Source organism: Lacunisphaera limnophila, assembly GCF_001746835.1.
Classification (GTDB): Bacteria; Verrucomicrobiota; Verrucomicrobiia; order Opitutales; family Opitutaceae; genus Lacunisphaera; species Lacunisphaera limnophila.
In genome coordinates, this window is sequence record NZ_CP016094.1 from 1,374,080 (window position 1) to 1,429,344 (window position 55,265).

Annotated in this window: 54 protein-coding genes (2 of these 54 running past the window's edge); 21 read left to right on the top strand and 33 right to left on the bottom strand. The window is 67.9% G+C overall.

Going from position 1 to position 55,265, the window contains the following annotated elements; all coding sequences use genetic code 11:
• Both Verru16B_RS05760 and Verru16B_RS05765 read right to left on the bottom strand, forming a co-directional pair.
• A protein-coding gene (locus Verru16B_RS05760; protein WP_069961395.1) for a glycoside hydrolase family 9 protein crosses the window boundary here: on the bottom strand, positions 1 to 304 show its 5' portion. It extends 2,276 nt beyond the left edge of the window; the window shows 304 of its 2,580 coding nt (coding positions 1-304); it begins with the start codon at positions 302 to 304; its stop codon lies off the left edge, out of view.
• A 101-nt stretch (positions 305 to 405) separates the two neighbouring features.
• The gene (locus tag Verru16B_RS05765) at positions 406 to 1,716 is read right to left on the bottom strand and encodes an MFS transporter (protein ID WP_069961396.1); all 1,311 of its coding nucleotides are present in this window, start codon (positions 1,714 to 1,716) and stop codon (positions 406 to 408) included.
• A gap of 207 nt (positions 1,717 to 1,923) precedes the next feature.
• On the opposite strand from Verru16B_RS05765, the gene Verru16B_RS05770 reads away from it, so the two are divergent.
• Positions 1,924 to 2,970, top strand: coding sequence for a polysaccharide deacetylase family protein (locus Verru16B_RS05770; protein WP_157772261.1), 1,047 nt, complete (start codon positions 1,924 to 1,926; stop codon positions 2,968 to 2,970).
• Positions 2,971 to 2,989: 19 nt separating this feature from the next.
• Here the strand turns inward: Verru16B_RS05770 and Verru16B_RS05775 are convergent, their stop codons facing one another.
• From Verru16B_RS05775 to Verru16B_RS18290, 6 genes are all read right to left on the bottom strand, one after another.
• Complete coding sequence (locus Verru16B_RS05775) at positions 2,990 to 3,937, bottom strand: nucleoside hydrolase (protein WP_083270132.1); 948 nt, start codon at positions 3,935 to 3,937, stop codon at positions 2,990 to 2,992.
• Positions 3,938 to 4,046: 109 nt separating this feature from the next.
• Complete coding sequence (locus Verru16B_RS05780; RefSeq protein WP_157772263.1) at positions 4,047 to 4,532, bottom strand: DUF1643 domain-containing protein; 486 nt, start codon at positions 4,530 to 4,532, stop codon at positions 4,047 to 4,049.
• Between the two features lie 26 nt (positions 4,533 to 4,558).
• Positions 4,559 to 7,858, bottom strand: coding sequence for a DEAD/DEAH box helicase (locus Verru16B_RS05785; protein WP_069961398.1), 3,300 nt, complete (start codon positions 7,856 to 7,858; stop codon positions 4,559 to 4,561).
• 47 nt (positions 7,859 to 7,905) lie between these two features.
• Positions 7,906 to 9,432, bottom strand: coding sequence for a glycine--tRNA ligase (locus Verru16B_RS05790; protein WP_069961399.1), 1,527 nt, complete (start codon positions 9,430 to 9,432; stop codon positions 7,906 to 7,908).
• 207 nt (positions 9,433 to 9,639) lie between these two features.
• Entirely contained in the window at positions 9,640 to 10,143 is a 504-nt protein-coding gene (locus Verru16B_RS05795) for a GyrI-like domain-containing protein (RefSeq protein WP_069961400.1), read from the bottom strand.
• Between the two features lie 200 nt (positions 10,144 to 10,343).
• A complete protein-coding gene (locus tag Verru16B_RS18290) occupies positions 10,344 to 11,201 on the bottom strand; it encodes a hypothetical protein (protein WP_157772265.1) in 858 nt (285 codons plus the stop codon).
• Positions 11,202 to 11,336: 135 nt separating this feature from the next.
• Between Verru16B_RS18290 and Verru16B_RS18295 the strand changes: the two genes are divergently transcribed.
• From Verru16B_RS18295 to Verru16B_RS05820, 4 genes are all read left to right on the top strand, one after another.
• Positions 11,337 to 12,044, top strand: a complete 708-nt coding sequence (locus tag Verru16B_RS18295; RefSeq protein WP_157772267.1) for an energy transducer TonB — start codon at positions 11,337 to 11,339, stop codon at positions 12,042 to 12,044.
• 246 nt (positions 12,045 to 12,290) lie between these two features.
• Entirely contained in the window at positions 12,291 to 13,406 is a 1,116-nt protein-coding gene (locus Verru16B_RS05810; RefSeq protein ID WP_069961403.1) for a TonB family protein, read from the top strand.
• Between the two features lie 58 nt (positions 13,407 to 13,464).
• Positions 13,465 to 13,929 carry a hypothetical protein gene (locus tag Verru16B_RS05815; protein WP_069961404.1) on the top strand — a complete coding sequence of 155 codons (465 nt, stop codon included), beginning with the start codon at positions 13,465 to 13,467 and terminating at the stop codon, positions 13,927 to 13,929.
• A 96-nt stretch (positions 13,930 to 14,025) separates the two neighbouring features.
• The gene (locus Verru16B_RS05820; protein ID WP_083270135.1) at positions 14,026 to 14,580 is read left to right on the top strand and encodes a YceI family protein; all 555 of its coding nucleotides are present in this window, start codon (positions 14,026 to 14,028) and stop codon (positions 14,578 to 14,580) included.
• A gap of 125 nt (positions 14,581 to 14,705) precedes the next feature.
• On the opposite strand, the gene Verru16B_RS05825 is transcribed toward Verru16B_RS05820, so the two are convergent.
• The 9 genes from Verru16B_RS05825 to hisG all read right to left on the bottom strand — a co-directional run bounded on the left by Verru16B_RS05825 (position 14,706) and on the right by hisG (position 25,108).
• Entirely contained in the window at positions 14,706 to 17,561 is a 2,856-nt protein-coding gene (locus tag Verru16B_RS05825) for a M16 family metallopeptidase (RefSeq protein WP_069961406.1), read from the bottom strand.
• A gap of 187 nt (positions 17,562 to 17,748) precedes the next feature.
• Complete coding sequence (gene hisIE, locus Verru16B_RS05830) at positions 17,749 to 18,363, bottom strand: bifunctional phosphoribosyl-AMP cyclohydrolase/phosphoribosyl-ATP diphosphatase HisIE (RefSeq protein ID WP_069961407.1); 615 nt, start codon at positions 18,361 to 18,363, stop codon at positions 17,749 to 17,751.
• Between the two features lie 82 nt (positions 18,364 to 18,445).
• Complete coding sequence (hisF, locus tag Verru16B_RS05835; RefSeq protein WP_069961408.1) at positions 18,446 to 19,213, bottom strand: imidazole glycerol phosphate synthase subunit HisF; 768 nt, start codon at positions 19,211 to 19,213, stop codon at positions 18,446 to 18,448.
• Complete coding sequence (gene hisA / locus Verru16B_RS05840; protein WP_069963621.1) at positions 19,207 to 19,932, bottom strand: 1-(5-phosphoribosyl)-5-[(5-phosphoribosylamino)methylideneamino]imidazole-4-carboxamide isomerase; 726 nt, start codon at positions 19,930 to 19,932, stop codon at positions 19,207 to 19,209. Before hisA ends, hisF begins: the two co-directional genes overlap by 7 nt.
• Before the next feature lie 49 nt (positions 19,933 to 19,981).
• Positions 19,982 to 20,578: an imidazole glycerol phosphate synthase subunit HisH gene (gene hisH / locus Verru16B_RS05845; RefSeq protein WP_179947408.1), complete on the bottom strand. Its 597-nt coding sequence runs from the start codon at positions 20,576 to 20,578 to the stop codon at positions 19,982 to 19,984.
• Positions 20,575 to 21,639, bottom strand: coding sequence for a bifunctional histidinol-phosphatase/imidazoleglycerol-phosphate dehydratase HisB (gene hisB / locus Verru16B_RS05850; RefSeq protein WP_069961410.1), 1,065 nt, complete (start codon positions 21,637 to 21,639; stop codon positions 20,575 to 20,577). The genes hisH and hisB overlap by 4 nt, the downstream gene beginning before the upstream one ends.
• A 91-nt stretch (positions 21,640 to 21,730) precedes the next feature.
• Positions 21,731 to 22,795 (bottom strand): histidinol-phosphate transaminase, encoded by a 1,065-nt coding sequence (gene hisC / locus Verru16B_RS05855; RefSeq protein ID WP_069961411.1) that lies wholly within the window; start codon positions 22,793 to 22,795, stop codon positions 21,731 to 21,733.
• A 67-nt stretch (positions 22,796 to 22,862) separates the two neighbouring features.
• A complete protein-coding gene (gene hisD, locus Verru16B_RS05860; RefSeq protein WP_069961412.1) occupies positions 22,863 to 24,158 on the bottom strand; it encodes a histidinol dehydrogenase in 1,296 nt (431 codons plus the stop codon).
• Between the two features lie 47 nt (positions 24,159 to 24,205).
• Positions 24,206 to 25,108, bottom strand: coding sequence for an ATP phosphoribosyltransferase (gene hisG, locus Verru16B_RS05865; protein ID WP_069961413.1), 903 nt, complete (start codon positions 25,106 to 25,108; stop codon positions 24,206 to 24,208).
• A gap of 404 nt (positions 25,109 to 25,512) precedes the next feature.
• On the opposite strand from hisG, the gene Verru16B_RS05870 reads away from it, so the two are divergent.
• From Verru16B_RS05870 to Verru16B_RS05900, 7 genes are all read left to right on the top strand, one after another.
• Positions 25,513 to 26,118: a YceI family protein gene (locus Verru16B_RS05870; protein WP_069961414.1), complete on the top strand. Its 606-nt coding sequence runs from the start codon at positions 25,513 to 25,515 to the stop codon at positions 26,116 to 26,118.
• Between the two features lie 57 nt (positions 26,119 to 26,175).
• Positions 26,176 to 26,841: a response regulator transcription factor gene (locus Verru16B_RS05875; protein WP_069961415.1), complete on the top strand. Its 666-nt coding sequence runs from the start codon at positions 26,176 to 26,178 to the stop codon at positions 26,839 to 26,841.
• Positions 26,838 to 28,196, top strand: coding sequence for an ATP-binding protein (locus tag Verru16B_RS05880; protein WP_083270137.1), 1,359 nt, complete (start codon positions 26,838 to 26,840; stop codon positions 28,194 to 28,196). The genes Verru16B_RS05875 and Verru16B_RS05880 overlap by 4 nt, the downstream gene beginning before the upstream one ends.
• A 170-nt stretch (positions 28,197 to 28,366) precedes the next feature.
• On the top strand, positions 28,367 to 30,415 hold the full coding sequence (locus tag Verru16B_RS05885; RefSeq protein WP_069961417.1) for an LTA synthase family protein: 2,049 nt from the start codon (positions 28,367 to 28,369) through the stop codon (positions 30,413 to 30,415).
• Positions 30,412 to 32,433, top strand: a complete 2,022-nt coding sequence (locus Verru16B_RS05890) for an LTA synthase family protein (protein ID WP_083270139.1) — start codon at positions 30,412 to 30,414, stop codon at positions 32,431 to 32,433. Before Verru16B_RS05885 ends, Verru16B_RS05890 begins: the two co-directional genes overlap by 4 nt.
• 41 nt (positions 32,434 to 32,474) lie before the next feature.
• A complete protein-coding gene (locus Verru16B_RS05895) occupies positions 32,475 to 33,338 on the top strand; it encodes a transporter family protein (RefSeq protein WP_157772269.1) in 864 nt (287 codons plus the stop codon).
• 43 nt (positions 33,339 to 33,381) lie between these two features.
• On the top strand, positions 33,382 to 34,059 hold the full coding sequence (locus Verru16B_RS05900; protein ID WP_069961419.1) for a phosphatase PAP2 family protein: 678 nt from the start codon (positions 33,382 to 33,384) through the stop codon (positions 34,057 to 34,059).
• 36 nt (positions 34,060 to 34,095) lie between these two features.
• Here Verru16B_RS05900 and Verru16B_RS05905 read toward each other — a convergent pair whose 3' ends face one another.
• Entirely contained in the window at positions 34,096 to 35,181 is a 1,086-nt protein-coding gene (locus Verru16B_RS05905) for a PA0069 family radical SAM protein (protein WP_069961420.1), read from the bottom strand.
• Positions 35,182 to 35,292: 111 nt separating this feature from the next.
• Positions 35,293 to 35,691, bottom strand: coding sequence for a TonB family protein (locus Verru16B_RS05910; protein ID WP_069961421.1), 399 nt, complete (start codon positions 35,689 to 35,691; stop codon positions 35,293 to 35,295).
• Positions 35,692 to 36,215: 524 nt separating this feature from the next.
• On the opposite strand from Verru16B_RS05910, the gene Verru16B_RS05915 reads away from it, so the two are divergent.
• The 3 genes from Verru16B_RS05915 to prmB are packed head-to-tail and all read left to right on the top strand — an operon-like array spanning position 36,216 to position 38,699.
• Positions 36,216 to 36,986 carry a tetratricopeptide repeat protein gene (locus tag Verru16B_RS05915; protein WP_157772271.1) on the top strand — a complete coding sequence of 257 codons (771 nt, stop codon included), beginning with the start codon at positions 36,216 to 36,218 and terminating at the stop codon, positions 36,984 to 36,986.
• Positions 36,987 to 36,992: 6 nt separating this feature from the next.
• Positions 36,993 to 37,772, top strand: a complete 780-nt coding sequence (locus tag Verru16B_RS05920; protein ID WP_069961423.1) for a rhomboid family protein — start codon at positions 36,993 to 36,995, stop codon at positions 37,770 to 37,772.
• Between the two features lie 3 nt (positions 37,773 to 37,775).
• Positions 37,776 to 38,699 carry a 50S ribosomal protein L3 N(5)-glutamine methyltransferase gene (prmB, locus tag Verru16B_RS05925; protein ID WP_069961424.1) on the top strand — a complete coding sequence of 308 codons (924 nt, stop codon included), beginning with the start codon at positions 37,776 to 37,778 and terminating at the stop codon, positions 38,697 to 38,699.
• Positions 38,700 to 38,901: 202 nt separating this feature from the next.
• Here prmB and Verru16B_RS05930 read toward each other — a convergent pair whose 3' ends face one another.
• The 9 genes from Verru16B_RS05930 to Verru16B_RS05970 form a co-directional block, all read right to left on the bottom strand.
• The gene (locus Verru16B_RS05930; protein WP_069961425.1) at positions 38,902 to 39,546 is read right to left on the bottom strand and encodes a Tll0287-like domain-containing protein; all 645 of its coding nucleotides are present in this window, start codon (positions 39,544 to 39,546) and stop codon (positions 38,902 to 38,904) included.
• 93 nt (positions 39,547 to 39,639) lie between these two features.
• A complete protein-coding gene (locus tag Verru16B_RS05935) occupies positions 39,640 to 40,047 on the bottom strand; it encodes a rhodanese-like domain-containing protein (RefSeq protein ID WP_083270140.1) in 408 nt (135 codons plus the stop codon).
• A 61-nt stretch (positions 40,048 to 40,108) separates the two neighbouring features.
• Complete coding sequence (locus Verru16B_RS05940; protein WP_069961426.1) at positions 40,109 to 40,726, bottom strand: class I SAM-dependent methyltransferase; 618 nt, start codon at positions 40,724 to 40,726, stop codon at positions 40,109 to 40,111.
• Positions 40,723 to 41,682, bottom strand: a complete 960-nt coding sequence (locus tag Verru16B_RS05945; RefSeq protein ID WP_069961427.1) for a permease — start codon at positions 41,680 to 41,682, stop codon at positions 40,723 to 40,725. Before Verru16B_RS05945 ends, Verru16B_RS05940 begins: the two co-directional genes overlap by 4 nt.
• A 75-nt stretch (positions 41,683 to 41,757) precedes the next feature.
• Complete coding sequence (locus tag Verru16B_RS05950) at positions 41,758 to 41,949, bottom strand: YgaP family membrane protein (protein ID WP_069961428.1); 192 nt, start codon at positions 41,947 to 41,949, stop codon at positions 41,758 to 41,760.
• A 36-nt stretch (positions 41,950 to 41,985) separates the two neighbouring features.
• A complete protein-coding gene (locus Verru16B_RS05955; RefSeq protein WP_083270141.1) occupies positions 41,986 to 42,381 on the bottom strand; it encodes a rhodanese-like domain-containing protein in 396 nt (131 codons plus the stop codon).
• On the bottom strand, positions 42,378 to 45,704 hold the full coding sequence (locus tag Verru16B_RS05960) for an efflux RND transporter permease subunit (RefSeq protein WP_069961429.1): 3,327 nt from the start codon (positions 45,702 to 45,704) through the stop codon (positions 42,378 to 42,380). Before Verru16B_RS05960 ends, Verru16B_RS05955 begins: the two co-directional genes overlap by 4 nt.
• Positions 45,701 to 46,717, bottom strand: a complete 1,017-nt coding sequence (locus tag Verru16B_RS05965; RefSeq protein ID WP_083270142.1) for an efflux RND transporter periplasmic adaptor subunit — start codon at positions 46,715 to 46,717, stop codon at positions 45,701 to 45,703. Before Verru16B_RS05965 ends, Verru16B_RS05960 begins: the two co-directional genes overlap by 4 nt.
• A gap of 9 nt (positions 46,718 to 46,726) precedes the next feature.
• On the bottom strand, positions 46,727 to 46,951 hold the full coding sequence (locus Verru16B_RS05970; protein WP_069961431.1) for a YgaP family membrane protein: 225 nt from the start codon (positions 46,949 to 46,951) through the stop codon (positions 46,727 to 46,729).
• A gap of 77 nt (positions 46,952 to 47,028) precedes the next feature.
• On the opposite strand from Verru16B_RS05970, the gene Verru16B_RS05975 reads away from it, so the two are divergent.
• The 4 genes from Verru16B_RS05975 to Verru16B_RS05990 all read left to right on the top strand — a co-directional run bounded on the left by Verru16B_RS05975 (position 47,029) and on the right by Verru16B_RS05990 (position 50,196).
• The gene (locus tag Verru16B_RS05975) at positions 47,029 to 47,367 is read left to right on the top strand and encodes an ArsR/SmtB family transcription factor (RefSeq protein ID WP_083270143.1); all 339 of its coding nucleotides are present in this window, start codon (positions 47,029 to 47,031) and stop codon (positions 47,365 to 47,367) included.
• Positions 47,368 to 47,376: 9 nt separating this feature from the next.
• A complete protein-coding gene (locus Verru16B_RS05980) occupies positions 47,377 to 47,871 on the top strand; it encodes a methylglyoxal synthase (protein WP_069961433.1) in 495 nt (164 codons plus the stop codon).
• 184 nt (positions 47,872 to 48,055) lie between these two features.
• Positions 48,056 to 48,973, top strand: a complete 918-nt coding sequence (locus tag Verru16B_RS05985; RefSeq protein WP_157772273.1) for a hypothetical protein — start codon at positions 48,056 to 48,058, stop codon at positions 48,971 to 48,973.
• Positions 48,970 to 50,196, top strand: coding sequence for a glycosyltransferase (locus tag Verru16B_RS05990; RefSeq protein WP_157772275.1), 1,227 nt, complete (start codon positions 48,970 to 48,972; stop codon positions 50,194 to 50,196). Before Verru16B_RS05985 ends, Verru16B_RS05990 begins: the two co-directional genes overlap by 4 nt.
• Positions 50,197 to 50,287: 91 nt before the next feature.
• Here the strand turns inward: Verru16B_RS05990 and yidC are convergent, their stop codons facing one another.
• Genes yidC through rpmH form a run of 4 tightly spaced genes read right to left on the bottom strand, consistent with a single transcriptional unit; the run spans position 50,288 to position 52,979 of the window.
• Entirely contained in the window at positions 50,288 to 52,090 is a 1,803-nt protein-coding gene (gene yidC, locus Verru16B_RS05995; RefSeq protein WP_069961436.1) for a membrane protein insertase YidC, read from the bottom strand.
• A gap of 43 nt (positions 52,091 to 52,133) precedes the next feature.
• Positions 52,134 to 52,478, bottom strand: a complete 345-nt coding sequence (yidD, locus tag Verru16B_RS06000; protein ID WP_083270144.1) for a membrane protein insertion efficiency factor YidD — start codon at positions 52,476 to 52,478, stop codon at positions 52,134 to 52,136.
• Positions 52,471 to 52,839: a ribonuclease P protein component gene (gene rnpA / locus Verru16B_RS06005; RefSeq protein WP_069961437.1), complete on the bottom strand. Its 369-nt coding sequence runs from the start codon at positions 52,837 to 52,839 to the stop codon at positions 52,471 to 52,473. The genes yidD and rnpA overlap by 8 nt, the downstream gene beginning before the upstream one ends.
• 2 nt (positions 52,840 to 52,841) lie before the next feature.
• Positions 52,842 to 52,979, bottom strand: a complete 138-nt coding sequence (gene rpmH, locus Verru16B_RS06010; protein WP_069961438.1) for a 50S ribosomal protein L34 — start codon at positions 52,977 to 52,979, stop codon at positions 52,842 to 52,844.
• 432 nt (positions 52,980 to 53,411) lie between these two features.
• On the opposite strand from rpmH, the gene Verru16B_RS06015 reads away from it, so the two are divergent.
• A complete protein-coding gene (locus tag Verru16B_RS06015; protein WP_237023478.1) occupies positions 53,412 to 54,107 on the top strand; it encodes a hypothetical protein in 696 nt (231 codons plus the stop codon).
• 174 nt (positions 54,108 to 54,281) lie between these two features.
• Here Verru16B_RS06015 and Verru16B_RS06020 read toward each other — a convergent pair whose 3' ends face one another.
• Positions 54,282 to 54,794, bottom strand: coding sequence for a peroxiredoxin (locus tag Verru16B_RS06020; protein WP_069961440.1), 513 nt, complete (start codon positions 54,792 to 54,794; stop codon positions 54,282 to 54,284).
• A 206-nt stretch (positions 54,795 to 55,000) separates the two neighbouring features.
• On the opposite strand from Verru16B_RS06020, the gene Verru16B_RS06025 reads away from it, so the two are divergent.
• On the top strand, positions 55,001 to 55,265 hold the 5' portion of the coding sequence (locus Verru16B_RS06025) for a hypothetical protein (RefSeq protein WP_069961441.1). 398 nt of this gene lie beyond the right edge of the window; 265 of the gene's 663 nt are visible here — the first part of the coding sequence; its start codon is at positions 55,001 to 55,003; its stop codon lies off the right edge, out of view.

Sequence of the window (55,265 nt, forward strand, 5' to 3'; positions counted from 1 at the left end):
TGATCTGCTGGGTGGCGGCGTCCACGGTGCGTTCGCCGGTGACGGGCGTGGGTTGCCACTGGCCGGGCGTCGGGCTGAGGCGCAGGTCGCCGTTGGTGGCGGTGCGCAGGCCGTTCTGGATGATGCCGACCCCGCCTTGGTGGCTTTCAGGGTAGTAGTCGCTGGCGAGCATCACGTTCAGGCCGCGCTTGGCGAAATACCCACGGTCATTGAGCGCGAGCGGGGCGGAGGGTTCGCCCGGGGCCGCGCCAGCCAGGGTGGCCAGCGCGAGGGTGCCGAGCAGCAGGAAGCGGCGGAGGGTCATGACGGGGAGGGGTTGGGTCCGGACGCACCGTCCGGACCTGATTAAGGTACTTTCTCCGGCGGCCCTGTCACCGCCCGATGCTGCGCGCGGATTGTCCGCGATCAGGCACCGGTGGCCGGTCGGTCGTGGCCGAACTTGCGCGGGAACGGCGCATAGCAGGCGGCGAGGATCGACGGGACGGCGGCGAACATGACGATGATGAAGTAGGTCTTGTAGCCGAAGTGGTCGGCCAGCGGTCCGCTGACCATCTGCGTGGGCACAAGCATGAGGTTCATCAGGGCGGTGCAGAACGCGTAATGCGTCATGTGGTACCGGCCCGGGGAGATCTGCTGCATCATATAGAGCATGTTGGCCACGAAGCCGAAGCTATAGCCGAACTTCTCGATGGTGACGAGGGAGCCGATGGTCCAGAGGGACAGCGTGTGGCCGGGGCCGGCGAGCTGGGAGAGGATGACGAAGGTGATGTGCGGAATGTTCAGGCACAGCGCCATGAAGATGAGCGTGTTCCGCTTCAGGCCGTATTTGGCCATGAACGCGCCGCCCAGCAGGCCGGCGAAGAGGCTGACGAAGGTGCTGATCGTGCCGTCGATGATGCCCTTTTCCTTCAGGCTCAGGCCGACGCCGCCCAGCTCGGGCGAGGCCTGCAGGAAGAGCGGCCCCTCGATGAGCAGCAGGCCCTCGGAGCTGCGGTAGAGGAACACGAAGAGCAGCATGCCCCAGATGTGTTCCTTGCGGAAGAAGTCCGCGATGGAGTCGTAGAACGTGCGGCCGATCTCGCCGACGCTCTTGGGCCGCTCGGTGATCGAGCCGGTCGGGAGGATGAACCAGTGGTAGGCGGCGAGGCCGGCGAGGGTGACGGCGGCGAGGCCGAGCGCCCAACCCCAGGCGGCGGTGGTGGACATGCCGTGGTCTTCCTTGAGGGAGCCGGCCAGCCAGACGACGACCGCGGTGCCGAAGAGGCGGCCGACGTTCCAGAACACGCCCTGCACGCCGATGAACGCGGCCTGTTTTTTCTCGTCGAGCGAGGTGATGTAGATGCCGTCGACGCAGATGTCCTGGGTGGCCGAGGCGAAGGCGAGGACCCAGAGCACCGCGATGGTGATCTGGAAATAGTTGGGCAGCGGCAGGCAGACGGCGATGGCGCAGAGCAGGCCGGCCATGAGCAGCTCCATCAGGAGGACGAAGAATTTCTTCGTCCGATACATGTCGAGGAAGGCGGCCCAGAGCGGCTTGAGGGACCACGCGATGCCGATGCTCGCGGTGGCCAGCGTGATCTGGCCGTCGCTGTGGCCGAGATCCTTGAACATCGTGCCGGCGACCCAGATGACCATCGCGAAGGGGATGCCCTCGGACAGGTAGGAGGAGGGAACCCAATACCAGGGATTGCGGACGGCCGGAGCGGGGGAACTCATGGGAAGGTCAGGCGGAGGGGGTGGGGAGGGACGGGGCGCGGCGATCAGACCAGACGCCAGTGGAAACGCAAGGCCCCGGCGGCAGGAACAGTTGAGAACCTTGGCCCCGGCCTTGAGAACGGCATGCACATCGGGTTTGCGCTGGGGACGCGGCCGGATACCTCTGGTTGGGTGAACCCCCGCCTCCTGCCCCTGTTGCTTCTGCCCATGCTCTCTCCCCTTGCCGCCGCCGACCTTCGTCCCGCCTCCGCCCAGCCCCCCGGCGGACTCGCCGCGGCCGCGGCGCCGCAGTTCGTGCTGCTGGGGTTCGACGACAACCCGCAGACGGAGCCGATGACGTGGTTCGTGGATCACGTGCAGGCGCTGCGCAACCCGGCCGGCCGGGGCACGGCGGCCACCTTCGACGGCGCGCCGGTGCGCGCGATCTTTTTCAGCAACGGCAAATACTGGAACGACCGCACGCTCATCTCCATTCATCACCAAGCCCTGTCCGCGGGTCACGAGATCGCGAACCACACGCAAAACCACGAGCAGGGTGGCGAATTCACGGTGGCGAAATGGCGCGCCGAAATGGCCGCCTGCGAGGCGACGTTTGCGGAGACGGGCATTCCCGCCCACGGCGTGGTGGGTTTCCGCACACCGTTTCTCGCCTACAACGCCGCGACCTTCGAGGCGCTGGCGGCTGAGGCGCAGCTCTACGACAGCTCGATCGAGGAGGGCGACCAGCCCGGGCAGGACGGCACGAACTTCTTCTGGCCCTACACCCTCGACGCAGGCAGCCCGGGCAACGCGCACTCCTTCCCGGCCGACTCGCCCAAACATGTCGGCTCACACCCCGGCCTGTGGGAGATCCCGCTGCATGTCTTCATGATCCCGGCCGACGACGAATGTGCTGCGCACGGCATCAAGCCCGGCCTGCGGGCCCGGATCGGTGCCGCCCTGAAGGAGTCCTATGGCAGCGGCTCGGGTGAGCCGACCGACAAGATTTCCGGCCTCGATTGGAACGTGCTAGAGGCGGCGAAATGCGACGGCCCGGAATTCCTGGCCATCCTGAAGCACACGCTCGACCTGCGCCTGGCGGGCAACCGTGCGCCCTTCATGGTCGGCGGGCACACCGCGCTCTACCCGGCGGACAAGCCCGACCGCCGGAAGGCGATCGAGGATTTTATCGCCTACGCGCTCACGAAACCCGAGGTGCGGTTCGTCACCGGCGTGAAGCTGCTGGAGTGGCTCCGCGCCCCGCAGGGGCTATAAACCGGCGAAGCAGACAGGCTCACCGCTCCAGGCGGGCGGTGAAGTACTCGAGGAAGGCCGGGATGTCGGTCGTGAGGACGACCTGGGCGTTGGCCGGCCGGTCGGCGTGCTCGCGGGTCAGGCCGTCGGCTTCGACGGTGAGGTGCAGCGGGGTGAGCGGGGCCACGCCGGGCGTTGCCACGAGGGCCACGGCGAGGTTGTCGAACAGCGTTGGGTCCGTGCCGCCCCAGTGGTTAGTGTGACGCCAGACATAGTCGAGGGACGCGAGGGCGTCGTTCAGCGGCGTGCCCTGCGAGAAAAGACGCACCTTCCACGCGGACGTCAGCTTGAGATCCGCGGTGGAGTCGAGCGGGGCGACGAGCAGCGGGACGCCGGAGGCGAACACGATCTGGGCGGCCCGGATGTTGGATTTTAAATTCCACTCCGGTTCGGGCGCAGAGGCGGGGGCGTAGCCGCGGCGGACCGAGCCGCCCATCAGGGCGATGGCCTTGATCTTCCGGCCGATGCCGGGCTCCGATTCGAGCAGGGCGGCAACGTTGGTCATCTCGCCCACGGCGATGAGCGTGAGTTCGCCCGGGCGGGCGTTGATCTGCTGGCGCAGGAATTCCACGCCGCCGGACTCGTGCAGGGCGGGCGAGGTGAAGCCGGCGGCCCACTCGGCGTGCTTCATGTTTTGGGCGGCGGTGGAGGTGCCTGCATAAACAGGAATCCCGGGCTGGCCGGCCACCGCGAGCAGCTTGGCCGCCAGTCGGGCGCGCGCCACGGCGTCGCCTGAGACCGTGGTCACGCCCACCAGCTGCAGTTCCGGGCTGTGGAGGATCTGCGCGAGCGCATAGGCGTCGTCGATGTCGGTGCCGATGTCGGTGTCGAAAAGGACGGGGATGGGGGCTTGGGGTGCGGCGGCAAAGGCGGACACGGTCAACACGAGAAGGATCGCCAGACGGCGAAGCCAAGGGGTGGGGTTCATGCACCTAGCGTGTTCACGCGGGCGCGAAGCGAAAGAGCAAACCACGGTGGCTGGAACAACGAAGGATGAAGGTCAGGTACCACCGCGATCCGGCGCAACGGCCAAGAAATCAGGCCGGTGGTTTCCACCGCACCAAGGGTGCTTTGCCGGCCACGTAGAGCGGATGACGCGGCTGGCCGTCCTGGGTGGTGCCGAGGCACCAGAGTTTGTGGCCCTTGAGCAAGCGCGCCACCGCCAGGCCACGTTCTTGGAAATTTCCGCCGGCGCCCCAGGCGGCGACGATCTTGGTGCAGCGGGCGGCGGCCTCGAGGAGGGCCGCGTCGTTGCCGGGGCCGACCGGATCCGGGTCGGCCATCATCTCCTTGGGATACGGCGTACGGAGGCCGAAGAGGTTGGCCATCCAGAAACCGTCGAAGCCCTCGCGCTGGGAAAACGAGCGGATGCGCGTGAGCGTCGGATCGAGCTGCTGTTCGTCGGCGGTCGAGGGATTGAGCCCGATCCAGAGGATGAGCCGGTCGCTGAAGAGCGGATTCCAACGGTGCACGAGCGAGTAGCGGTGGCGGCGGTCAGGGGAGAAGGTGCAGGGATTTTCCACGGTGGAATCTAGGATCCGGGGCCGGGCTAGCTGAGGATCTCCCGCAGGCTGTCGAGGTCCATCACGGTGGCGACGGACTCTTCCTGGATGACGGCGGAGGCGAGGGCGGATTTCTCGCGCTGGAGAGCGCGGATCTTCTGCTCGACCGTGTTGTCGGCGATCAGGCGGTAGGCCATCACGGGGCGGGTCTGGCCGATGCGGTGGATGCGGTCGATGGCCTGGGCCTCGGCGGCGGGGTTCCACCACGGGTCGTAGAGGAATGCGTAGCTCGCGGCGGTGAGATTGAGGCCGAAGCCGGCGGCTTTCAGCGAGAGCAGGAAAACCGTCTTGGTGCGGTCCGTCTGGAACTGGTCGACGAGCTCGGCGCGGTTCTCCGTGGCGCCGGTGAGGATGAGGTGGCCGATGTTCGCGGCGGTGAGGCGGGTGCGGATGATCTCCAGCATCCCCACGAACTGGCTGAAAACGAGGACCTGGTGCCCCTCGTCGGCGAGTTCCTCGACGCGCTCGAGCAGGGCGTCGAGCTTGGCGCTGGGCAGGATGGCGTGGGCCGGGTCGACGAGTGCGGGGTGGCAGCAGATCTGGCGCAGGCGGAGCAGGCTGGCGAGCACGTGGAAGCGCACGGCGCCCAATTCGCCGGGGGTCTTCACGCCCATGAGGTGGGCGCGGGCGCGCTTGAGTTCGGCGTCGTAGAGCCGGCGCTGCTCGCCCTCGAGGTCCACGATGATGTCGTCCTCGGTGCGGGTGGGCAGGTCGGGCGCGGCCTGGGCCTTGGTGCGGCGCAGGAGGAAATGCTGCACGCGGCGATGGAGGCGGGCGAGGGCTTCGGGCTCGACCTCCGGGTATTGGCGGCGGAAAGCGGGCTGGTCGCCGAGCAGGCCGGGCTGGGCGAAGGCGAAGAGGCTCCAGAGGTCGGTGAGCCGGTTCTCGATCGGCGTGCCGGTGAGGACGACGCGGTGGCGGGCGCGCAGGGCGCGGGCGACGACGGCGACCTGGCTGCCGGGATTCTTGATGAACTGGCCCTCGTCGAGCACGACCGCATCCCAGGGGGCGGCGCGGAAGGCCGTGGCGTGGAGCCTGAGCTGGGTGTAGTTGGCGACGAGGATGCGGGGCGCGGTCTGGTGCGGCGCATTGATCGCATCGGTGATGGCGCGCGGGCTGACCGGGTCGAAGGCGGCGATCGCGAGGCCGGGCGCAAACCGCGCGGCCTCGGTCAGCCAGCCATGCGTCACGCTCTTCGGACAAACCACGAGGCAGCGGAACGGCGGGGCGCCGGCGGGGCGGGTCTCGGCGAGGTGCAGGAGCCACGCGAGGGTCTGCACGGTTTTGCCCAGGCCCATGTCGTCGGCGAGGACGCCGCCGAGGCCGTGGGCGGAGAGGTGGGCAAGAAAGAGAAAACCCTCGCGCTGGTAGGGCCGCAATTCGGCGCGGAGGCCGGCGGGCAGGGTTGGGGCCGGCAGGGCGGCGAGGCGGGCTGCGCGGTCGCGGAGATGGTGCACCAGCAGGGAGTCGGTCCCGACCAAGGGCGCGGCTTCGGCGGCGAGTTGCAGCGCGTGCAACCGGTGCGAGGTGGCGCGGCCGGTGGCCATCACGTCGTCCACGCTGAGGCCGAGACGTTCGAGGGCCGAAGCCGAGTCCGGATCCAGCGCGATAGCCGGATCGAGACGGCGCCAGCCATGTTTGGGCAGCGTGACCCATTTGCCGCGGGCCTTGAGCAACAGGGCGATTTCCTCGGGCGTGAGCGTGGTGTCCTGCACCCCGATACCGACCGAAAGATCGAACCAGTCCTGCTCGCTGTCGCCGGCGGTGGCGACGGACACGCTGAGGTGGCCCCGCACCGGCGCCCCAAGCAGGTCGGCAAGTTCCGGGGAGACATCGAGCTCCACGTGGTCCGGCAAGGCGTCATGCCAGCTGATGAACTCGTCGGGGAAGGAATCGGAGACGGGGCGGGTCCAGGCCTCGGCCCAGCCGTCCCAAACGAGCCGGAACGAGGCGAAGCTTCCGCTCACGGCCGAGGCGGCGGTGAGGTCAAACTCGAGCAGCGGTTCCTCCGGCCCGCGGGGCGGTGGCAGGCCCTGGGGGCTCCATTGCCAGCCGGCGTTCTCGGTCCAGCGTTGCTCGCAGGGCGGATTTTCGGCGCGCGCGACGAGCTGGGCGTGGAAGTCGCGCTCATTCTCCTCGAAGGCCGGCGTGAGCCAGCACCGCAGGCGGGGGCGCAGCACCACGGTGCGGATTTCGGCCGACAGTCCGGCGGGCAGACGGATGCCCGCGGCGCGCAGGCGCGGGAGGAGGCGGACATCGTTGAGCGCCGCGGTCGGCAGGTGGGAGGCTGGCACGGGGGGCGGGCCGCGCCAGACGCGGCCGTCGAAGAGGTAGAGCGGCTCCGGTCGCGGGGTGATCAGGCGGGCGCCCGTGGCCACGCGACCGTCGGGGGTGACGAGGTGCAGATCCAGCCGGTCGGCCTGGCCGGGCGACGCGCTGGCCTGGAACGCCAGCGGGTCGGTTTGCACGGTGAACGGCGTGCCGTCGGGCAGTACCAGCGCGGCGCGGGCGGCGGTGGTGCGGAGGAGGCCGATGACGGTTTCCTCGGACAGCGACAGCCGCGGCGTGAGGGTGCGCGCGTCGAGGCGGCATTCGGCGGCAAAGGCGGCGCCGAGGGCGGCCTCGGCGGCGGGTAGGTGTTCGAAATCAGCAGGACGGGAGGCCGCGAGATCGGCGAGCAGGCGTTTGGCCGGCGGTTTCCAGCGGGGCTCGTCGCTCACGCGGATCTCAAGGTGCCACTTGCCGTGGGCGTCGAGGCGCACGCGCAGGCCGGCGACCGCGTGCAGCGCACCGGCGGAGGCGGCAGCGGCTTGCTCGCCGGGCGCGGGGAGCGCCCGCAGCCAAGCCGAGAGGCCGGGGGACAGGACGGTTTCACCGAGCGGCGCGGCGGGGACGGCCGGTTTCGCGTCGGCGGAGCGTTCAGCGGGCAGCAGCGGGATGGAAGGGCGGCGGCCGTCGAGCTGGCCGGATTCGACAGCGGCGAGCCAGGCGAGGCTGGCGGCGTAGACGTGTTCGCACTGGTGCAGCACCGGGCACGAGCAGCGCGAGGTCCAGGCGCCGCGGGTGAGGAAGAGGGTGATGGCGAGGACCTCGCCGCCGAGGTCGAGCTCGGCCTTCACGAGATGGTCGGCCTCGGACCAGACCTCCTTCACGGCCTTGCGGCGGTAATACTCGCCGCCTTCCTCGCGTTTTTCCGCGGGGAAGGTGCCCAGCCACGCGCGCAGCGCGGTGAGTGCCGGGGGCGTGCGGACACTGCGCACGCTGGGTTGGCGGGGATGGGGGGGCATCGGAGGGAGAGAAGCGCGTTGCGGGCAACGCGCTCCACCACCCGGACTCAGTACACGTGCTCCGCGAGGAGAGCAAACAGCTCGGCCTCGGTAATACGGGTCTGTTTCATCGAGTCGCGCTCGCGGAGGGTGAAGGTATCGCCGGGCTTCTCAATGGTGTCGAAGTCGATGGTCACGCACCAGGGCGTGCCGGCCTCGTCCTGGCGGCGGTAGCGTTTGCCGATGGCGCCGCCGTCGTCGTATTGCACGGCGTAGTTGCGCTTGAGTTTCGCGTAGAGCGCCTTGGCGCGGTTCGTGAGTTGCTCCTTGTTCTTGAGCAGCGGGAGCACGGCGACCTTGACCGGGGCGATGCGGGGCGAGAGGCGAAGGACGGTGCGTTTCTCGGTGTTGCCCTTCTCGTCGGTGACATCCTCCTCCGCGTAGGCGGCGGTGAGGACGGCGAGGAAGATGCGGTCGGTGCCGACGGCGGGCTCGATGACGTGAGGGACGAACTTCTTCTTCGTGGTCTCGTCGAAGATCTCCTGCGGCTTGCCGCTGGCGTTGGCGTGCTGCGTGAGGTCGTAGTTGCCGCGGGCGGCAATGCCCCAGAGCTCCTGCACGCCGAAGGGATACTTGAACATGATGTCCACCGTGCCGCGGGAGTAGAACGCGAGTTTCTCCTTCGGGTGGGTGTAGCGGGAGAGGTGGCTGTCGGGCAGGCCGATGCTCTTGAGCCAGGACTCGCACCAGACGATCCACTCCTCGTGGGCCTTGGCCCAGTCGGCGTCCTCGTGGATGAAGTATTCCATTTCCATCTGCTCGAACTCGCGGGAGCGGAAGATGAAGTTGCGCGGCGTGATCTCGTTGCGGAAGGACTTGCCGACCTGGGCGATGCCGAAGGGCAGCTTCACGCGCGTGGTGTCGACGACGTTCTTGAAATCCACGAACATGCCCTGGGCCGTCTCGGGACGGAGGTAGGCGACGGACGAGGCGTCGCTCATGGCGCCGACGTTGGTCTGGAACATCATGTTGAACGCGCGCGGGGCGGTCAGGGAGCCGGGCTCGCCGGTGGCGGGCGAGGGGATGAGCGGGATCTCGGCCTCGGCGGCCTCGGTGAAGTCCTTCACGACCACGGGCGCGAGTGCGCCCTGGAGGGCCTTCTTGCGCTTGAACGACTCGGCGGCTTCCTGGAGCTCGGCGCCGGTGCGCTCGCTCTCAAGGGCGGAGACGTACCCGGCGACCTTGCCGTCGACGACGACGGGCGACCAGAACAGCTGGTCGGCGCGGTAGCGCTGCTTGCTCACCTTGCAGTCGACGAGCGGGTCGGAGAAGCCGGCGACGTGGCCGGAGGCCTCCCAGACCTTGGGGTGCATGATGATGGAGGTCTCGATGCCGACGATGTCGTCACGGCGGTGCACCATGTCGCGCCACCAGCAATCGCGGATGTTGCGCTTCAACTCGACGCCGAGCGGGCCGTAGTCGAAGAAGCCGTTAAGCCCGCCGTAGATCTCGGATGACTGGTAGATGAAGCCGCGGCGTTTCGCGAGCGAGACGAGGGCTTCCATGAGGTTGGGGGATTCGGCGGAGTCGGGCATGGCGGAAAAGGACGAGTGCGATGGAAAAGGAAGGGACCCGGATGTAAAATGCGGGTTGGAGAGTCAAAGGTGCCCCGGGGGCCCGGTCAATGCCGGGCTTGGTGGACGCGGGCGGAGTTTGTCCGGCGCGCGGGGGGCCAGCTGGACGAGTGAAGAACCCCAGCCCGCGCGCCGAATGGGTCGCCCTCGTGAAGGGGCCCGGTCCGATCAAGAGCGCGGGGCGACCGCCTTCGGGCGCACCGGCACATGGATCTCGTACTCGCGCAGAAACCAGGGGGTGAGCGGACCGTTCCAGTAGACCGCGTAGGCGGGACCAGCGGGCTCGACCGCCCCCTGGCCGGCCAACCAAGCGAGCAGGCGAGCCTGCGCCGCTTCAAAATTGGCTCGATTATATCCACCCCGCCCGCCCAAGGAGGCCACTTTCCGCTCGGGGATGGGCACCACCTCCACGCCGTTGGCCGAGCCCCGCAGCTTGGCCACTTCATCCGGGGCCACCCAGAAATACATCGCGGCCCCGTCCACCACCGCCTCCACCGGGACAGTCATCCGGATGTCATGGCTCGAGATGTAGCGGAACAGCGGACCGAACAGGGGGCCGGATTGAGCGAAGTAGTCTCCTTGGGCGGCGGATTTCAGCAGGGTGCCGGCGGGCAGGGTCTTGAGCTCGAAGATCCCGGGGGCGGTGGGGGGAAAAGCGGAAACATTGGCCATGAGAATGGGGCAGAGGAGGAAAAAGGCCGTCAGACCTAGGAAAACACGCACGTCTGGACTACGGGTTGATGGGGCCGGCAGATGCTCTGCCCCGCTGGTTCAGCGGCACGGCCGGGTGGAAGGAGCGGGTCGGGGGGGTGACGGCGGAGCCTTCGGACCAGCGCCTTGGGGGCAAGGCGCTCCACCGTGCCGATGCGGGGTTACTTCTTTTCGATGACCGCGTCGGAGACATCCGCCACGGGCAGCGGGTTGTCCTGGAGGTATTCGACCAGGCGCAGCTCGCCGAGCGTCACGCTCGGCGTGAATTTGTCGTTGGCGTTGATCCAGACGGGGCGCGGGGTTTCGCGGCCGAACTGGGCCCCGCCGATGGCGAGCATGGCCGGGAACACGTCGCCCATGGCAAACCCGAGCGACGGGGCGGCGATGCGGGTGGTCCAGAGAGGGGGGAGCCGTTTTTTCTGCAAGGCGGACTCGAGGTCGTAGGCGGAGACGACGATCACGTAGAAGCTTTCACGGGCGACATCGAGGATCCGCTCGGCTTCAAAATTATAGACGGTCAGCCCGCGAACGGGGGCGGTGAGCGGGTTGAAGAAGTTGTCATCCATGCCGACCTTCTGTCCGCCCAGGAAACGGACGATCTGGCCCCGGTTCAGCTGGGTGGGCGGGGCACTGGGATCACCGCCGTAGAGATTCTCGGCATTGAGGGTGCCCCAGGTGTAGACCAGCATCAGGGTGGGGGCCGGCGAGTGGGCGGTGCTGGGCACGTAGCCCTGTTTGGCCAGTTCCGCCGAGATCAGGTGGAGCACGACCTCGGACGGCGGGGCCTCGATCCCGGCCATGTAGCCGCCCAGATCACGGTAGCCGAGGCTGGCCGCGACGTAGTATTGGGGCTGGTCCGGCGTTGCGGCGGGGACGAAGTTGCCGGTGGAGGAGAGGTCGGTGACCGTGATGACCTCGAGATCGCGTTTGCCCAGGATCAGATCAACCAAACCGGCGTGACCCAAGGCCGGGGCCGCGATCAACGCGGGGATGAGAAACGCGGGGGAAAAGCGACGCATCGGAAACGACATACCGATTTTTTGGGACCGGGTGACAGGAGCGGGGTTCCGCGGCAGATTGTAAAGGCAAAGCCGGAGCCGCAGTATCCGTTTGCCAGTGGCGGGCCGGCCGGTCACCACTCTTGTTTCATCCCCATGAAACACCCGCTTCGTTTTCTGTCCCTGTCCCTCCTGATGATCAGCCTGGTCGGCGTGGCCGCCCCGGCCGCCACCGGCCACAAGGTCCTCGTGGAAATCACCTTTGATGAAAAGGGCGAGGCCGAGGAGGCAAAGGTCGTGGAAACGGATGATCCGACGGGCGCCCAGATCCTCAGCCAGATTGCGCTCCGCCTCGCGGAGGAGGTCAAGCAGCCCGCCCGGACGGACAAGGACGGCAAGCCGATGAAGTTCAAGGCGCGTGCGCCCTTCAATTTTCCCGTCGAGGGTGACGAGGGTCCCGAGGCCAACAACGCGCCCAAGCCGGCGCTGCGCCAGACGGTCCAGCCGGTCTACCCCGAGGCGCTGGCGGCCGCGAGCGAGGTGGGCGGTGCGATCCTGGAGCTGATCATCGCGGCCGACGGCAGCGTGAGCAAGGCGACCGTGCTGCGTTCGTCGCATCCCGAGTTTGCCAACGCGGCGTACGCGGCGGTGGTGCAGTGGCAGTTCGCTCCGGCGCAGAAGGACGGCGTGGCGGTTGAGTCCCGCTGGCGCATCGCGGTCAATTTCTCGGTGGATAACAAGGAGGCCGACTGGCTGTGGCGCGTGGCGCCGCGCCCGAGCCTCGGGAGCTTCACGGCCGTGCGGGCCAAGGTGCCCGCGCCGGCGGAGGCCCCCGCCCCGGCGGCGCCGGCGGAGACGAAGTAAGCTGAACCCTGCCGGCGCATGGGCCAATGCGCCGGGAGACTGGGTAGAACGCATGAGCCGGCCGCTTTCCCTTCCAATTCCCCCGACCGTTCCGTCCGGTGCGGACGTGGACGCCCGGAATCGGTCTGTCCCGCCAGCACTCGCAGGACCAGGCCGGCCGCTGACGAACCGGCGTTTCCGATCCGGAAACCGAGGCCATGGGCGCCCTGGGTGTGATTCGGCGCGATGCCATTCCCCGTCAAAACTATGATCCGATACACCCTGTCCCACGGTCGATCCGTGCGCCTGGCGCTAGTCGCCGGGCTGATGATCTGCAGCCTGACCTCGTCCGGCGCCGAGCCCGGACCAAACAACGCCTCTGGCGCCGACGTGTTGCCCAAGTCGGTTCGGCGCGATCCGCCCCTCTATCCCTACAACGCCGCCAAGGCCGGGCTCAACGGGAAGGTGCAGATTGAGTTTATCGTCGATGAAGCCGGAGACGTGATCAACCCGCACGTGGTCCGGTCGAACAACCCGTGGTTTGAGCGACCCGCCCTGGATGCGGTCCTGAAGTGGAAGTTCGAGCCCGGGCGCAAGGGAGGCCGGCCGGTCAAAGTCCGGGCCAATCAGTTGCTGGAATTCGATTCGGGGGCGGCCCTGGGAGGGCATGAGCTGTGGCGGGTGCCGGCCCGCAATCCCGATCCCGAGGCGCCGCCCGAGCTCCGTTGGACCAAGCCCCCGACGCCGATCAACACCGCGTTTCCCGTCTACCCGTGGGGGGATTTCGAGGCCCGGCGCGATGGCCGGACCGACCTGCGCTTTGTCATCGGCCCCCAGGGTCGCGTGATCGCGGCCAAGGTGGTTTCGGCCACCACCCCGGAAATGGCCGAAGCCGTGCTGGCCATGATCGACACGTGGGAGTTCACGCCGGCGCAGAAGGCCGACGGCACCCCGTGTTTCTCCGCGTTTTCCATCCAGCATGACTTCCGCCACGCTGGCATCCGGGGCGATGTGCCGATCACGGAAGGGGCCCACCGGATCCTGCGGCGCATCCAGAAATCGCCGGAGAAGATCGTGTCCGCCGCCCAGCTGGACGAGCGACCCCGGGCCTTGTCCACCCGCCCGCCCGTCTATCCGACCAAGCTCCTCCAGGCCGGCCAGCCCGGATCGGCCCAAATCGAGTTCATCATCGACGAGGAGGGCGACGCCCAGCTCCCCCGGATCGTTGCCAGTACCGAACCCGCCTTCGGCTATGCGGCGGTGCAGGCGGTGGCGACCTGGCGGTTCGCCCCGCCCCGCCAAGGCGGCAAGCCGGTGGCCACGCGGGTGCAGGTCCCCATCGACTTTGCGCCGCCCAAAATCGAAAAACCCGCGACGCCCTGACCCCGCCCGCCCCACTTCGCGCTTGCGGGAGGGCGGCGCCGGGCAAGGGTGGCGGGTCATGAAAGTCTCGTTCACCGCGAAGGAATACCGCCAGCTCCTCGAGCTGGTGCATCTCGGCATGTGGACCGTCACCGGTTACCAGGGCGAGGAGACCGCCGCGGCGAAGCGTTACTATGCCCTGGACCAGCGCCTGTTGGCGATGGCCACGGACCTGGGTTGCGCCGACCTGGTGGAGGAGATCGAAGACGGCTCGCTACAGCCCGCCCCGAAGCTTTCGGAGGACGAGCGCGTGCGCGAGCTGCAGAGCGAATTCCAGAACGATGTCTTCTGGCACGAGCTGGTGGCGCGGCTGGCCGACCGGGATTTTGCCGGCGACTCGGCCAAGCGCACGATGGACACGCCCGGGGTCGAGGCGCCGCCCTCGCGGGACGACCAACTCAAGAAGATCGAGGACCGCTACTGGGCCGAGTTCGAGAAGAACGACCTGGCGCATGTGGTCGTCTTGCGCGGCGGGAGGGGGTAGGGCCGGCCAGCCGGCCCGGACCGGTGAGGGAAAGGCTGCGGGCACCAAAATGCGAATTTGCGGTCTGAACGGAGAACCTGCACATTGTTGCCCGCCATGAGAAGTCTCCGTCCCCTGGTCCTGCTTTTACTCCTCCCCCTCGCCTTGGCCGCGGCCGAGCGCTCGCTCAAGATTGACCGCACCCGCTCCTATGTGGACGTGGATGTGAAGGCCACGATGGACTCGTTCACGGCGCGGCTCGACGCCTATGACCTGAGCGCCACGGTCGATGAAAAGGATCGCATCAAGACGGCGGCGCTCGCCTTCCGGTTCGCCGACCTCAAGACGGGCAAGGCGGAGCGGGACACCGCCATGATTGACTGGTTGGGCGGCGGCGAACCCACCGGCCGGTTCGAACTCGGCCTGCTGGCGCTGACCCCGTCCGGCCAGGGCCAGGTGTCCGGCAACCTCACCTTTCACGGGCAGACGGCGCTGGTCGAATTCCCGGTCACCATCGAGCGCGCGGCCGACGCCTACGTCGTCACGGGCACGGCGACGATCAACACCCACACGTGGGGGCTGAAGACTTTCCGCAAGCTCGGGGTGCTGAAGGTGGATCCGGAGGTGAAGATCCGGTTCAAGTTCACGGGTGTGCCGGAAGCGGCGAAGTAACCTCCCGGGCCCGCGCTGGCCGGAAATTGTAGGGCGGGATCTCCGAATCCCGCCGCGAGGTCGGCGGGGTGTGCGCAAGCCGGCGGCATTCGGCGATGCCGCCCTACAACCAAACCACGATCCCCTTACTGCCTCGTGCCGTCGAAGATCCCGACAAAGGGCTTCGGCACGATCATGATCGTGCGGGCGTTGGTGACGGGGAAGATCTTGGCGGCCCACGCGTTGACCTCCTCGAGCGTCAGCTGGTCCACCAGGCCGGTGTGCAGCGCGAGGATCTCGTCGATGCGCCCGGGGCGCTCCTGGGCGCGCTTGAAGAGGTTTACGAGAAAGCCGTTGTCCTTGAATCCCTGGCGCAGCTGGCTACGCACGATGCCGCGACCGCCCTCGAACTCCTCGGCGTCGGCGCCGGTCGCGGCGAAGGTCGCGGCGGTGTCCTGGACGAGTTGCGCGACCTGCTGGGCGTCGGCGGGGGTGCAGTCGATGGTGGCCTGCATCATGCCGAAATCGTCGAAGCCGCCGTACGGATCGAAGGCCGTGCTCGGCCCGTAGGAGAATCCCCGGGCATCGCGCACCTCGGAGCGGATGCGGAATTCCACCAGCTTGCTGAGGACCTGCAGGGCGGCGTTGGCGCGGGCGTCGATGCGGCCGGTCACGGGCCAGTTGCCGCGCACCATGCCGAGATTGAGCTCGCCGATGAATTCAAAGCGGCGGAAGCCGGCGGGGGCGGCCACCTTCACCGGCAGGGGCGGGAGCGCACGGTCCTTGGTGGCGGCGCGGGGCGCCAGGGTGCCGAGCGTGCGGGTGACCGCCGTCAGGGCGGCCTCGCGCGGGATGTCGCCCACGATGGTCACCTCGAGGTAGCCCGCGGTGAGGGCGGGTTCCATCCACTGCCGGACGTCGGCGACGCCCAGCGAGGCGTAATCCTTGGGCGTGCCCGACATGAAGCGGGCGTCACCCTGGAACAGGTGGTCCATCATCTGGCGCTGACCCTCGCCGAAGCCCATGGTGGAGCCCGCGCGGCCCATGGCGGCGCGCATCCGTTGTTCCTGATGGGCGTAGGGATTGAACTTCGGGCTGCGCACGATCTCCGTCGCGATGCCGAGGAAGGTCTCGAGGTTGCGCGCGGCCATCTGGCCGCGGAAGGCGAAGGCGTCGTTGTCCGCGAGGTCGAAGCTGAACGCCAGCAGGCGCCGGTCGATGATCTGCGCCAGCTCGTCGGGCTGGTAGAAGATGGTGCCGCTGCCCATGAGGGTGTTCAGGCCGAATTCCTTCAAGGCGGGTCGCTGGCCCGGCATGGTCAGCAGGCCGTCGCCGATGCGGATGATGGCATGGACAAGGCCGGGCTCGTTCTTGGTGGGGATGAAATTGACGCGGACGTTGTTCGTGAGCCGCAGCAGCTCCGCGCCCAGCTCCGGCACGGCGCGGGTCTCGGCGAGGGTGGCGGTGGGGCCGGGCTTCTTGAGGACGAAGGGCTCGTCCTTGGGCGGCGGCGGCAGGAAGTAGGAGATCTCGCCGCGCCGATTCTTCTGCACGGTCTTCACGAGGTCGTCAGGCTTGAGCTCAAGATCGACGTCACCGGTGACATGGAAGGCCATGGCGTCGGGCTGCCAGAGGTCGCGGAAGGCGCGGTTAAGCTCGTCGGGCTTGAGGCGGTTCAGCCAGTCGGCGGTCCAGGCCAGCTCGGCGGCGGGGCCGTTGAAGACCGTGTGCTCCGTGATCGAGTCGGCGAGCTGCGTGCACAGCTCGGCGGGATCCATCACGGGCAGCTGCTCGATCTGGTGGCGGGTGAACTCCAGGTAGCGCGTGCGGAACTCGCCGACCTCCGCGGCGGTGAAGCCGCGTTTGAGCACCTCGCGCACCGCCTGGTCGAGGCCGAGCACGCCCTGCGTCCAGGCCGAGCCGGGGACGCTGACCGAGGCGACGACGGAGGCGAGGTTCATGATCACCTCATAGGAAGCCTGGGGGGCGCCGGCCCCGGGGATGAGGTAGCGGAGACGGTGGGAGAAGAGTTCCATCGCCAGGTTGCTGCGCCAGAGGTGGAGCTGGACCTCGCGGGGATCGGACCGCGGGGCCAGCGGCACGACGCTGGCGGCCAGGGTCTCGGCCGAGCCGATGCCGGAAACGCGATACACGCCGGCGCGCATACCGCGGATCTCGGGCCGTCCCGCCGTCCGGGTCGGGACCGGCGTGGTGGGCTTGGGCAACGAGGAAAACTTTTCCCGGACCACCTGTTCCAGCGCCGCCGCATCAAAGTCACCGGCGGCGACGAGCACCATCAGGTCGGGCCGGTAGTTCCGGCGGTAGAATTCCAGGAATTGCTCGCGGCGGAAAGTGCGCAGCGTCTCGTCGGTGCCGATGGGTGAATGGTGGGCGAAGCTGGCCCCGCGGAAGATCACGGGGAGCGTGGCCTCGGTCCCGAGATCGGAGATGCCGGTGCGGTTGCGTTTCTCGGCGAAGATCACGCGGCGCTCGCGGTCGATGACGGCGGATTCGAACTTGATGCTCCCGGCCACGCCCCGGAAGAAACGCAGGCCGTCGGCGAGGAAGCGCGGGTCGTTCTCGCGGAAATCCAGGCTGTAGGTGGTGGAGTCGAAGGTGGTGTAGGCGTTGACGTCGCTGCCGTACTCGGCGCCCAGGCGGCGGAAAAAGGCGAGCATCTGCAGCGCGTCCATCTCCGCGCTGCCGTGAAAAGCCATGTGCTCAGTGAAGTGGGCAAGGCCGAGCTCTGCATCGCTCTCGTCCACCGAGCCGGCGAGCACGATGAGCTTCATGTTGACGCGCTGGGGCGCGCCGGCGTGGGGCAGGAGGGCGTAGCGCAGGCCGTTGTCGAGCCGGCCCCAGACGACCCGGGGGTCGGTGGGGTGGGCGGAGCCCTCGTGGGCCCAGCGGCCGGCGCGAGGATCCCCGGCGGCCCCGGCGGCGAACGGAGCAAGGCCGGCCAGGAGGCAGAGAAGCAGCAGGGGACGGAGCGGCGGCGTCATGGAGCGGGGAGGCGGCATGAACCTGTGCGAGTCCGCCGTGGGCGCAACTCCGGGTTTTGTGTCCAAGGTGGTGTCCGACCTCCGGCCTTCGCCATGGCTACGGCCGGCTGGCCGGCGCGGGCGGGCTGGTTTGAAATCGCGCAAGCAAACCTGGCCGGAGGCCAGGTTCCACCGTGGCGCGCGGCGGCTACTTCTTCGGCGCGTGGCGCTTTTCCAGGACGGCGATGGCGTCGCCCAGGGTGCGCTTCTTGGCGTGGAGGAGGACGATCAGGTGGTAGAGCAGGTCGGCGGCCTCGCCGGCGAATTCCTTGTTGTCCTTTTGCATCGCGGCGAGGGCGGTCTCGACGCCCTCCTCGCCGACCTTCTGGGCGCAGCGGGCCACGCCCTCCTGCACGAGGCGGACGGTGTAGCTGGACTTGTCGCCGCTCTTGATGCGGGCGGCAACCACCTGGTCGAGGTGCGCGAGGAAGCCCGCGCCGCCGGCCAGGGCGCCGTCGCCGAAGCAGCTCACGGTGCCGCGGTGGCAGGTCGGGCCCGCGGGGTGGGCGAGCACGAGCAGCGTATCGTTGTCGCAATCCACCTCGACGGAAACCACGCGCAGGAAGTTTTTCGAGGACTCGCCCTTGGTCCACAGGCGCTGTTTGGAGCGGCTGAAGAAGGTGACCTTTTTGGAAGCGAGGGTCTTCTTGAGCGCGGCCTCGTTCATGTAGCCGAGCATCAGCACCTGGCGGGTGCTGGCGTCCTGCACGATGGCGGGCACGAGGCCGTCGATTTTCTTCCAGTCGATTTTCGGGAGTTTCATGGGAGGATGGTTTGGACCACGGATGGCACGGATAGAAGGCAGGTTTGATCAGTGAGAATCCGTGGGATCCGTGGTAAAAATTTCACGGACGGACGATCACGCCTTCGGCAGCGAGGTATTGTTTCAGTTTCGGAATGGGGATGGCGCCGCTGTGGAAGACGGAGGCGGCCAGGGCGGCGTCAACGCCGGCGTCGCGGAAGACGTCGCGGAAGTGCTCGGGGGCGCCCGCGCCGCCGGAGGCGACGAGCGGGATGGTGAGCACGGCGCGCACGAGCTTGAGCTGCGGCAGGTCGTAGCCCTTGCGCTCGCCGTCCTGGTTCATGCAGTTGAGCACGATCTCGCCGGCGCCGAGTTTCTGCGCCTCGCGGGCCCAGTCCACCGTGCGCCAACGGGTGCCGCGGGTCTTGGTGGGGTCGCCGGTGAACTGCTTGACGAAGTAGTCGCCGTTCTCATGGCGGCTGTCGATGCCGACGACCACGCACTGCGAGCCGAACTCTGCGGCGAGCTCGCCGAGCAGGGCGGGATTCTCGATCGCGGGGGAGTTGAGCGAGACCTTGTCGGCGCCGCTGTGGAGCAGGCGGCGGGCGTCGTCGAGCGAGCGGATGCCCCCGGCCACGCAGAAGGGGATATCGATGACCTTCGCGACCCGCGTCACCCAGTCGGTGGACACGGTGCGGCCGTCGCTGCTGGCGGTGATGTCATAGAACACCAGCTCGTCGGCGCCGGAATCGCGGTAGCGCTGGGCGAGCTCGATGATGTCGCCCATGTCGACATGGTTGCGGAACTGCACGCCCTTGACCACGCGACCGTCGCGCACGTCGAGGCAGGGGATGAGGCGGCGGGCTAGCATGCGAGGGCCTCCGTGAGGGTGAATTTGTTCTCGTAGAGGGCGCGGCCGACGATGGCGCCGGCGGAGCCGGTGGTCCGGAGGACGCGCAGGTCGTCGAGCGAGGAGACGCCGCCGGAAGCCTGGATCTGGAGCGTGGGGAATTTTTTGACGAGCTCGGCGTAGAGGGCCGAGTTCGGGCCGGTCAGCTTGCCGTCGCGGCTGATGTCGGTGCAGAGGATGTGTTTCAGCCCGACCGCGAGGTAGCCGGTGAGGAAATCGTCGAGGGCGACCCCGGTCGTCTCCTGCCAGCCGGCGGCGGCGATGCGCGGGATGCCGGCCGCGTCGAGGCGCACGTCGGGGGACAGGATGATCCTCTCCGGGCCGAAGGACAGGAGCCAGCTGAGGACAAGGTCGGGTTGCCGCACGGCGAGGCTGCCGACGATCACGCGTTCGACGCCGGCGGCGAGGAGCGCCGCGACCTGGGCCTCGTCGCGGATGCCGCCGCCCGTCTGGACGCGCAGGCCGCTCTCGCGGGCGAGTTTTTCCACGAGCGGGGTCTGGCGCTTGGCGGGATCCTTGGCGCCATCGAGGTCGACGACGTGGAGCCAGGTGGCGCCGGCGGCCCGGAAGCCGCGGGCCACGGCGAGCGGGTCGTCGCCGTAGGATTTCTCCTGGTCAAATTTCCCCTCGGTGAGGCGCACGACGCGGCCCCCGCGGAGGTCGATGGCGGGATAGATGATCATGGGCGGAAAAGGCCCAAGCAGTTTAATGGACTACTTAGGGTCGGGTTCATGCGGGCATCGCCAGGAAGTTCTGGAGCAGGCGGGCGCCGGCGGCGCCGGAGCGCTCGGGGTGGAACTGGACGCCGGAGAAGTTGGCGCGCTGGACGACGGCGGCGAAGGGGGTGCCGTGGTCGCAGCTGGCCACGGTGAAGGCGTTCACCGGGCCGGCGAAGCTGTGGACAAAATAGAAGCGCGTGGCCGGGGAGAAGCCGGCCAGCAGCGGGGTGTCCGGGCGGATCGTGAGGGTGTTCCAGCCCATGTGCGGCACCGTGATGCCGGGGGACTCGGGGAGCAGGGCGACGCGGCCGGGGATGAGCCCGAGCGAAGTCGTCTCGCCCTCGGCGGACGATTCAAACATCAGCTGCATGCCGAGGCAGATGCCAAGGACGGGTTGGGTGAGGCCGCGCACGACCTCGACGAGGCCCTTGGCGTGGAGGCGCTTCATGCCCTCCTGCGCCGAGCCGACGCCGGGCAGGATGACGCGGTCGGCCGCGCGGATGACCGCGGGGTCGGCGGTGAGCTCGCTGGGCACGCCGAGGCGCTCGAGCGCGAAGCGCACCGAGGCAATGTTGGCGCCACCACTGTCGACGATGGCGAGCATCAGAGGACTCCCTTCGTGCTGGGGATGTCGCTCCCGGCGCCGCGGGCGACGGCGGGCCGGAGGGCGCGGCCGAAGCCCTTGAACAGGGCTTCGATCATGTGGTGGGTGTTGTCGCCCTTCACGGCCATGTGGAGGGTGGCGCCCAGCGTGGTGGCGAGGGACTGGAAGAAGTGTGGCACGAGCTCGCTCGGCAGCTGGCCCACGTTCTCGCGGGGGAACGCACCCTCGAAGACAAAGTAGGGGCGGCCGCTGAGATCGATCGAGACCTCAGCCTTCGCCTCATCCATGGGCATCGTGAAACCGTAGCGGCCGATGCCGCGCTTGTCGCCGAGGGCCTGCTTGAGGGCGGCACCGAGGGCGAGGCCGACGTCCTCGACGGTGTGGTGCTCGTCGATGTGCAGGTCGCCGGTGCACTCGATGACGAGGCTGATGCCGGCGTTGCGTGCGATCTGGTCGAGCATGTGGTCGAAGAAGCCAAGGCCGGTGGCGAACTTCGCCGGGGCGACGGCATCGAGGTCCACCGTCACGGAAATTTTTGTTTCCTTGGTCTGGCGCGCGATGACGGCGCGACGCGGGGCGTCGGCGATCTGGCGGGTGATTTCCGTCCAACCGAGGGTCTTCGGGTGATAGCGCAGGCCCGAGACGCCGAGGGCGGTGGCGAGCTGGAGATCGGTCTCGCGGTCGCCGATGACGTAGGAGGCCTCACGGGACCAGGACGTGTCCTTGAGATAATCGAGGAGGAGACCGAGCTTGGGTTTCCGGCAGTCGCAGCGGTCGGCCAGGGTGTGCGGGCAGACGCGCACGGCCTCGAAGGTGATGCCTTGCGAGGCGAGGATGGCGATGAGCAGGTTTTGCAGCGGGCGGAATTCCTCCTCGCGGAAGCTGGGGGTGCCGAGGCCGTCCTGGTTGGTCACCATGACGAAGGTGTAGCCGGCGTCGCGCAGGCGGCGGAGGGCGGGCACGACCTCGGGCTCGAGGGCAAACTTGTCGAGGCGGTCGATCTGGAAATCGGCGGGCTCGGTGATGAGCGTGCCGTCGCGGTCGAGGAAGAGGATTTTTTTCATGGGCGGATCGTTTGTAGGGTCGGTCCTTGCACCGACCTACTGGGCGAGGTCGCCGCAAGCGGCGACCCGAGAAGAAAAGCGAAGAGAGGCTTTAACCACGGGACAATACCTCCAGGGTCTGGTTGTTTTCCTCGGCGGTGCCGACGGTGAGGCGGATGGTGTTCGGGACGTCCTTGCTGCGGTCGCGCCAGATGATGCCGGCGGCGCGGCCGGCGGCCATCAGGCGCGCGCCATCGGTGACCTCGATGAGGATGTAGTTGGCGTCGGAGGGCCAGACGCGCTTGACGACGGCAAGCTGCGGCAAGGCGGCCATCAGGCGCTGGCGCTCGGCCACGAGCTGGCGGACGGATTCGCGGGCGGCGGCCAGGCCATCGGGCGTGAGGGCGGCCAGCGCGGCCTGCAGCACGGGGGCGGGCACGGGGTAGGGGGCGATGACCTTTTGCAGGATGGCAATGACCGCCGGGTCAGCGATCGTGGTGCCGACGCGGGCGCCGGCGAGACCGTAGGCCTTGGAGAGGGTGCGGAGGACGACGAGATTGGGGTGCGAGGGGATTTCCGCCGCGAGGCTGGGCTGGCCGGAGAAGTCCACGTAGGCCTCGTCGACCACAACCATGGCGCGGCCGGCGAAGGAGCGAACGACCTTCATCACGGCGGTGCGGTCGAGCAGGCCACCGGTGGGGTTGTTGGGCGAGCAGAGGAAGATGAGCTTCACGTCGGGCGTGACGGCGCGGAGCACGGCGTCGGCATCGAGGGCGAAGTTTTGGTCGCGGAGGAGAGGGACGCGCACGGTCCGCGCGCCCTGGATATCGGCGGCGACGACGTACATGCCGTAGGTCGGCGGCGTGATGAGGATGGCGTCCTGCCCGGCGCGGCAGAAGGTGCGCAGGAGGAGATCGATCCCCTCGTCGGAGCCGCGGGTGACGAGCGTCTGGGCGGGGGTGACGCCGTACAGGGTGGCGAGGGTGGCGATCAGGTCGGCGGGCTGCGGCTCGGGGTAGCGGTTGAGCAGGGGCTGGTGGACCGCGGGGGTCTCGGGATTCTCGTTGGCGTCGAGCCAGACGCGGCCGCCCTTGGATTCCTTGCGCGCGGAGCTGTAGGGCGCGAGCGCGATGATCTCGGGACGCACGAGGGCGAGGACTTGTTCGACGGCGGTCATGGGGAATTGATGGAGCCGGGGCCGTTGACCCCGGCGACAGAAGAAAGGGGAAGTGAGCGGGAAACGGTCATGACGACAGTTTATCCAGCCGCACGCGGACGGCGCGCTGGTGGGCGGCGAGGTTTTCGGCGAGGGCGAGACGCTCGACGACGGGGCCGAGTTTTTTCAGGCCGCGCGGGGTGGCGGTCTGCACGGTCATGGTGCGGAGGAAATCGCCCAGGCCCAGGCCGGAGCAGGCGCGGGCCCAGCCATAGGTGGGGAGAACGTGGTTGGTTCCGCTGGCGTAGTCGCCGAGCGACTCGGGGGTCCAGGCGCCGAGGAAGACGGAACCGGCGGTGGTGAGGCGCGGCAGCAGGGCGCGCGGGTCGGCGACCTGGAGGATGAGGTGCTCGGGGGCGTAGCGGTTGGCGATCGCGACGGCCTCCGCAGCGGAGGCGGCGAGGATCACGCGGCTCTTTTGCAGGGCCGCGGTGGCGATGGCGCCGCGCGGGAGCAGGGCGAGCTGGCGGTCGAGCTCGGCTTGGACGCGGGCGGCGAATTTCGCGGCGAACGCCACGAGGATGACCTGGGAGTCCGGGCCGTGCTCGGCTTGGGAGAGAAGGTCGGCGGCGACGAAGGCGGGCTCGGCGGCGTGGTCGGCGATGACCATCACCTCGGAGGGGCCGGCGGGCAGGTCGATGGCGGCCGCATCGCGGGAGACCTGAAGTTTGGCCTCGGTGACGAAGCTGTTACCCGGGCCGAAGAGCTTGTCGCACTTGGGCACGCTGGCGGTGCCATAGGCCATCGCGGCGATGGCCTGGGCGCCGCCGAGCTTGAAGACCTCGGTGATGCCGCAGAGGCGGGCGGCGAAGAGGATCCACGGGCTGACACGGCCGTCGCGGCCCGGCGGGGTGCAGAGGACGCGCACGGGATTGCCGGCAATCTGCGACGGCACGCCGAGCATGAGGGCGGTGGAGAAGAGCGGCGCGCTGCCACCGGGGACGTAGAGGCCGACGCATTCGATCGGGCGCGACACCTTTTCGCAGACGATGCCGGTCATGGTCTCGACGCGGAGGGGAACCGGGCGCTGGGCGAGGTGAAATTTCCGCAGGTTGCGGTAGGCGCGGCGGAGGGCGGCCTGGTCGGAGGGTTGCAGGGCCTGCGCGGCGGCGGCGAACTCGGCGTCGCTGACGCGGAGGGAGGTGAGTTTGGCGCCGTCGAATTTCGCGGTGAGCCGCCGCAGGGCGGCGTCGCCCCCCCGCCGGACCTGGGCGATGATCCCGGCCACGATGGCGGCCGTCTGCGGACCTGCCTTTTGCGCCGGGCGTTGGAGCGCGGCGCGGCGGGCGGGGGCGGAGAGGGATTTCCAGACGAGGGGTTTCATGCGGTTAGGAAGGCGGGGTTCGGCGACCCCGCCCTACAGTTGAAGCATCAGAGCATCATCTTCTCAATCGGGAGGACGAGGATGCTGCTGGCGCCGGCCTGCTTGAGGGCGTCCATGGTTTCCCAGAAGACATCCTCGGCGCAGACGGCGTGGAGGGCGACCTTGGAGTCGTCGCCGGCGAGCGGGAGGATGGTCGGGTTTTCCGAGCCGGGGAGGAGTTTCCGGATCTCGGTCAGGTTGGCCCGGGGGGCGTGGAGCATGATGTATTTCGTGCCGGCGGCCTTCTGCACGCCGTCGAGGCGGCGGAGGACGATGTCGAAGGCGTGGGCCTTCTCGGGATTGAGCGGACGGGCGTTGCGTATGAGGGCGGCGGTGCTCTTGAAGATCGTCTCGACCGCGCGGAGCTTGTTGGCCTCGAGAGTGGAGCCGCTGGAAACGAGGTCGCAGATCACGTCGGCGAGGCCGAGGCGCGGGGCGATCTCGACGGAGCCGCTGAGGGTGACGATTTCGGCGGGCACGCCCTGCTGGGCGAAGTAGCGCTTGGTGAGCTGCGGGTAGGAGGTGGCGATGCGCAGGCCGGCGAGATCCTTGAGGCCGGTGTAGGGGCGTTCCTCGGGGAGGGCGATGGCGAGGCGGCAGCCGCCGAAGTCCAGGGTGCGCTCGACCACGTAGGCGCTGGTCGTGCCGCGCTCGAGGGCGGATTCCTCGAGGACGTTCTGACCGACGATGCCGAGGTCGCACACGCCGTCCATGACGAGCTGCGGGATGTCGTCGTCCCGGACAAAGAGGAGATCGAGGGGGAAGTTGTCGGCGTGGAGGAGGAGTTTCTCCTTGGGGGACTTGACCTTGATGCCGCAGGCCTTGAGCAGGTCGAGGGAGTCAGTGGAGAGGCGGCCGCTCTTCTGGATGGCCAGGCGGAGGCGGTCTTTGGGGAGGTTGGCGGGAGGCATGGGAGGAAAGGTAAAAAAGGGAAAGGGAGAGTGAAGCGGGTGGACAAGCGGGTGCCAAGAACGCGGAGGGCCTTATGCCGGGAAAATAAAAACCCCGGCGGGACAGGCCTGCCGGGGTTAGGAAAATCGTCTCATCACCCAGGGAAGGCACATCCAGGCCTTCCCCGCGAGGGAAGGCTAGGCTTCGTGGTGATGGTGGTGGTTGAGGATCATGGGATGATCGTGAATTGAAAAAGTCCGGGAATGGGTCGCGGGGCAAGGATTTTTTCTCGGCGGGGGCGGCGGGAGACCAGCCCGGAGCCGTGTAAATTGGTCCGCGCCAAGTATCCGGTGGCGGCCCGTCTGAATAAAAATTCATCCGGGGTTCATGCCGGGTTCATGTCGGGCGCAGATACTGCCGGGACATGCGCATGGGTCTGCGGGTCTTCCTTCTCGTCCTGGCCGCCCTGGTACCCCTGTGGGTCCGGGGCGAGGCGGGGGCGTCCCCGTTGCAGCTCGACCTCGCCCACTCGGCGCTGGAAGTGGAGGTCCATGCGACGTTTGAGACCTTTGTCGTCCGGCTGGACCGGTTTCGCGCGGACATCGCGATCAACCCGGGGACGCGGGTGGTGGAGCAGGTGGGGATCAATTTCCTGATGGCGGACCTGCGGACGGGGCGATCGCAGCGCGACCAGCACATGCTGGAGTGGGAGGAGCACGAGCGTTTTCCGGAAGTGGGTTTCCGCATGGTCGGGCAGGTGGCCTCGGCGGCTGGGCCCCGATCGGTGCGGGGCGTGGTTTCGCTGCATGGCGTGGAGCACGAGGTGGCGTTCAACGTGACCTTCCTGATGCAGGACACCGTGTGCTCGATCGATGGCGAGGCGGAGATCGATTACCGGGACCATGGGCTGCCGCTGATCCGGAAATACTGGGTGTTGCGGGTGGATCCGGTCCTGCACGTGCGGTTTCACCTGCAGGGGCGGCTCGCCGGTCCCGCCGGCGGCCCGCGGATGGCGGAGGCGGGGAAATAGATTTGCGCCGGTCCGCCGGCGCCCGGAGATTCGCCCGCAGATGAGCCCCCGCGTCCCATGAAAGTCCTGATTGTCGAGGATGAGCGCAAAGTCGGCCGCTTCATCGAGCAAGCCCTGACCGAACAGAGCCACACGGCCCAGTTGGTGGGCTCGTGCGCAGCGGCGCGGGACGCGCTGGCGGAATCGGGCCATGATCTGGTGATCCTGGATCTGGGACTCCCGGACGGAGACGGCTTCGACCTTTTGAGGGAGTGGCGGTCGGCCGGCTTCAACGAGCCGGTGCTGATCCTCAGCGCGCGGGAGGCGGTGGAAGATCGCATTCGCGGCCTCAACCTGGGGGCGGACGACTACCTGGCGAAGCCCTTCAGCTTGGAGGAACTGTTGGCGCGGGTGCGCGCGCTGCTGCGCCGGCAGACCGGCGCCAAGGCGACCGTGCTGGAGCACGCGGGGGTGCGGATGGACCTGCTGACGCGCAGCGTCAGCACGGCCGCGGGCCCGGTGGCGCTGACCAGCCGCGAGTTCGCGCTGCTGGAGCTGTTTTTGCAAAACAAGGGCCGGGTGCTGACGCGCTCGCTGATCGCCGAGCGGATCTGGGAGGCCCATTACGACATGGAGACCAACCTCATTGACGTCTACGTGCGCCGGCTGCGGCAGAAACTGGGGGCCACCGAGGAACAGCCTTTCATCCGCACGTTGCGCGGCACCGGTTACCAGCTCTCATGAGATCGATCACTTGGCGGATGACGGTCTGGTATGCGTTGGCAGTGACCGGCGCGGTGGTGGCCGCGTTGGCGACCGGGCGCTGGTTGCTGCAACAGGAGATGGTCGGCAGCCTGGGCCAGTTGCACGAGGCCGAGTTCCGGGAAGTGATCCAACAGCTCGATGGCGTCCTGGGGGTGCGGCCGGAGGCGGAGGTGGTGCGCCAATTGCGGGAGCATGCCGAGGCCGACGAGCACCTGTTCCTGTTTCAGGTGCTGGACGAGGACGGCCGGGTGATGTTCCGTTCGGCCAGCCTGGGTGAGGTGGTGTTGCCGGGCCTGGCGCCGACGGAGCCGCACCGGATGGTGGAGTTGCCGGGCAAGGGTCGGCTTTTTTTGTCCGAGTTCAGCGAGGGGAAGCTGAGTTTCATGATCGGCAGCCGGCTGGAGCCGATGGAGCAGACCCTGCGGCAATACACGCAAACCGGCCTGGCGCTGACGGCGTTGGTGGCGCTGGGCAGCCTGGGGCTGGGTTACGCCATCAGCCGGCTGGCGCTGCGGCCGATCCGCGACATCGAGCGCACGGCCCGCCGCATCGGGGCCGACAACCTGGCCGAGCGCATTACCGTGCCGCCCGGGCGCGACGAGGTGGCCGAGCTGGTGCAGCTGTTGAACGCGATGTTCGACCGGATCGAGGCCTCGTTCCGTCAGATCCGGCAGTTTTCGGCCAATGCCTCGCACGAGCTGAAGACCCCGCTGACCCTGATCCGGCTCAATGCCGAGCACCTACGCCAAAAGCTGGCGGCGGACCCGGCCATCACCAACGACGTGGATTCGTTGCTGGAGGAGATCGCGCACATGCAACGCGTGATCGAGAGCCTGCTTTTCCTCGCCAAGGCAGAGAGCGGAGCGCTGGCGCTGACCCGGCACGAGCATCCCACGCAGCCGTTTATCGCGGCGGTCGGGGAGGATGCGGCGGTGCTGGCCGAGGACCGCGGGCTGCACTTTGAGATCGGGGCGAGCGATGCCGGGGTCGCGGGTTTTGACCGGGATCTGCTGCGCCAGCTGTTGCTCAACCTGGTCAGCAACGCCGTCGCGGCCACGCCCACGGGCGGACGGATCTGCCTCAGCTCCCGGATTGGCGCCGGGCGCTGGCGGATCGAGTTGCGGGACGAAGGACCGGGGCTGCCGGCGGAGCAGCTGGAGAACATCTTTGAGCGTTTCGTGCAGGTGCGGCGGGTGGATGGCCCGCCGGCGACCGGGCACGGGCTGGGGCTGGCGATCTGCCGGAGCATCGCCCGGCTGCATGGCGGGGAAGTGACGGCCGCGAACCGTCTGGACCGCAAGGGATTGTGCCTGACGGTGGATTTGCCGGCCTGAAGGGGAAGCGTACTGGGCAGGAGTCGAATGGAGCGCGCCGCCGATCCGCGCTCGCGAGCGAGCTGCCCACCGGAAGAGATCGCTGGCGGGGGGATGAATGAAATTTAATCATCGGTTAACCTTCGGTTCATGTCGGCGTGAGAGCATGGGGGATGATATTTGCCCCTGTTTTGATTCCCCCGGTTCAGCAAGGCTCCGCCCGGGATTCGCGCGGCACGCGCCTGCTGGCGCATCGTTTTGGCGGGGTGCTGCTTTTTGGATTGGTCTTCGCGGGGATCGCGCTCGCGACCCGGGTGGCCTTGCTGGTCAAGGCCGCGCCGGAGGTCACGTGGGATGCCAGTCTTCTGGCGGCCTTTGCCTGGGGTGCGCTGTTTGACGTGGCGGCGGCGGGGTTGGTGGCTGCGCCGATGATGGTGTTGCTCGCGGTGTTGCCGGCGCGCTGGTTCGAGCGGCGCTGGGCGCGCGGGCTGGCGTGGGTGGCCGGTTTTGCCGCGGTGTACCTGCTGCTGTTTACCGCCGTGGCGGAGTGGACCTTCTGGGATGAATTCGGGGTGCGGTTCAATTTCATTGCGGTCGATTATCTCGTCTACACGACGGAGGTCATCGGCAACATCCGCGAGTCCTACAACCTGCCGGTCCTACTGGGCGCGGTGGCGGCGGGCACGGTGCTGGTGCTCGGGCTCGCGGCGCGGTCGGGCGGGCCGCAGGCCTGGCTGGGGGCCGCACCCGTGGGCGCCGGTCGCCGCTGGGGCCTCGCCGCCGCGGGCCTCGCCGTCGTGATCACCCTGGGCGCCGCGCTGCAGGAGGACCGGCTCCCGGCGTTCCGCAACAACTACAACCGCGAGTTGGCCAAGAACGGCGTGTGGTCGCTCTTCGCCGCGTTTCGCAACAACGTGCTGGATTACGAGCAGTTCTACCGGACGCGGCCGGAGCGGGTCGCCTTCGACCGCCTGCGCCGCGAGCTGGTGGAGGACGGTTCGATCCTCCTGTCGCCCGACGAGTCCGACACGCTGCGTTATGTGCGCAACCCCGGTCCCGCGCAGCGGCCCAACGTGATCCAGATCACGGTCGAGAGCCTCAGTGCGGATTTTCTCGGGATCTTCAACCCGGCGTCCGCCCTCACGCCCGAGTTGGATGCCCTGGCCGCGCGCAGCCTGGTGTTCGAGAATTTCTACGCCACCGGCACACGCACGGACCGGGGCATGGAGGCGCTGACGCTCTCGCTGCCGCCCACGCCCGGGCGCTCGATGGTGAAGCGGCCCCGCAACGAGGACATGTTCACCCTCGGCTCGGTTTTTCGGTCGCAGGGTTACGACACCGCCTTCATTTACGGGGGCTTCGGCTACTTCGACAACATGAACCATTATTTCGGCCAGAACGGCTACCGGGTGATCGACCGGAACAGCGTGGCGCCAGCCGATGTGACCTTTGCCAATGTCTGGGGCGCCTGCGACGGGGATCTCTTCCGTTGGACGCTGCGGGAGGCGGACACCAGCGCCGCGAGCGGCCGGCCCTTCCATCACTTTGTCATGACCACGTCGAACCACCGGCCGTACACGTATCCGGCGGGGAAAATCGACCTGCCGTCCAAGGTCTCCGGCCGGGCGGGGGCGGTGAAATACACGGACCAGGCGATTGGGGAGTTTCTGCGGGAGGCGGCGACGAAACCGTGGTACAAGGACACGGTGTTCGTGATTGTGGCGGACCATTGTGCGTCGAGTGCGGGCAAGACGGAGCTGCCGGTGGAGAACTACCACATTCCGCTCATCATCTTCGCGCCCGGCGGCCAGATCGCGCCCGGCCGGATCAAGACGCTGACGAGCCAGATGGACTATGCGCCGACGTTGCTTGGTTTGCTCAATTGGAGCTATCCCTCGCGTTTCTTCGGCCATGACGTGCGGAAGATCGATCCGGCGGATGCGCACGCGCTGATCGGCAATTACCAGAAACTGGGCCACCTCGAGCGGGGCGAACTGATCGTGCTGGGCCCGCAGCATGATGCCAAAACCTACCGGTACGACAGCCACGGCGGCGCGCAGGTGCCGACCGCCCCGAGCGCGTATGCGGAGGACGAGGCGATCAGTTATTACCAATCCGCCAGCATCCTTTACCGTCGCGGCCAGTACCGGTCGGTGAAGCCGGATGAGCAATTGCGCCTGGCCGCGCGCCTGGTGCCCGCGGCCCGGGTCGCGGTGCAGTCCCCCCTTTCCAACCCATGAGCCATACCCAACCTGTAGCCGAACCAGCAGCCCCGGCGGAACGTCCCGGACCTTACGGCCTGGTCGCGCCGTTTGTGACCACGCTGGCGCTCGGGCTGGCGCTCACCACGGCCGGACGCCTCGCGTTGCTGGCGTTGTTCCGGGACCGGCTGGGGTCGCCCGCGGAGTGGCCCACGCTCTTCGCGATGGGGCTGCGTTTCGACGTGTTGCTCCTGAGCTACCTGCTGCTACCGGCCTGGTTGCTGGCCTGCCTGGCGCCGGGCCGCTGGGAATCCGGACTGAAAGCGGCGTTACGGGGGTACCTGCTGGTGCTCCTCGGCGTCATGACCCTCCTCGAGTGCGCGACGTGGCCCTCGCTGACCGAGTATGGCAGCCGGCCCGAGGCCCTTTTCCTCGAGTACCTCAAGCATGGCGGGCAGGTGGCGGCGCTGATCTTCTCGGGTTTTTGGCGCGAGACACTGGTGGCCACGGTGGCGATCTTCGCCGTGCTGTGGTTCGCCCACCGGCAACTCCGCCGGGCGACGGCCCGGCCCTGGCCGCACTGGCGGACGAAACTGGTGCTCTTCCCGGTGGGGCTGGCGCTGCTGCTGCTCGGCGCGCGTTCCAGCTTCAGCCACCGGCCGGCCAATCTCAGCACGGCGGCTTTTTCGCAGAATCATTTTCACAACGAGCTCGCGCTCAATTCCACCTACACGCTGCTGTATGCGGTCTACCGGCGCACGCACGAGACGGACACGGCGCACGACTACGGAAAGCTGCCGCTGGCCCGGATCATGGAACTTACCCGGCGGGGCACGACGGTCCCGGCGGCCGCGTACCGGCCCCTGCCGGACGGCAAGGAGGCGACCCTGCACCGTCAGGAACCGCGCGCGGTGCGCGCGGGCCCGCCGCCGAACGTCGTCGTCATCCTCCTCGAGAGCCTCGGGGCCGAATACACGGGCTGGCTGGGGGGCACCCGCCTGACGCCGAATTTCGACCGGCTCGCCGGAGAGAGCCTGGCCTTTGAGCGCCTTTTCTCGACCGGCACGCGGACGGCGCGCGGCATCGAGGCGGTGGTGGCCGGATTCTTCCCCACGCCCGCGCGCGCGGTGCTGAAGCTGGGCAAGGCCCAGCGCAATTTCTTCACGGCGGCGGACCTGTTCCGCCGGGAGGGCTACAGCACGCATTTCGTGTATGGCGGCGAGGCCAACTTCGATGAGATGAAAGCCTTCTTTGTCGGCAACGGCGTGGAGCGGGTGTGGGACCAGCCGGTGTTGCAGAAACCCGGCCAGGCGGTCGGCGTGTGGGGCATCCACGATGAGGAACTCTTCCTCGAGGCCGACGCCCTGTTTCGGCGGCAGGGCGACAAGCCGTTCTTCGCGGTGATGCTTTCGACCTCCAACCACTCGCCGTACGACTATCCGGACGGGAAGATCACGCCGGACCCGGCGTTTCCGGCGGCGTCGCCGGAAAACGCGATCAAGTTCACGGATTATGCGCTCGGCCGTTTTTTTGAAAAGGCCCGGACGGCGCCGTACTTCCAGAACACTATTTTCGTGGTGGTGGCGGACCACGGCACGCGGGTGAGTGGCGACCAGCTGATCCCGTTGTACAAGTTTCATATCCCGGCGTTGATCTACGGCCCGCCGGACCTGGTGCCGCGCCAAAAGGTCCGCGCACTGGCCTCGCAGGTGGACCTGATGCCGACGGTGCTCGGGCTGACCGGGCGGGCGTGGACGCACCCGATGATGGGCCGCGACCTGCTCGATCCGGCGGCGGGTGATCCGGCCGATCCGCGGCGCGGCCGGGCGCTGCTGCAGTATGAGACGCACTTTGGCTACTGGAAGGATGAGGACATCGTGATCCTCCGCCCGGGGCTGGCCCCGGCGCAGTTCCGGGTCGAGACGACGGAGCAGACCGGGCGCGACCGGTTCCAACTCAAGGCCGAGACGGCCGATCCCGCTTTGGTCGAGGAGGCGCTGGCGCACAGTCTCCTGCCCGGCCACCTCTACGGTGAGCGCCTTTACCGGCTCGAGTGAGCCACTCCCCTATGTCGGCTCCACGCCCCTTAACCTGTTTGGTGATCCTCAGCGCGGCCCTCTGGCTGCAAGCCGCACCCGCTTTCGCGCAGTCGGGCATCGAGGACGACGAAATGAAGATCCGCGGCGTGTTCAATTCCAGCCTGCCCGGCACGCAGCGGAAAAACAGCCTCCGGCTTTCCTTTCATCCGCGGGTGGGCGACGTGTTGAAGCGCGACCATGTGCGCGTGCCGCTGGGCCTGCGTTACGGCCTGGCCGAGGACTGGGAGATCACGGGCTCGATCGAGGGTTATTTTTCCCACGGGTTGCGGGATGCGGCCTGGTTCGACCGGAGCGGCCTGTCGAAGGTGGGGCTGGGCACCAAGTACCGCCTCGGCCAACTCGGGAACAGTGCCTGGGACACGGCGGTGGGCCTGGATTTCAGCACGCCGATCGGGACGCCTCCGATGGAGATCACCGACGGCTTGAGGCACTACAGTCCCTACGTCGCGTTTTCCCGGCGCCTCGAGGGGGACCGGCGCTGGCGGATTTTTGGCAACGTGGGGGCCGACCTCGTCTCGACGACGGACATCCCGGGCCAGTTGGATAAAAATGAGCTCGGAGCGGACTCGCTGTCGCTGACGGCGGGCGCGGTGTTTGACCGCGGCCCGTGGCATTACACGCTGGAGGCGGAGCTGACCAGCACGCGGCCCTTTGGCGGGCCGGCGGAGGAAGTGTTTGCGGTGCGACCGGGCGTGTTGTGGGAAGTGCCCGAGCGTTTCACCGGCCGGGTGGGCGGGAAGTGGGTGGTGGGCGTGGGCCTGCGCACGAGCTTCGGGCCGGACGGCACCGACGTGGGGGGCAGCGCGAAGGTGCGGGTGAATTTTGATTTCAAGCGCTGGTGGAAGGGGAAGTTCGGCCGATGAACCGGGCCCGCCCTGAATTCCGGGGGGCCGCGCCTCGCCTTGGTTGGCCGGGCTGCTCCTGGCGGTTTTTCTGGTGGTGGCGGAGGCGACCGCGCTCGACCTCTGGGTGCAGGACCGGTGCTATGACTTTGCGCAGGGCCGCTGGATGGTGGATGCAACGGAGCCGTTGGGCCGGTTGTTTTTCTATGATGGGCCGAAGGTTATCATTATACTGACGGCGGTCGTCCTACTGGGCCTGCTGCTGGGCCCAGTCCGCTGGCGGGACCGGTGGGGCTTCGGTCGGCGCGAACTCGGCGTCGCGGTGCTGACGCTGGTCACCCTCCCGGTGCTGGCCAGTGTGGGCAAGGGCACGACGAATACCTTCACCCCCGCCGAGATCCGGCGCTACGGGGGCGACGTACCTTACGTGAAAGTGTTTGAGGCCTATCCGGCGGACGACCGGCCAGCGAAGCGGGGCCGGGCTTTTCCCGCCGGGCACGCCAGCGGGGGGTTTGCGCTGATCGGCCTGGCGGTGCTGGGCCGCACGCGGGCGTGGTGGTGGGGCGGGATCGCGCTGAGTTGGGCCGCCGGTTGGTGGATGGGTGGATATCAGATACTGAAAGGCGCGCATTACCTCAGCCACACGGTCACGACGATGCTGCTCGCGTGGATGGTGGTGGGGTTCTGGGGCTGGGTGCTGCGAGAGCGAACAGCGAAGGCCAGGACCAGTCAGGGATTCTGAAGGGTGCCGCGCGAGGCGGGACTTGGGAATCCCGCCTTACAGCAGATCGAGCTGGGTGCCGCCGGGGCGGCGGAAGGCGGCGGTGGAGAGGTTGAAATCGGCGCGGTTGAGGCCGGCGCGGCGGGCGGAGACGGTGAAGAGCTGTTCGGTTTGTTCGGCGAAGATTCCCGTCCCGCGCAGGCGGGTGCCGAAGGTGGCGTCGTAGAGCTGGCCGCCGTGCAGATCGCGGAGGCGGGCGAGGACGCGGTCTTTCTTGGCCGGGGCGTGCGTGTCGAGCCACGCGAGGAAGACATCCTTCACCGTGTGGGGCAGGCGCAGCAGGATGTAGGCGGCGCGCCGAGCGCCGGCGGCGGCGACGGCGTCGAGGATGGCCGGGATCTCGTGTTCCGTGAGGCCGGGGATGACGGGGGCGACCATGACGCCGACGGGAATGCCGGCGTCGGTCAGCAGCCGGATGGCGCGCAGGCGGTGGTCGGGTCGGGCCGCGCGCGGCTCGAGCCGGCCGGACAGGTCGGCGTCGAGGGTGGTCAGGGTGACATAGACGGCGGCGCCGTCGTGGGCGGCCAACCCGGCGAGCAGGTCGATGTCACGCGTGACGAGGAAGTTCTTGGTGATGATGCCGACGGGTTGGCGAAATTCGGTCATTACCTCGAGGCAGCGGCGGGTGAGCTGGAATTTCCGTTCGGCGGGCTGGTAGCAGTCGGTGATCCCGCTGAGGGAGATGGGCTCCGGGTGCCAGGAGCGGGCGCTGAGCGCGGCGCGGAGCAGGTCGGGGGCGCGGGGTTTGACGAGGATCTTGGTTTCGAAGTCCACGCCGCTGTTCCACCCGAGGTAGTCGTGGAAGGGGCGGGCGAAGCAGTAGGCGCAGCCGTGTTCGCAGCCGCGGTAGGGGTTGAGGCCCCAGCCGGGGCCGAGGTCGGGGCTGTCGTGGCGCACGAGGATGGACTCGGAGGCGTCGACGTAGAACTGGGTGCGCGGGTGCGGGCGCTCGACGGGCACACCGTGTTCATCGTACTCGGCGTAGTCGGGATCCGGCTCGACGGTGAGGCGTTCGAAGCGGTTGGCCGGGTTGAGGGTGGTGCCGCGGCCGGGGGTGGGGCGGGGGACGGCGGGCGGCGGCATGGGGGGCACATTATGTGGAATAGCGCGGGCGCCAGTGCGATTCCGCAAAAAATACAGGGCCGCCCCCCGCGTGAGCGGAGAGCGGCCCTGGTTGTTTGCTTTAGGACTGCTTTAGTTGAGCGCGAAACGGGTGGCAGTGTCGTAGTTGGCGACAATGTTCACCGGCAGCGCGACCTTACGGGCCACGGGCTTGCCGTCGACGATCGCGGGGGAGAATTTCCACTGCGAAACGGCTTCGGAGACCGTGGATACGAGTTCGGCGTTGGCGCCGGGCGTGACCGACTTGATGTCGGTCGGCTTACCCGTCGCATCGACGACGAATTCGAGGACCACCTTCTTGCCGGCGAAACGGGAGCTCACCTCGGGTTTGATAACCGTGGTGGGCACCGGACCGTCGGCGCGATTGCGGTAGGACTCGACATAAGCCTTCTCGGTGGATTCCGCCGCCACGAGGGCGAGGGGTGCAACGAGCAGGCTGAGGCTGAGGGCTAGTTTGGATTTCGTGTTCATGGCTTGATATCTCCGCCGAGGCGGAGGCTTTTTTCTGTTTAGGCAGGACACGGCCACCGGCCGGAATGGCCGCAGGCTGGGTATCCCGTTCCACCCCCTCCGGCCCGTTAAACGGCCGCAGGTGGCGAAAGTGTGCTTTGGGGCAACCCGGGTGCGAGGGCGCGATTTCACAGCCTTCCCGCAACCCGACAGAATGATGAACACTGGATCCGACTGACTCCGGAGGCCTCACGCCGGAACCAGCCAAGTCAAAGAACTCCGTCGCGGTGGGCTGGCCACCCGTGAAGACAACCGGCTTGCGACTGGACCCACTATAGCACGTTCGGTGCCACCCGTCGTGTGCCAGTTGGGTGAAGTTTTACAATTAAACGGGGTATCATGGTTGCTGACGGCCAGGATTAGAAAAACAGGAAAGCCTTGAACGAGATGGATTCAGGCATGTCCTAGGGCGGATGCGCCTCCGTATCTCCCTGTTGGTCCTACTTGCCCTGCTGTCTTCCGGGGGGGCGTTTGCCTCCGAAACCTTGGCCGAAAAGACCCTGAAGGACATCGCGGCAAGGCAGCGGCACATCTTTGAGCGGGCGGAGGCGGAGGGGGAGCACCTGGACGAAGCCTGGTTGCGCGGGGAGATCCAGAGCGTGATCAACAGCTACGATGTGCTGATCCAGAAGAGCCCGGATTTTGCGGCCGCGCATGCGGCGTATGGCATGTTGCTGGGGCAGGTGGGCATGACCCGCGAGGCGGTGGGGATGCTGCTCAAGGCCAACCAGCTCGACGGGGAGATTCCGGTGGTGAAAAATGAGATCGCCCGTTTTCTCGCCGAGGATGGCAAGTTGGCCGAGGCCTTGCCGTGGCTGACCGCCGCGATCAAACTCGCGCCCGACGAGCCGCTATACCACTACCACCTCGGCAAGATGCTGACGGAGGGCAGGGACGAGCTGATCGCCACCGGCGAGTTCACGCGGGCCACGCTGGACCAGGCGATGTTGGACGCCTTCCGACGCGGCGCCGAACTCGCGCCGGACAACATGGCCTATGGCTACCGGGCGGCCGAGGCGTACTACGATCTGGCCACCCCGCAGTGGGAGGAGGCGCTGAAGGCCTGGGGAAAACTGGAGGAAAAGGCGCAGCCCGGGTTGGAGCAGCAGACCATCCGCCTGCACGCCGCGAACGTGCTGGGGAAGCTGGGCCGGGCCGAGCACGCCCGCGCGTTGCTGGTCACCGTGACCGAGCCGCCGCTCCAGAAACAGAAGCAGACTTTGCTGGACGAACTGGCCCCGGCCGACGCAAAGTAACCCGTCATGGGTTTCCTCAACCGGCTCGAACGGGCCCTCGGCCGCTACGCCATCCCGAATATCTCGCTCTACCTGGTGATCGGGCAGGTGTTTTTCTGGTCGGTTTCATTCCTCGGCTTTTTCGATCTGGAGCGCATCGCCCTCCTGCCCTGGGCGGTGGCGCAGGGCGAGGTGTGGCGGGTGTTTTCGTTCCTGCTGCTGCCCCCGGCCGCGCACCCGGTGTTCATCGCCTTTGCCTGGTACATGTTCTACATGATGGGCTCGGCGCTGGAGGGACACTGGGGGGTGTTTCGTTACAACCTCTTCCTGTTCATCGGGTGGATCATGACGCTGGGCGTGGCGTTTCTTTTTCCCGGGAATTACGCGACCAACGTGTTTCTGGCCGGCAGCGTGTTCCTGGCCTTCGCTTTTCTGAATCCCGACTTTGAGATCCTGATCTTTTTCATCCTGCCGGTGAAGATCAAGTGGCTGGCCCTGATTGCGTGGATCGGCTATGGTTTCGCCCTGGTGACGGGCACGTGGCCGGTGCGATTGGGGGTGCTCGCCTCGATCAGCAACTTCCTGCTCTTTTTCAGCGGGGAGATCCTGCAGCGGGGCAAGACCGGCCGGCGGCGCATGGAGTACCAGGCGAAGCAGGCGGCGGCGCGGGAGAACGACGAGCCCCGCCACACCTGCGTGGTCTGCGGGAAGACGGACCGCACGCACCCGCAGGAGGATTTCCGTTACAGTGACGACGACAAATGCTACTGCGCGGAACACCGGCCCGGGGCGGGCAAACCGGCCTGAACCATGGCGACCAAACCCCAGACTCTCGGTGAGTGGCTCAAGTGGGCGGAGCGCGCCTACGCCAGGCACGAGGTCGCCCTCGGGCAGGTCGCGGTCAGCGCGCACGACGAGGCGCTGTACCTGCTGCTGCGCGCGCTGGAGTTGCCGCTGGAGAGCCCGCCCACCGTGTTGAAGCGCAAGCTCACCGCGGAGCAGGCGGAGCGGGTGACCGAGGTCTTCCGTCGCCGGCTGGAGGAGCGCGTGCCGGCCGCCTACCTGACGCGCGAGGCGTTCCTCGGCGAGCATCGGTTCTATGTCGACGAGCGCGTGATCATCCCGCGGTCGTATTTTCTGGAGCTGTTGCCGGCCATTGCGGAGATGGTGGAAGGGGGCATGGCGCGAAAGGGCGCGCGGGCGGGTGTGGGGCACCCGGTCAAACGCGTCGTCGACGTCTGCACCGGCTCGGGCTGCCTGGCGGTGTTGCTGGCCCATCAGTTTCCGGAGGCCAAGGTGGATGCGATCGACCTGTCGCCCGAGGCGCTGGCTGTGGCGAAGTTCAACGTGGCCACCCATCACCTGGCGAAGCGGGTGCGGCTGCACCACTCCGACGTATTTGATGCGGTGCCGACGGCGAAATACGACCTGATCCTCTCGAATCCGCCGTATGTGCCCACGCGCGAGCTACGCGGTCTGCCCGAGGAATTCACGAAGGAGCCGCGTCTGGCGCTGGATGGCGGCCGCGACGGATTGGACATCATCCGCAAGCTGCTGTGGCAGGCGCGGGAGCGGTTGCAGCCATCCGGGCTGGTCGTGCTGGAGGTCGGCGGGTTGCGCGCGGCGATGGACAAGAATTTTCCTGAACTCGGCCTGCACTGGCTGCACACGGAGGACGGCGAGGACTGCGTGTGCGTGATCCAAGCCGGCCGGTTGCTGAATTGGCCGGGTTAAGCCGGGTCGGGCCTGGGTTGAAAGTACCGGCAGTTCCGGCCGAGCCGCACCGGGTAACCGCGGCGCGGGGAGTGCGGGTGGGTGCAGAGCCCGTAATCCGACCAGCGATCTGGATGGAGCGGGCGAAAATAGAGGCACGATTCGGCGCAGGGGAGGAGAACGGTCGGAGGCCGCGGGGCGGCGGGGGCGGCATCCGGTGGCGTCATGGTTTCTTCTTGGGCTCGAGGATCGAGACCCGCAGCACGCCGCGCCATTGCCCCGTCTTGTAATTCACGGCCTGGTCGGCGGGGAACATCACGCGCAGGGCGTCGGCGACGCCGGGGGCGAGTTCGTCCTTCGGGCCATGGCAGTCGAGGCACTGTTTCATCACGCCGAGCGGACGGTAGACACGCCATTCCAGGGGCAAGCCGGGGAGGGCCACGCGCTGGATCAGGAGCTTGGGCACGCCGTCGCCGTTCTCGAGCTGGCGCTCGATGCGTTCCAGGGCGGCGAGTTCGGGGGAATCGGGCGAGTTGGCGGGGCTGCGCAACCGCAGGCTGGTGCGTTTGATGGCGATCAAGACGGGCTGACCGGGAGCGGCGACGGGCAGTTTGTAATCCTTCAGGTGGAGCAGGCCGACCGCCATCGCGGGGGCTTGGGTGGCCAGCACCCGCTGCACCTCTCGGACGAGGGTGCTACCCGCGTGGTCGATGGTCCGTTCGCCGAGCAGGCGGATTTCCGCGAGGGCGGGATCGTCGGGGTTGAGGAAGGTGTGGGTGGAATCCGCCGCATCAGCGGCCCGGAGCGAGATCGGAGCCAGCAAAACCAAAGCCAGCGAAAGAACGACGGGGTAGGATCGTGCCTTCATGGCACGATGGTACTCTTTATTCCCGCGGCGGGCTTCGCAGATCTTGCGAAAGCGTCGGCATCCCGGGGGACGCCGCCGTCCCGGTCCTGCCCCTTACTTGGCCGGTTCGGTGACCTTGCGCACGGGGAGGCCGGCTTCCTGCCAGCCCTTGAAGCCGCCGGCGTTGGCGACCTTGTGCCCTTGGGCGGCGAGGGCCTGCGCCACCACCCCGGAGCGTTTGCCGGAGCGGCAGTAGGTGATGATCTGTTTGTCACCCACCTGGGCGAGGAAAGCCTTCCAGTCGCCGATCTGGCCCTCGTCAAATTCGCTTTTCGGAAGCAACACGGCCGGGGCGGCGACCCCGGTGTCGGCCCATTCCGACGGTTCGCGGACATCGATGAGGACGGCCTTGCCCTCGGCCACGAGTCGGGCGGCCTCGGCCGGGGTCAGGGTGGAAACTTCGGCGCCGAAGATGGAGGAAAACAAGCTGAGCATGGCAATGAGCGGGAGGAGCTTCTTCATGGGAGGCAAGATGCCCGGTCCGCGCGCCGGCGCAAGTCCGGGCCCGGAGCGCGGGAAGGGGTCAGGCCGGGCGGCGCGCGAGGACCTGGACCACGGCACCGCGGCCGGTGTGGCCGTCGCCTTCGATGATATCGCGCTCAAGCTCGTCCCCGTGGAGGAACTCCAGGCCAGGCAGTTCCCCGCGCAGGGTGGCGAGGGTCGGCAGCAGCGTTACCTCGCGCGGGCCGCCGGTGTGGAAGGCGAGTTGGGCGGGGCTGTAGCACTCGAGGACGAACATCCCGCCGGGGAGCAGGCCGACGACCGCCCGCGCGAGCACCGTGGCGCGAAGGGCGGGCGGGAGGTGCATGAAGATCGCGACGATGCCAGCCCAGGTGCCAGGGGAGAGCGGGAAGTCGGCGAGGTCCGCTACGATCGTCGTCAGGGGCACGGCGTTTTTCTCCGCCAGCGCGGCGGCCTTGGCGAGACCGGTGGCGGATTGGTCCACGGCGGTGACGGCGTGGCCGCGGCGGGCGAGGTGGACGGCGTTGCGGCCCTCGCCTTCGGCGAGGCAGAGGACCGGCCCGGGCGGGATCCGGTCGGCGACGGCGGCGAGGAACTCATTGGGGGACGTGCCGTAGAGGTAGCCGGTGGCGGCGCCATAGCGCTGATCCCAGAAGGAGGCGTCGTAGTTCGGTTTCATGACAGGGCGTTGAAGATCCAGCCGACGAGGGTCGTGCCGACCAGCACGATGGCGGAGAAGACGAGCAGCAGGCGAACGCTCATGACGCTGCGGAGCATGATCAGCTCGGGCAGGGAGACGCCGACGGCCGAGAGCAGGAAGGCCAGCGCGGTGCCGAGCGGCACACCCTTGGCCACGAAGGCGTCGAGCAGCGGCACGGTGGCGTTGGCGCTGAGGTAGAGGGGCAGTCCGGCGAGGGAGGCGAGCGGCACGGTCCACGCACCGGTGCCGGCGAACAGGCGTTCGAAGAATCCGGCGGGCACGAAACCGTGCAGGCCGGCGCCGAGCGCGAGCGAAGCCAGGAGCCAAGGCAGGATCCGGCGGAGAATGCGGAGGCTGGTGGCCGCGGCGTCGCGCAGGCGGGCGCGCCAGCCGGAGGGTGGAAGATCGTCCTCGTCCGTCGCGACCGGGGCCAGGGCCGCGGGCGTGAGCCAGCGCTCGGCGCGCATGAACGTGAGGGCCAGGCCGCCGAAGATGCCGAGGGCGATGCCGACCCCGGCGTAGGTGAAGGCGAATTTCCAGCCGAAGGTGGCGCCGAGCAGGGCCACCGCGATCTCGTTGACGATGGGCGAGGTGATGAGGAAGGCGAAGGCCACGCCGATCGGGAAGCGGGCCTGGATAAAGCCGAGAAAGACCGGGACCGAGGAGCAGGAGCAGAACGGGGTGAGGGCGCCAAAGGCCGCGGCGGCCGGATACCCGAGGAACCGCCCGCCGGGCCGCTCCAGCCAGGCACGGATTCTCTCCAGGGGCAGGGCGCCGCGCACGAGAGCCATGATGAAAGCCACGACCAGAATCAGGGCCACGATCTTCTGGAGATCGTAGACGAAGAAGTGCAGGGCCGCGCCGGCGCCGCGCGCGGCGTCGAGCCCCGTGAGCGCCACGGCGCGGTCGGCGGTCCATTCAGCCCAGGTCCACATGATCAGCAGAGTTTAGCCAATCCCGGACGGGCGGCCACGCGGATCTTGCGGGAAACCGGCGGGCGGAGGCCGGCCTCACTCGTCCTTCAGCTTGCAGGAGCTGAGGCCGAAAGGCAGGTAGGCCGGGCAGAAACGGAAGATGCCCGTCAGAATCGGCACGATGCCGATCAGGCCGAGCCAGCTCTTGAAGTAGAAGCCGGCGCCGAGAATGGCGATACCGGCGAGGATACGGAGGATGCGGTCAATGCCGCCAACGTTGGGTTTCATGGGTGGGGGGATGGGGGTTGGATGGACGGGACAGGGTCAGGTGCGCGGGCGGCAGACGGGCCAGCCGGCACGGTCAAGGGAGGCGAGGGAGCCGGCGTTGCGGGCGGTGAAGCCCTCGCGCCGCAGGAGGGCGGAGGCCACGGCGGAGCGGGCGCCGGACTGGCAGTAGAGGAGCAACTCCTTGTCGCGGTTTTTTTCGAGGAAGGTGCGCCATTGGCTGCGCGGACCGCGCAGGTCGCTCAGGGGCAGGAGGGCGGCCTGCTTGGCCGTGCCGGCGGTCCACTCGGCGGGTTCGCGCACGTCCACGAGCACGGCGGTGCCGGCTTTGAGGGCGGCGTGCAGGGCCTCGGGCAGGATCTCGGGGCGGGCGCGCCAGAAGGTCCAGGCGACGAAGGCGCCGGCGAGAATGAGGAACAGGACAGGCAGGTTCATGGCGAAGGCACGGGGCACTCGGCCGGGGCGGCGCCGGCAGGCGGGTCATGGCGGATGTTCATCATGTAGTAGAGCACCGGCACGGCGAAGCGGCTGATGAGGAGGGAGGCGACCTCGCCGGCCATGAGGGAGAGGGCCAGGCCCTGGAAGATCGGGTCGGCGAGAATGACCGAGGCGCCGACGATGACGGCCAGCGCGGTGAGGAGCATCGGGCGGAAGCGCACGGCGCCGGCCTCGACCACGGCCTCGGCCAGCGGCAGGCCCTGGGCGCGGCGGAGCTCGATGAAATCAACGAGGATGATCGAGTTGCGCACCACGATGCCCGCGCCGGCCATGAAGCCGATCATTGAGGTGGCGGTGAAGAAGGCGCCCATCGCGGCGTGGGCCGGCAGGATGCCGATCAACGACAGCGGAATCACGATCATGATGAGGAAGGGCGTGAGGTAGCTTTTGAACCAGCTCACGAGCAGCATGTAGATCAGGATGCAGACGGCGGCGAAGGCCAGGCCGAGGTCGCGGAAGACCTCGAGGGTCACGTGCCACTCGCCGTCCCACTTGATCGAGGGCTCGAGTTCGCTGTCGGGCTGGGTGAGGTGGTGGAGCGCGACCTCCGGGCGGGTGCCGCCGAATTCGCGGCCGTCAAGCTGCGCGATGGCGCGGTTCATGGCGAACAGCGCGTAGGCGGGGCTGGCGACGGCGCCGGCGACATCGCCGGTGACGTAGACCACGGGCCGCAGGTTTTTGCGGTAGAGGTTTCGTTCGCCGGGGGTGCGCTCGAGGGTGACCAGTTCGCCGAGGGGGATCAGCGGACGTTCGCCGGCACGGATGATCTCGTCGTGGTCCGAGCGGAGCTGGAGCGAGAGCAGGTCTTCGGGCCGGCTGCGTAGAGCGCGGGGTAGTTCGAGCACGAGATCGACATCCTCGCGGTCGAGGGGTTGGTGGAGCAGGTCGACCTTGGCGCCGGTCACGGCGGTCTGGATGGTGCGGGAGATGGTGGCGACGCTGATGCCGTGGAGGGCGGCCTTGGTGCGGTCCACGCGGAGGTGGATGGTGGGCTGCTGCTCCTCGACGTACCAGTCGATGTCCACGACGCCCTCGGTCTGCGCGAAGATGTCCTTCACGCGGCCGGCGAGGGCGAGGCGGGACGCCTCGGAAGGACCGTAGATCTCGGCGACGAGGGTCTGGAGCACGGGCGGTCCAGGGGGCACTTCGGCCACGGCAAGGGTGGCGCCGTGCTGGGCGGCGATGGCGGCGAGACGCGGGCGGATGCGCTCGGCGACGGCGTGGCTCTGGGCGGAACGCTCGTGCTTGGGGAGGAGGTTGACCTGGATGTCTGCGACGTTGGCGCCGCGGCGCATGAAGTAGTGGCGGACCAGGCCGTTGAAATTGAACGGGGAGGCGGTGCCGGCGTAGATCTGGTAGTCCCGGACCTCGGGCTCGGTGCGGAGGGCGGCGGCCAGCTCGCGGGCGACGCGGGTGGTTTCCTCGAGGGTGGAGCCCTCGGGCAGGTCGAGGATGACCTGAAACTCCGACTTGTTGTCGAAGGGCAGCATCTTGATCTTCACGAGGCCGGCGGGGACGAAGGCCATGGCGCCGAGCAGCAGGACCGCGACGAAGCCGAGGAAGGACCAGCGCCACCGGCTGCGGGCGATCATCGGGTCCATGATGCGGTGGTACAGCCGGGTGAAGAACGTGTCCGGCGCCTGATCGTGCAAGACAGCGGCGTGGTCGGGCGTGACCGGCGGGGCGTGCCGGCCGAGCACCCGGAGGGCGGCCCAGGGGGTGACAGTGAATGCCACCACGAGGGAAAAGAGCATGGCGGCGCTGGCGCCGATCGGGATCGGGCGCATGTAGGGGCCCATGAGACCGCCGACGAAGGCCATGGGGAGAACGGCGGCGATGACGGCCCAGGTGGCGAGCACGGTCGGGTTGCCGACCTCGCTGACGGCCTCGACGGCGATCTGGTGGAGGGACTTGCCGCAGGCGGAGGGCAGGCGCTGGTGGCGGACGATGTTCTCGACCACGACGATCGCGTCGTCCACAAGGATGCCGATGGAGAAGATCAGCGCGAAGAGCGTGATGCGGTTCAGGGTGTAGCCGTAGAGGTAGAAGACCAGGAGCGTGAGCCCGAGGGTCACGGGGATGGCGAGCAGCACGACGAGCGACTCGCGCCAGCCAAGGAAGAAGAGGATGAGCAGGGCGACGCCGAACACGGCGATGCCCATGTGGAGCAGGAGCTCGTTGGACTTCTCGCTGGCGGTCTCGCCGTAGTTGCGCGTGAAGGTGACGGCGACGTCGGCGGGCAGGAGCACGCCCTGCAATCGGGCGACCGTGGCCTCGACGGCGCGGACGACGGTGACGGCGTTGGCGCCGGGGCGCTTGGCGATGCTGAGGGTGACGGCGGCTTCCTCGGAAGCTTCGATCGCGGATCCCTGATTTTCGATGGCCGACGCATGCGTGCCGCGGCCGAAGAGGACGTAATCGGCGGGCTCGGAGGGGCCGTCGACGATCGTCGCGACGTCGCGGAGAAAGATCGGGCGGGACTGCCAGGTGCCAAGCACGAGGTTGGCCACGTCGGCGGCGTCGTGGAAGTATGCGCCGGTCTCAATGAGGAGGGCGCGATTGGCGGAGGGGAGGGCGCCGTCCTGACTGCGGGCGTTCGCGGCGCGGAGGGCGGCGGCGAGGTCGTCGAGGGTGAGCTGGCGCGAGGCGAGCTTCACCGGGTCGACCTGCACGCGGAGCTGGCGGCGCACGCCGCCGATGAGGGTGGTCTCGGCGACCTCGGGCAGGGCCTTGATGGCGTCGTCCAGCTGGGCGGCGAGCCGGCGCAGGGTGAGGTGGTCGTGGGTGGTGCTGTGCAGCGTGACGGCGGCGACGGGAACGTCATCGATCGTGCGGGGCTTGATCAACGGGGCGCTGACCCCGGGCGGGATGCGGTCGGTGTTGGCCTGCAGTTTCTGGTTCAGCCGGACGAGGCTTTGCTCCAGGTCGGAGCCGACCTGGAAGCGAACGATGACGAGGGAGCGACCGGGACTGGAGGTGGAGTAGAGGTACTCGACGCCGGGAATCTCCCAGAGGAGCTTTTCCATGGGGCGGGTAACGCGGTTCTCGACCTCGTGAGCGGTGGCACCGGGCATGGCGACGATGACGTCCACCATCGGCACCTTGATCTGCGGTTCCTCCTCGCGCGGCAGCATGAACACGGCGAACACGCCGAGGAGCAGCGAGGCGATGACGGCGAGCGGGGTGAGGCGCGAATCGGTGAACGCCTCGGCCAGCCGGCCGGCGAAGCCGTGGGGTGGCGGGGAAACGGGCGCGCTCATGACTGCGGGGTGACGCGTTGGCCGTCGCGCAGGGCGGCGGGCGGGGTCAGTACGATCTGCTCGCCGGCGTTGAGGCCGGAGAGGATCTCGAGACGGTCGCCGATGGTGCGGCCGCTCTTAACGAGCCGCAGGACGGCGCGGCCCTCGGTGACCACGAAGACCCGCTCCATCTGGCCGAAGCGGGTGAGGGCGGTCGCGGGGATGAACAGGGAGTCGCTGGCGCCGGCGGTCACCTGCAGGCGGGCGAACTGCCCGGAGCGGGCGGAGCCAGCGGGCAGGGCGACCTTTACCAGTACAGAGCGGCTGAGGGCGTCGGCAGCGGTGGAGAGTTCCTCGATGCGCCCCGCGACGGGGGCGGCCCCATCCTGGACCACGACGGGGAGGGAGTCGCCAATGCGGAGAGTGGCGGCGGCCTGTTCGGGCACGGCGCCCTCGGCGCGGAGACGGGCGGTGGATTCCAGGGTGAGCAGGGGTAGGCCCGGGGTGGCGAGATCGCCCGGGAGGACGGTTTTCTCGGTGACAACTCCGGCGAAAGGCGCGCGGATGCTGGCGTGGGCGAGCATGGCCTCGGCCTCGGCGAGGCCGGCCTGGGCGAAGCGGAGGCGGTCCTCGGCGTCGCGGAGCGAGTCGGGGGCATTGACGCCCTTGGCCACGAGGGTGCGTTCACGCTCGGTGGCGCGGGCGGCCTCGGCGAGGGAGGCCTGGGCCTGGCGGACGCGGGCCTCGGTCTCGGGCACGGCAAGGGTGACGAGGACGTCGCCGGCCGGGACGGCCTGGCCAAGGCCCCAGGGCAGGGTGGCGATGGTGCCGGTGAGCTTGGCGGAGATCACGGCGCGCTCCACCGGGCGGATGGTCGCGGGCATCTCGATGAGGGCCGGCCGGTTCTCGCGGACGACGACGGCGGTGGTGACCGCCAGGGATCCGGCCTCCGGCGGGGCGGAAACCTGGGTTTGGCGAGTGCAGGCGGTGACCAAAACAGCCGCCAAAGACAGAAGGAAGGGGGAGGGGCGCATGGGCGGGGATCAGGAGCGGCGGCCGCCCCAGTGGATGACATCCTGGTCGTCGACCCAGCCGAGCTTACGCAGAAGCAGGGTGGGCGGGCAGAAGCCGGTGAAGACGGACTGGATGAGGTTGAGGCCGACGAAAGCCGGGAGGAGCAGCCACACCGGGCTGACCCAGTGGGTGAGGGCGACGCCGAGGAGGGTGGCGGCGCCCGCGAGGAGGCGGATGAGGTTATGGGTGGTCATGACCGATTCAGATTGACTTTATATGAGCATATACGCATATACTTGCCATCATGTCAAGGGTTTGTTCTTTCGGCCGCATGGCCAAACACCGCCCGCTTTCCGAGGATGCGCTGCTGCTCGTGGCGCAGCGTTTTGCCGTGCTGGCGGAGCCCATGCGGCTGCGGCTGATCCAGGCGCTGTTCGACGGGGAGAAGAATGTGACGGAGCTGGTGGCGGCGACGGAAGGCACGCAGGCGAACGTGTCGCGGCATCTCCAGACGCTCACGGCCGCGCACGTACTGGCGCGGCGGAAGGAGGGGCTCCAGGTGTTTTACCGGATCGCCGATCCGACGATCCCGAAGCTGTGCGAGCTGGTGTGCGGGAGCCTGGAGAAGACGCTCACGCGGCAGGCCGGGCACTTCGAGGCGGCGGGCTGATTCCTTTCCATGACCTACAAGAAAATCAAGATGGCGAACCGCAAGCGGATCGCGCTCGTCGCGCACGACGGCCAGAAGCAAAGCATCGTGGACTGGGCGCGGTACAACAAGGGCATCCTCGTGGAGCACGAGATCCTGGCGACGGGCACGACTGGCGGCCTGGTGGAGAAGGTGCTGGGCGTGCCGGTGCGCAAGCTGCAGAGCGGCCCGCTCGGCGGGGACCAGCAGATCGGCGCGCTCATCGTCGAGGGGAAGGTGGATTTCCTGATGTTCTTCTGGGACCCGCTGCAGCCGCAGCCGCATGATCCGGACGTGAAGGCGCTGCTGCGCATGGCGGTGGTGTGGAACGTGCCGGTGGCCTGCGACCGGTCGACGGCGGATTTCATCATCTCATCGCCGCTGATGCACGGCGAGTACGAGCGGCTGGTGCCGGACTACGAGGCCTACGCCAAGCGCAGTTTGCCGGTGGAGGTGAAGGCGGGCGGGCGGAAGGGGAAGGAATGACGGTAGGGCGGGATCTCCGAATCCCGCTTCGCACGTGATATCCTATTTGGACGAAGGAGGGTTGTTTCGCTTTCTCCGCCAAGGCTCCGTCGGAAATCCCACCTTACAGCCCATCCAAGGAGGGGCGCCCATACGCAACTACACGTATGGGTAATTCGGCCCTATTGCGGTAGAATAGAGTGACATGCCCGACGCTTCCACTTCTGCCCAAGAAAGCCCCTCCACGTCATCCGCCGCTTCGGCCAGCCTGCTGGATCGCGCGCGTCAGCTGATCCAGCGCGGGTGTCTGGCGGCCGCACCCTTGGCGGCGGCGGTGGTAGTGGTGGCCGCGACGCCCGCCGCGCAGGCCCAGGTGACGGTTGATTACTCGGGGGTCACGACCTACTCCAATTCCGGCTGGTTCACCGGCCTGTTCATCGACGAGGCCGCGGCCGGTGGAACGGTCACCGGCAACACGGCCAATCTCACGGGCGATCGGACGATCACGGACAGCCTGTTCTGGCGCTATGATAGCTATTACGATAAAACTGTGCCCCGGGCGGACACCACCGGGCTGGGTTTCTTCTGGGGAGGTGCGCTGACGAATCAGCCCGCGGTGAGCGGCGACAAGATGAGCGCAACCCTCGCCTTCAGCATCGACTTTGAGCACACGGTGGCGGGCGAATACGATGACCCGCAAATCAGCTATGAGTTGATCATCGGCTACGGTTCGTCGCCCTACGCCATCGACTATGGCTACATCCAGTCGCCCCGCAACACGAGCGACAGCTATAACAACACCACGGGCGGTTTTTATGGCGAGGAGGCGGTCTCGCCGCTGTACCTGACCGCGACCTTGGATTTGAATCTCAGCGAGGGGAGCACGGCCAACTACTGGTTCGCGCAGCTGAACGTGAACTGGAACCACGAATATGCCCACAGCTGGTATTGGGATGACAACTATTCGAAGCTGAATGGCGACGAGTTCCGTGCCTTTGGCACGGTGGACGTGACCTTGCAGCAGGCGGCGGCGATTCCGGAGCCGGCCCATGTGGCGCTCGGGCTGGGCGCCGCAGCGATTCTTGCCTTGGCGGCGCGCCGGCGCTGGACTGCGCGGGCTTGAACCCCGCGCCGTCCCTGACTGTTACCGAGCCGTTGCGGCTGCTGCTCCTGTTGGGGCAGTCGCCGTTCGATCCCACGAGCGGGGCGGCGCAATCCATGCGCCAGATTGCCCTCGCGTTGGCGGTTGGTGGAGCCCAGGTACGCGGACTCTCGACCACGGCGTGCGAAGGGGATCCCGGGATCGAGCCGGCGGAGCTGATGCGGGCCGCCGGGGCCGATGTGATCGCGCGGTCCGGGGGCTGGCGGGCGCGGTTGGGCGGGGTGGAATTTGATCTGGTGCCCGTGGCGCAGGGCCGGGCGCGGCAATGGGAGAAAGATGTCGGCCGGCTGTATGCGGCGCGGCTGGAGGAGTTGACGAAGGCGTTTCGCCCGCAGGTGGTGCTGACCTTTGGCGGCGACCCGACGGATGCGGCGCGGCGGCGCCGGTTGCGCGTGGCGGGGGCCCGGGTGGTGTTCGCCTTGCACAATCTGGCCTATCTGAAGTGCCGGCCGGAGGCGGTGGATGCCTTCCTCGCGCCGACGCGCTTTCTAGCGGCGCGGTATGAGGCGGCGTGGGGCGAGCCCATCGCGGTTTTGCCGCCGCCGCTTGATCCGGGCCATGTGGTTGCGGCCAAGACGGAGCCGGTGTGTCTCGGTTTTTGCAATCCGGAGCCGGCCAAGGGGGTGGCGTTGGTGGCCCATCTCGCCCACCGGTTGGGGCGCGAGCGACCGGAGGTGCCGTTGCTGGTCATCGGCGGCCGGGCGCCGGCCTCGGCGTTGGTGGATGCGGGCCGGCGGTTGGGGTTCGATCTGACGGGTTTTCCGAACCTGCTGCAGGCCGTACCGGTGGCCCGGCCGGCGGATTTGTGGGGGGCCTGCCGGGGGGTCTTGATGCCCTCGGTCGTGGAGGAAGCGGCAGGCCGGGTGCCGCTGGAGGCGATGGCCAACGGGGCGGTGCCGCTGGTGGCGGAACGCGGCGGCTTGCCGGAACTCGTCGGTGCGGCCGGGGTGGTGCTGCCGTTGCCGGCGAGCCTGACGCTGCAGGATCCGTGGACGGTGCCGCCGGAAACGGTGGAGATGTGGTGGTCGGCGCTGACGCGATTGGTGGACGACGAGGTGTGGTGGCGAGAACGCAGCGCGGTGGCGCGCGCGGCGGCGGCGCGTTTCCTGGTGCCGGCGGTGGTGGCGGAATACACCGCGTGGTTCACGGTGGTGGCGAGGCGGGTGGGAAAAGAGATACGGTAGGGCGGGATCTCCGTATCCCGCCCTACAAATAAAAACGCCCGCCGAATTGGGCGGGCGTCGCGGAGAGCGGAAGAGGGCAAACGCCCCTGCCTTACTTTTTCTTCTTCGGCGTGACGTTCTTCAGGCCGCTGGCCCCGGGCTTGGTGACGCCGCCGTTGTTGATCGGCAGGTCGGGCTCGGGCATGCGGTTGATGATCATCTGCTGGCCGATGGTGAAGAGGCCGTTGATGGTCGAGTAGAGGGCGATGCCGGCCGCGAAGGTGTAGCAGAAGAGCGTGAACATCCAGGGCATGATCTTGAACATCATCTGCTGGGCGGGATCCACGCTCGGCGTGGGCGTGAGCTTCATCTGGAAGATCATGGTGGCGCCCATGAGGATCGGCATGATGTTGATCGGGAGGCCGAGGACCCGCGCGACGGTGTCGGGCGAGGAGAGGTCATGCACCCAGAGGAACTCGGCGAAGCGCAGTTCCGAGGTGCTTTGGAGCATGGCAAAGATGCCGACAAAGAACGGGATCGTGATGAGGATCGGGATGCAGCCGCCGACGGGGTTGACCTTGTTCTCCTTGAAGATCTTGAGGGTCTCGGCCTGCATCTTCTGGGGGTTGTCCTTGAATTTCTCGCGGAGGGCGGCCATGTGCGGCTGGAGCTTGGCCATGCGCTTGGCGGACTTGGAGGCGGCCAGGGTGAGGGGAAGGAAAACGATCTTGAGGGCGAGGGTGGTGATGACGATGGCCCAGCCCCAGTTCGGCACGATCGAGTGGACCCAGCTCATGATGGTGAAGAGCAGCGGGGCGAAGAAGCCGGAGAGGAAGATCTTGTTGAAGAAGAAGGCGTCGAACTGCATGACCTTCTCCTCGCCGAGCTTGAAGACGTCGACGTTGCTGAGGCGCTTGTATTCCTTGGGGCCGGCGTAGAAGTTGGCGCCGAAGGTGGAGGACGCGCCCGCCGCCAGGGGCTTGAGATCGAACTGCGCGTAGCCGGTGACGCCGTAGAGGCGTTTGTCCTCGGCCGGAGCGTTGGGGTCGAGCTTCACGCGCTCGGTGCGGACGCCGGTGCCGGGTTGGTCGGGCGTGAGGATCATGCAAAAGAACTGGTTCTTCACGGAGGCCCAGGCGATGGAGGCGGGGCGGTCGAGGAAGGCGGGCGGGGTGCCGTCCTTCATGCCAATCCAGCTGAGGAAGCCGCCACCCTCGAGGTCGCTGCGGGCGACGAAGTGGGCCTCCTCGCCGTCGTTGTAGGCGGTGTTGAGGTAGAGGCCGTAGTCGTTGGCGTTGAGCGGGACGGCGGTGCCAAGGTTGAAGACCGCCTTCGGGAGCACCTGCGGCTGCTCGGTGAGGTTGCGGAAGGTGGTCTCGTGGCGGATCTGGTAGTCATCGCGGCCGGGAGCCGGCTCGAGGAGGTAGCGGCGGGTGACCTCGAGGGTCGCGCTGGTGGCGCGGTAGACGGCCTCGGTGGAGGTCTTGGAAACGAGGGTGTAGGTGGTGAGGCGGTCGGCACCGGGGAAGTCGGTCAGGCTGAGGGCGGGCGCAGCCTGGGCGGCGTTGAGCGTGTAGAGGCCGGGTTCGCCCTGAACGGCGAGGTGGTTCTTGAGGGCGACGCTGTCGATGGCCCCGCCGTGGTTGGTGAGCGTCACGATCATGACCTCGTTCGCGAGCGTGACCTTCTCGGCCTCGCCCCGGGCGGGCGCGGAGATGGCGCCGGGGGTGGCGGGGGCGGCGGCGGAGCCGGCGCTGCCGGTGAAGGTCGAGGCCGGGGTGGCGGACGTCTCGGCCGGGGTGGCCGTGTAAGGCAGGGGCGCGGGCGGCTTCGGGCCGTAGCGCGCGGTGAAGATCATGCTGGCCACGGCGGCGACGAGGAGCAGCACACCGATGATCGTATTCTTTTTATCCATGAATGAGGAAGTGGAAGTGAAGGGGAGGGTGAAAGGGGGGGGCTTAGGCTTGGCGGCGGACGGCGGTGCAGACGGGGCGGGACCGGGGGGGCACGGGGTCTTCGCCGCCGGGGTGCCAGGGGCCGCACTTGGCGAGGCGCACGACGGTCAGGCCGAGGCCGGTGAAGAGGCCATGTTCGCGCAGGGCCCCACGGGCGTAGTGCGAGCAGGTGGGGGCAAAGCGGCAACCCATCGAGGGGTTGAGCGCGCTGAGGGCGGGCGAGACGGTGTGCTGGTAGACCCAGAGCAGGGCGTCGAGGAGACGGACGGGGACGGCGGCAACCCATGCGAACACGGACGGCGCCGGGGTCGGCGCCGCGCCATGGACGGTGGGAGCGGACTCAGGCATGGGTCGGGGACGGCGGCGGGAGTTTGCCGCAGGCGTGGATGAAGCGCTGGGCGGCTTCGGCGAAATCGATGCGCAGGAGGGATCCGCGGGCGGTGAGGACGAGGTCGACCGTGGGCGGCACCAGGTGCTGGTGTTTGCGGTAGAGCTCGCGGAGGCGGCGTTTGGCGCGGGCGCGCATGACCGCGTTGCCGACGGAGGCCCGGGAGGCGACGACGCCCACGCGGGCAGGGGTGGCGGATTCGCCGGGGGGACGGACGCGCCACGTGAACTGGAACACCCCGCAGTCGAGGCGGCGGCCCTGTTCACGGACGGCGCGGAAGTCACCATTGCGCCGCAGGCGCTGCCCGGCGCGGAGACGCATGATCAGACGACGGTGAGCCGCTTGCGACCCTTGCGGCGGCGGGCGACGAGGACCTTGCGGCCGCCGCGGGTGGCCTTGCGGGCGCGATAACCGATCTTGCGGGCGCGTTTCTTACGGTGCGGGCGGAATGTAGGCTTCATAGTTTTATGGCAAAAGAGGGTCAGGTTCGCCCGGGGGCGGGGGGGGTGTCAAGCGAGAGGTTTTGTCCGTAAAAGGGCCCGGCGCAAGCCCCGGGGGGTTACTTTATCGTCCGGGCTTTCCTTTGTGAACAGCCTGCGCACAAATAGTTTTTGCGTTCAGGCGCGGTCCCGCGACCTTGGGCGCATGGCCGAGCCATGCCCGCAACCGACCCCTTCACCGGACACCCCTCCCACCTCCAAGGCCCCCGCCTCCCCGGCGCGGAAGGATGGTCCGCTGTTCTGGACGGTCACAGGCAACGACTTCGGGCGCTCGATCAGCTGGGCGAAAAGGCAGCCCAATGCGGTATCCGAACAGATCCGGACCGTGCTCTCGTCATCGCCGAAGCCGACGAAGTAGGCCTGTTGGAGTTTGCGGAGGAGCGTTGGCGGGACTTGGGCGAGGCCATCCGGGCGTTCCGGGCCACCCTGCCGCTGGTGCGGTTGGAGGATTTCGGATTCAGTTCGGAGGCGGAGGATCCCTTTGAGGCCAACACCACGCAGTTGCGGCGGATCGGCGGCGGCGTGGAGGCGCTGGCCTTTGCGGACCCGGGGCTCTCCGTCTACAAGTTCTTCCTGTTTCGCGAGGGTGGGGCCGTCGGGGCGACCTTTGCGTTCGCCCGGGGGGAGGGCGAACTGCTGCAGGCGCGGGCGGTGCCCGGGAGTTACCGGCGGTTGTTCGAGAAGCTGCGGCTGACGCACCTTTTGGGCATGCCGACCGAGATCGCGGGGATCACGCGCGAGGGCATCCTGGTGGTCAAACAGACCCACGGCCGCCTGTTGCCCGAGAAAACCGACATGTCGCAGCTCGATCCCACGCGACTCATGCCGATTCCCTCGCGTTTTTTGCGCTCCGATCGTGATCACCCGCGGCTGCATTTTCTTGATGGCGAGCCGTGGCTGGTGGGGGACACGCATGACCGCAACGTGGTTGTGGCGGAAGACGGGACCTGGCGGGTGATTGATCTGGTGGCGGCGCCGTTGCCGCCGGAGTGGCTCGGGCAGAGCGCGCTGTTCGCCGGCTGGATCGAACGGGCGCGGCGTGACCCGCGGGCGGAGGCGCTGGCGGCGGGGAATGATGACGAGTTGTGAGTGCCGGAGGGTGGGCGGCCAGCTTGCCCGTTCGACAGCTCAGGGCCTTGAGCCCGCCGAAAGTCTGGCGCCACGCGAACGGTAACTGCTTCGTGGCGTGAGCAAGCTCACCGCGCACAAAGAAAAAGGCGGGGTCAGCGACCCCGCCCGAAAGTTAAGAAGGTGAGATTGCGCTCAGCTCTTCTTGTCGCTGGCGAGGAAGGCGAGGACGTTGGCGGCCTGCTGGTCGGTCACGCCGGTGTCCTTGTAGACGATCTTGCCACCCTTGATCACATAGCACTCGCGCGAGGCGAACATCATGGCGGACTGGCCGAAGGCCTTCAGGACCTTCTTGTCGGTGTCGGCGAGGAGCGGGAAGGGGAAGTTGTTCGTCTCCTTGAATTTCTTCTGGGCGGCGACGTCATCGGTGCTCACGCCGACGACGGCGGCGCCATGCTTGGTGAGTTCGGCGCTGGCATCGCGGAGCGAGCAACCCTGTTTGGTGCAGCCGCCGGTGAGGGCCTTCGGGTAGAACCACACCACGGTGTAGGCGTGTTGGGTGTAGACGTCGCCGAGGTTGAGGGTGACGCCGGCATCGGTGACGGCGGAGACGACCGGGGCGGCGTCGCCGACCTTGAGCGATTCGCCGAAAAGGGTGGTGAAGGAAAACATGGCCAGGAGGGGGAGGAGGAAGCGGAGGGATTTCATGACGTACGGAGGCTACCCACGAGCGAAGGATACGCAAGCGACGGAAAAACCGGCGCCGGACAGGTGGCCGGGCGAGACGGTTCCGTCAAACCGGCATAAATTTCCGGGAATCCGCCCCGGGCGGAACCGGAGGCCCGTCACGGTGTTTCTCTCCCTGTCAGCTGCGCGCCCTTTGGGTGCAGCGGGCAACACAAACCAATACCTCCATGAAACAGAACCTAAACCTGAAAAACTACCTTATGGCCGCGACCCTGTCGCTCGGCCTCTTCACCCTGGCCCGCGCCGACGACAGCATCCTGACGAACCAGGTGCCGGCCGAGTCGGCGTCCGTGGCCGGCAATCTCAGCCTGCTGGGCCAGACCTACGGCACCCTTACCTACAGCTACATTGACCTCGATGACACCTCGGTGCACGCGGACAGCTACACCTTTGAGCTGAACCAGGCGCTGGCGGCCGGGCTCGACGGGGTCT

What these genes read in the sequence shown, in the direction of transcription:
- Verru16B_RS05765 (WP_069961396.1), bottom strand. Translation starts at nt 1,716, where the DNA reads ATGAGTTCCCCCGCTCCGGCCGTCCGCAATCCCTGGTATTGGGTTCCC.
- Verru16B_RS05770 (WP_157772261.1), top strand. Translation starts at nt 1,924, where the DNA reads ATGCTCTCTCCCCTTGCCGCCGCCGACCTTCGTCCCGCCTCCGCCCAG.
- Verru16B_RS05775 (WP_083270132.1), bottom strand. Translation starts at nt 3,937, where the DNA reads ATGAACCCCACCCCTTGGCTTCGCCGTCTGGCGATCCTTCTCGTGTTG.
- Verru16B_RS05785 (WP_069961398.1), bottom strand. Translation starts at nt 7,858, where the DNA reads ATGCCCCCCCATCCCCGCCAACCCAGCGTGCGCAGTGTCCGCACGCCC.
- Verru16B_RS05790 (WP_069961399.1), bottom strand. Translation starts at nt 9,432, where the DNA reads ATGCCCGACTCCGCCGAATCCCCCAACCTCATGGAAGCCCTCGTCTCG.
- Verru16B_RS05795 (WP_069961400.1), bottom strand. Translation starts at nt 10,143, where the DNA reads ATGGCCAATGTTTCCGCTTTTCCCCCCACCGCCCCCGGGATCTTCGAG.
- Verru16B_RS18290 (WP_157772265.1), bottom strand. Translation starts at nt 11,201, where the DNA reads ATGCGTCGCTTTTCCCCCGCGTTTCTCATCCCCGCGTTGATCGCGGCC.
- Verru16B_RS18295 (WP_157772267.1), top strand. Translation starts at nt 11,337, where the DNA reads ATGAAACACCCGCTTCGTTTTCTGTCCCTGTCCCTCCTGATGATCAGC.
- Verru16B_RS05810 (WP_069961403.1), top strand. Translation starts at nt 12,291, where the DNA reads ATGATCCGATACACCCTGTCCCACGGTCGATCCGTGCGCCTGGCGCTA.
- Verru16B_RS05815 (WP_069961404.1), top strand. Translation starts at nt 13,465, where the DNA reads ATGAAAGTCTCGTTCACCGCGAAGGAATACCGCCAGCTCCTCGAGCTG.
- Verru16B_RS05820 (WP_083270135.1), top strand. Translation starts at nt 14,026, where the DNA reads ATGAGAAGTCTCCGTCCCCTGGTCCTGCTTTTACTCCTCCCCCTCGCC.
- Verru16B_RS05825 (WP_069961406.1), bottom strand. Translation starts at nt 17,561, where the DNA reads ATGACGCCGCCGCTCCGTCCCCTGCTGCTTCTCTGCCTCCTGGCCGGC.
- hisIE (WP_069961407.1), bottom strand. Translation starts at nt 18,363, where the DNA reads ATGAAACTCCCGAAAATCGACTGGAAGAAAATCGACGGCCTCGTGCCC.
- hisF (WP_069961408.1), bottom strand. Translation starts at nt 19,213, where the DNA reads ATGCTAGCCCGCCGCCTCATCCCCTGCCTCGACGTGCGCGACGGTCGC.
- hisB (WP_069961410.1), bottom strand. Translation starts at nt 21,639, where the DNA reads ATGAAAAAAATCCTCTTCCTCGACCGCGACGGCACGCTCATCACCGAG.
- hisC (WP_069961411.1), bottom strand. Translation starts at nt 22,795, where the DNA reads ATGACCGCCGTCGAACAAGTCCTCGCCCTCGTGCGTCCCGAGATCATC.
- hisD (WP_069961412.1), bottom strand. Translation starts at nt 24,158, where the DNA reads ATGAAACCCCTCGTCTGGAAATCCCTCTCCGCCCCCGCCCGCCGCGCC.
- hisG (WP_069961413.1), bottom strand. Translation starts at nt 25,108, where the DNA reads ATGCCTCCCGCCAACCTCCCCAAAGACCGCCTCCGCCTGGCCATCCAG.
- Verru16B_RS05870 (WP_069961414.1), top strand. Translation starts at nt 25,513, where the DNA reads ATGCGCATGGGTCTGCGGGTCTTCCTTCTCGTCCTGGCCGCCCTGGTA.
- Verru16B_RS05875 (WP_069961415.1), top strand. Translation starts at nt 26,176, where the DNA reads ATGAAAGTCCTGATTGTCGAGGATGAGCGCAAAGTCGGCCGCTTCATC.
- Verru16B_RS05880 (WP_083270137.1), top strand. Translation starts at nt 26,838, where the DNA reads ATGAGATCGATCACTTGGCGGATGACGGTCTGGTATGCGTTGGCAGTG.
- Verru16B_RS05890 (WP_083270139.1), top strand. Translation starts at nt 30,412, where the DNA reads ATGAGCCATACCCAACCTGTAGCCGAACCAGCAGCCCCGGCGGAACGT.
- Verru16B_RS05905 (WP_069961420.1), bottom strand. Translation starts at nt 35,181, where the DNA reads ATGCCGCCGCCCGCCGTCCCCCGCCCCACCCCCGGCCGCGGCACCACC.
- Verru16B_RS05910 (WP_069961421.1), bottom strand. Translation starts at nt 35,691, where the DNA reads ATGAACACGAAATCCAAACTAGCCCTCAGCCTCAGCCTGCTCGTTGCA.
- Verru16B_RS05920 (WP_069961423.1), top strand. Translation starts at nt 36,993, where the DNA reads ATGGGTTTCCTCAACCGGCTCGAACGGGCCCTCGGCCGCTACGCCATC.
- prmB (WP_069961424.1), top strand. Translation starts at nt 37,776, where the DNA reads ATGGCGACCAAACCCCAGACTCTCGGTGAGTGGCTCAAGTGGGCGGAG.
- Verru16B_RS05930 (WP_069961425.1), bottom strand. Translation starts at nt 39,546, where the DNA reads ATGAAGGCACGATCCTACCCCGTCGTTCTTTCGCTGGCTTTGGTTTTG.
- Verru16B_RS05935 (WP_083270140.1), bottom strand. Translation starts at nt 40,047, where the DNA reads ATGAAGAAGCTCCTCCCGCTCATTGCCATGCTCAGCTTGTTTTCCTCC.
- Verru16B_RS05940 (WP_069961426.1), bottom strand. Translation starts at nt 40,726, where the DNA reads ATGAAACCGAACTACGACGCCTCCTTCTGGGATCAGCGCTATGGCGCC.
- Verru16B_RS05945 (WP_069961427.1), bottom strand. Translation starts at nt 41,682, where the DNA reads ATGTGGACCTGGGCTGAATGGACCGCCGACCGCGCCGTGGCGCTCACG.
- Verru16B_RS05950 (WP_069961428.1), bottom strand. Translation starts at nt 41,949, where the DNA reads ATGAAACCCAACGTTGGCGGCATTGACCGCATCCTCCGTATCCTCGCC.
- Verru16B_RS05955 (WP_083270141.1), bottom strand. Translation starts at nt 42,381, where the DNA reads ATGAACCTGCCTGTCCTGTTCCTCATTCTCGCCGGCGCCTTCGTCGCC.
- Verru16B_RS05960 (WP_069961429.1), bottom strand. Translation starts at nt 45,704, where the DNA reads ATGAGCGCGCCCGTTTCCCCGCCACCCCACGGCTTCGCCGGCCGGCTG.
- Verru16B_RS05965 (WP_083270142.1), bottom strand. Translation starts at nt 46,717, where the DNA reads ATGCGCCCCTCCCCCTTCCTTCTGTCTTTGGCGGCTGTTTTGGTCACC.
- Verru16B_RS05970 (WP_069961431.1), bottom strand. Translation starts at nt 46,951, where the DNA reads ATGACCACCCATAACCTCATCCGCCTCCTCGCGGGCGCCGCCACCCTC.
- Verru16B_RS05975 (WP_083270143.1), top strand. Translation starts at nt 47,029, where the DNA reads ATGGCCAAACACCGCCCGCTTTCCGAGGATGCGCTGCTGCTCGTGGCG.
- Verru16B_RS05980 (WP_069961433.1), top strand. Translation starts at nt 47,377, where the DNA reads ATGACCTACAAGAAAATCAAGATGGCGAACCGCAAGCGGATCGCGCTC.
- Verru16B_RS05985 (WP_157772273.1), top strand. Translation starts at nt 48,056, where the DNA reads ATGCCCGACGCTTCCACTTCTGCCCAAGAAAGCCCCTCCACGTCATCC.
- yidC (WP_069961436.1), bottom strand. Translation starts at nt 52,090, where the DNA reads ATGGATAAAAAGAATACGATCATCGGTGTGCTGCTCCTCGTCGCCGCC.
- yidD (WP_083270144.1), bottom strand. Translation starts at nt 52,478, where the DNA reads ATGCCTGAGTCCGCTCCCACCGTCCATGGCGCGGCGCCGACCCCGGCG.
- rnpA (WP_069961437.1), bottom strand. Translation starts at nt 52,839, where the DNA reads ATGCGTCTCCGCGCCGGGCAGCGCCTGCGGCGCAATGGTGACTTCCGC.
- rpmH (WP_069961438.1), bottom strand. Translation starts at nt 52,979, where the DNA reads ATGAAGCCTACATTCCGCCCGCACCGTAAGAAACGCGCCCGCAAGATC.
- Verru16B_RS06020 (WP_069961440.1), bottom strand. Translation starts at nt 54,794, where the DNA reads ATGAAATCCCTCCGCTTCCTCCTCCCCCTCCTGGCCATGTTTTCCTTC.